This is a genomic window from Sporolactobacillus kofuensis, from assembly GCF_024125425.1.
Lineage (GTDB): Bacteria > Bacillota > Bacilli > Bacillales > Sporolactobacillaceae > Sporolactobacillus > Sporolactobacillus kofuensis.
Genome location: NZ_JAMXWN010000006.1, coordinates 1 through 57,671, shown reverse-complemented (window position 1 = coordinate 57,671; position 57,671 = coordinate 1). Strand labels below are relative to the sequence as shown.

Annotated in this window: 54 protein-coding genes and 1 riboswitch (1 of these 55 running past the window's edge); of the genes, 15 read left to right on the top strand and 39 right to left on the bottom strand. The window is 42.7% G+C overall.

Annotated elements, in window-relative coordinates:
- Together NIE32_RS06520 and NIE32_RS06515 are read left to right on the top strand one after the other, a co-directional pair.
- Window positions 1–388: the end of a helix-turn-helix transcriptional regulator gene (locus NIE32_RS06520; RefSeq protein WP_253054081.1), read on the top strand. Its footprint begins 965 nt before the window's first position; 388 of the gene's 1,353 nt are visible here — the last part of the coding sequence; the start codon falls outside the window, past its left edge; the stop codon is at window positions 386–388.
- Complete coding sequence (locus NIE32_RS06515; RefSeq protein WP_253054079.1) at window positions 385–1,401, top strand: zinc-binding dehydrogenase; 1,017 nt, start codon at window positions 385–387, stop codon at window positions 1,399–1,401. Before NIE32_RS06520 ends, NIE32_RS06515 begins: the two co-directional genes overlap by 4 nt.
- Here NIE32_RS06515 and NIE32_RS06510 read toward each other — a convergent pair.
- From NIE32_RS06510 to NIE32_RS06500, 3 genes are all read right to left on the bottom strand, one after another.
- Entirely contained in the window at window positions 1,385–1,834 is a 450-nt protein-coding gene (locus NIE32_RS06510; protein ID WP_253054077.1) for a GtrA family protein, read from the bottom strand. The two genes, NIE32_RS06515 and NIE32_RS06510, sit on opposite strands and share 17 nt — an antisense overlap.
- 135 nt (window positions 1,835–1,969) lie before the next feature.
- Complete coding sequence (locus tag NIE32_RS06505; RefSeq protein WP_253054075.1) at window positions 1,970–3,241, bottom strand: class-III pyridoxal-phosphate-dependent aminotransferase; 1,272 nt, start codon at window positions 3,239–3,241, stop codon at window positions 1,970–1,972.
- A gap of 26 nt (window positions 3,242–3,267) precedes the next feature.
- Window positions 3,268–4,509 (bottom strand): phosphotransferase enzyme family protein, encoded by a 1,242-nt coding sequence (locus NIE32_RS06500; RefSeq protein ID WP_253054073.1) that lies wholly within the window; start codon window positions 4,507–4,509, stop codon window positions 3,268–3,270.
- 553 nt (window positions 4,510–5,062) lie between these two features.
- On the opposite strand from NIE32_RS06500, the gene NIE32_RS06495 reads away from it, so the two are divergent.
- Window positions 5,063–5,695 carry an NADPH-dependent F420 reductase gene (locus NIE32_RS06495; RefSeq protein ID WP_253054071.1) on the top strand — a complete coding sequence of 211 codons (633 nt, stop codon included), beginning with the start codon at window positions 5,063–5,065 and terminating at the stop codon, window positions 5,693–5,695.
- A 317-nt stretch (window positions 5,696–6,012) separates the two neighbouring features.
- Here the strand turns inward: NIE32_RS06495 and panE are convergent, their stop codons facing one another.
- The 3 genes from panE to NIE32_RS06480 form a co-directional block, all read right to left on the bottom strand.
- Entirely contained in the window at window positions 6,013–6,927 is a 915-nt protein-coding gene (gene panE, locus NIE32_RS06490; protein WP_253054069.1) for a 2-dehydropantoate 2-reductase, read from the bottom strand.
- A gap of 54 nt (window positions 6,928–6,981) precedes the next feature.
- Window positions 6,982–7,539, bottom strand: a complete 558-nt coding sequence (locus NIE32_RS06485) for a cysteine hydrolase family protein (protein WP_253054067.1) — start codon at window positions 7,537–7,539, stop codon at window positions 6,982–6,984.
- A 107-nt stretch (window positions 7,540–7,646) separates the two neighbouring features.
- Entirely contained in the window at window positions 7,647–8,306 is a 660-nt protein-coding gene (locus NIE32_RS06480) for a Crp/Fnr family transcriptional regulator (protein WP_253054065.1), read from the bottom strand.
- A gap of 151 nt (window positions 8,307–8,457) precedes the next feature.
- Here NIE32_RS06480 and NIE32_RS06475 point away from each other — a divergent pair, with 151 nt between their 5' ends.
- The 4 genes from NIE32_RS06475 to NIE32_RS06460 are packed head-to-tail and all read left to right on the top strand — an operon-like array spanning window position 8,458 to window position 9,619.
- The gene (locus NIE32_RS06475) at window positions 8,458–8,772 is read left to right on the top strand and encodes a cupin domain-containing protein (RefSeq protein ID WP_253054063.1); all 315 of its coding nucleotides are present in this window, start codon (window positions 8,458–8,460) and stop codon (window positions 8,770–8,772) included.
- 29 nt (window positions 8,773–8,801) lie between these two features.
- On the top strand, window positions 8,802–9,074 hold the full coding sequence (locus NIE32_RS06470) for a ferredoxin (protein WP_381452027.1): 273 nt from the start codon (window positions 8,802–8,804) through the stop codon (window positions 9,072–9,074).
- A gap of 30 nt (window positions 9,075–9,104) precedes the next feature.
- Window positions 9,105–9,473: a DUF488 domain-containing protein gene (locus NIE32_RS06465; protein ID WP_253054059.1), complete on the top strand. Its 369-nt coding sequence runs from the start codon at window positions 9,105–9,107 to the stop codon at window positions 9,471–9,473.
- On the top strand, window positions 9,470–9,619 hold the full coding sequence (locus tag NIE32_RS06460; RefSeq protein WP_253054057.1) for a flavodoxin family protein: 150 nt from the start codon (window positions 9,470–9,472) through the stop codon (window positions 9,617–9,619). The genes NIE32_RS06465 and NIE32_RS06460 overlap by 4 nt, the downstream gene beginning before the upstream one ends.
- Before the next feature lie 421 nt (window positions 9,620–10,040).
- Here NIE32_RS06460 and ilvN read toward each other — a convergent pair whose 3' ends face one another.
- On the bottom strand, window positions 10,041–11,501 hold the full coding sequence (ilvN, locus tag NIE32_RS06455; protein WP_253054055.1) for an acetolactate synthase small subunit: 1,461 nt from the start codon (window positions 11,499–11,501) through the stop codon (window positions 10,041–10,043).
- A gap of 114 nt (window positions 11,502–11,615) precedes the next feature.
- Here ilvN and NIE32_RS06450 point away from each other — a divergent pair, with 114 nt between their 5' ends.
- Window positions 11,616–12,506, top strand: a complete 891-nt coding sequence (locus NIE32_RS06450) for a LysR family transcriptional regulator (protein WP_253054053.1) — start codon at window positions 11,616–11,618, stop codon at window positions 12,504–12,506.
- A 693-nt stretch (window positions 12,507–13,199) separates the two neighbouring features.
- Here NIE32_RS06450 and NIE32_RS06445 read toward each other — a convergent pair.
- Window positions 13,200–14,408 (bottom strand): S53 family peptidase, encoded by a 1,209-nt coding sequence (locus NIE32_RS06445; RefSeq protein WP_253054051.1) that lies wholly within the window; start codon window positions 14,406–14,408, stop codon window positions 13,200–13,202.
- Window positions 14,409–14,601: 193 nt separating this feature from the next.
- Between NIE32_RS06445 and NIE32_RS14225 the strand changes: the two genes are divergently transcribed.
- A complete protein-coding gene (locus NIE32_RS14225; protein WP_290443487.1) occupies window positions 14,602–14,730 on the top strand; it encodes a hypothetical protein in 129 nt (42 codons plus the stop codon).
- 105 nt (window positions 14,731–14,835) lie between these two features.
- Here the strand turns inward: NIE32_RS14225 and NIE32_RS06440 are convergent, their stop codons facing one another.
- On the bottom strand, window positions 14,836–15,714 hold the full coding sequence (locus tag NIE32_RS06440) for a helix-turn-helix domain-containing protein (protein ID WP_253054049.1): 879 nt from the start codon (window positions 15,712–15,714) through the stop codon (window positions 14,836–14,838).
- 216 nt (window positions 15,715–15,930) lie between these two features.
- Here NIE32_RS06440 and NIE32_RS06435 point away from each other — a divergent pair, with 216 nt between their 5' ends.
- Entirely contained in the window at window positions 15,931–16,413 is a 483-nt protein-coding gene (locus NIE32_RS06435; protein ID WP_253054047.1) for a GNAT family N-acetyltransferase, read from the top strand.
- Window positions 16,414–16,460: 47 nt separating this feature from the next.
- On the opposite strand, the gene NIE32_RS06430 is transcribed toward NIE32_RS06435, so the two are convergent.
- A complete protein-coding gene (locus tag NIE32_RS06430; RefSeq protein WP_253054045.1) occupies window positions 16,461–16,616 on the bottom strand; it encodes a DUF1540 domain-containing protein in 156 nt (51 codons plus the stop codon).
- A 141-nt stretch (window positions 16,617–16,757) separates the two neighbouring features.
- Window positions 16,758–17,471, bottom strand: a complete 714-nt coding sequence (locus NIE32_RS06425; RefSeq protein ID WP_253054043.1) for a YczE/YyaS/YitT family protein — start codon at window positions 17,469–17,471, stop codon at window positions 16,758–16,760.
- Window positions 17,472–17,922: 451 nt separating this feature from the next.
- Here NIE32_RS06425 and NIE32_RS06420 point away from each other — a divergent pair, with 451 nt between their 5' ends.
- Entirely contained in the window at window positions 17,923–18,732 is an 810-nt protein-coding gene (locus NIE32_RS06420) for a ZIP family metal transporter (RefSeq protein ID WP_253054041.1), read from the top strand.
- A gap of 103 nt (window positions 18,733–18,835) precedes the next feature.
- Here the strand turns inward: NIE32_RS06420 and NIE32_RS06415 are convergent, their stop codons facing one another.
- The 3 genes from NIE32_RS06415 to NIE32_RS06405 all read right to left on the bottom strand — a co-directional run bounded on the left by NIE32_RS06415 (window position 18,836) and on the right by NIE32_RS06405 (window position 21,972).
- Window positions 18,836–19,378, bottom strand: coding sequence for a pyridoxamine 5'-phosphate oxidase family protein (locus NIE32_RS06415; RefSeq protein WP_253054039.1), 543 nt, complete (start codon window positions 19,376–19,378; stop codon window positions 18,836–18,838).
- A 215-nt stretch (window positions 19,379–19,593) separates the two neighbouring features.
- On the bottom strand, window positions 19,594–20,640 hold the full coding sequence (locus tag NIE32_RS06410) for a C40 family peptidase (RefSeq protein ID WP_253054037.1): 1,047 nt from the start codon (window positions 20,638–20,640) through the stop codon (window positions 19,594–19,596).
- 417 nt (window positions 20,641–21,057) lie between these two features.
- Complete coding sequence (locus tag NIE32_RS06405) at window positions 21,058–21,972, bottom strand: AEC family transporter (RefSeq protein WP_253054035.1); 915 nt, start codon at window positions 21,970–21,972, stop codon at window positions 21,058–21,060.
- 260 nt (window positions 21,973–22,232) lie between these two features.
- Between NIE32_RS06405 and hemG the strand changes: the two genes are divergently transcribed.
- Window positions 22,233–23,624 (top strand): protoporphyrinogen oxidase, encoded by a 1,392-nt coding sequence (gene hemG, locus NIE32_RS06400; RefSeq protein ID WP_253054033.1) that lies wholly within the window; start codon window positions 22,233–22,235, stop codon window positions 23,622–23,624.
- A gap of 167 nt (window positions 23,625–23,791) precedes the next feature.
- Here the strand turns inward: hemG and NIE32_RS06395 are convergent, their stop codons facing one another.
- The gene (locus NIE32_RS06395; RefSeq protein WP_253054031.1) at window positions 23,792–24,520 is read right to left on the bottom strand and encodes a DsbA family oxidoreductase; all 729 of its coding nucleotides are present in this window, start codon (window positions 24,518–24,520) and stop codon (window positions 23,792–23,794) included.
- Between the two features lie 445 nt (window positions 24,521–24,965).
- On the opposite strand from NIE32_RS06395, the gene NIE32_RS06390 reads away from it, so the two are divergent.
- Entirely contained in the window at window positions 24,966–26,678 is a 1,713-nt protein-coding gene (locus tag NIE32_RS06390) for an AAA family ATPase (protein ID WP_253054030.1), read from the top strand.
- A 123-nt stretch (window positions 26,679–26,801) separates the two neighbouring features.
- On the opposite strand, the gene NIE32_RS06385 is transcribed toward NIE32_RS06390, so the two are convergent.
- From NIE32_RS06385 to NIE32_RS06345, 9 genes are all read right to left on the bottom strand, one after another.
- Entirely contained in the window at window positions 26,802–28,373 is a 1,572-nt protein-coding gene (locus tag NIE32_RS06385) for a Vga family ABC-F type ribosomal protection protein (RefSeq protein ID WP_253054261.1), read from the bottom strand.
- A 552-nt stretch (window positions 28,374–28,925) separates the two neighbouring features.
- Complete coding sequence (locus tag NIE32_RS06380) at window positions 28,926–29,681, bottom strand: SDR family NAD(P)-dependent oxidoreductase (RefSeq protein ID WP_253054028.1); 756 nt, start codon at window positions 29,679–29,681, stop codon at window positions 28,926–28,928.
- A gap of 278 nt (window positions 29,682–29,959) precedes the next feature.
- Window positions 29,960–30,976, bottom strand: coding sequence for an ROK family glucokinase (locus tag NIE32_RS06375; RefSeq protein WP_290443485.1), 1,017 nt, complete (start codon window positions 30,974–30,976; stop codon window positions 29,960–29,962).
- A gap of 188 nt (window positions 30,977–31,164) precedes the next feature.
- Complete coding sequence (locus NIE32_RS06370) at window positions 31,165–32,271, bottom strand: ABC transporter ATP-binding protein (protein ID WP_253054026.1); 1,107 nt, start codon at window positions 32,269–32,271, stop codon at window positions 31,165–31,167.
- 56 nt (window positions 32,272–32,327) lie between these two features.
- Entirely contained in the window at window positions 32,328–33,995 is a 1,668-nt protein-coding gene (locus NIE32_RS06365) for a glycoside hydrolase family 13 protein (protein ID WP_253054024.1), read from the bottom strand.
- A 21-nt stretch (window positions 33,996–34,016) separates the two neighbouring features.
- Window positions 34,017–34,880: a carbohydrate ABC transporter permease gene (locus tag NIE32_RS06360; RefSeq protein ID WP_253054022.1), complete on the bottom strand. Its 864-nt coding sequence runs from the start codon at window positions 34,878–34,880 to the stop codon at window positions 34,017–34,019.
- Window positions 34,880–35,755 (bottom strand): carbohydrate ABC transporter permease, encoded by an 876-nt coding sequence (locus NIE32_RS06355; protein WP_253054020.1) that lies wholly within the window; start codon window positions 35,753–35,755, stop codon window positions 34,880–34,882. Before NIE32_RS06355 ends, NIE32_RS06360 begins: the two co-directional genes overlap by 1 nt.
- 19 nt (window positions 35,756–35,774) lie before the next feature.
- Entirely contained in the window at window positions 35,775–37,037 is a 1,263-nt protein-coding gene (locus NIE32_RS06350) for an ABC transporter substrate-binding protein (RefSeq protein ID WP_253054018.1), read from the bottom strand.
- 100 nt (window positions 37,038–37,137) lie between these two features.
- A complete protein-coding gene (locus tag NIE32_RS06345; RefSeq protein ID WP_253054016.1) occupies window positions 37,138–38,175 on the bottom strand; it encodes a LacI family DNA-binding transcriptional regulator in 1,038 nt (345 codons plus the stop codon).
- Window positions 38,176–38,726: 551 nt separating this feature from the next.
- On the opposite strand from NIE32_RS06345, the gene NIE32_RS06340 reads away from it, so the two are divergent.
- Both NIE32_RS06340 and NIE32_RS06335 read left to right on the top strand, forming a co-directional pair.
- On the top strand, window positions 38,727–39,719 hold the full coding sequence (locus NIE32_RS06340; protein WP_253054014.1) for a Gfo/Idh/MocA family protein: 993 nt from the start codon (window positions 38,727–38,729) through the stop codon (window positions 39,717–39,719).
- Between the two features lie 13 nt (window positions 39,720–39,732).
- On the top strand, window positions 39,733–40,578 hold the full coding sequence (locus NIE32_RS06335) for a MurR/RpiR family transcriptional regulator (protein WP_253054012.1): 846 nt from the start codon (window positions 39,733–39,735) through the stop codon (window positions 40,576–40,578).
- A 783-nt stretch (window positions 40,579–41,361) separates the two neighbouring features.
- Here NIE32_RS06335 and NIE32_RS06330 read toward each other — a convergent pair.
- From NIE32_RS06330 to NIE32_RS06260, 15 genes are all read right to left on the bottom strand, one after another.
- Window positions 41,362–43,245, bottom strand: coding sequence for a PTS fructose transporter subunit IIABC (locus NIE32_RS06330; protein ID WP_253054010.1), 1,884 nt, complete (start codon window positions 43,243–43,245; stop codon window positions 41,362–41,364).
- An 890-nt stretch (window positions 43,246–44,135) separates the two neighbouring features.
- Window positions 44,136–45,140, bottom strand: coding sequence for a uroporphyrinogen decarboxylase family protein (locus NIE32_RS06325; protein WP_253054008.1), 1,005 nt, complete (start codon window positions 45,138–45,140; stop codon window positions 44,136–44,138).
- Window positions 45,141–45,172: 32 nt separating this feature from the next.
- Window positions 45,173–45,916: an SDR family NAD(P)-dependent oxidoreductase gene (locus tag NIE32_RS06320; protein ID WP_253054006.1), complete on the bottom strand. Its 744-nt coding sequence runs from the start codon at window positions 45,914–45,916 to the stop codon at window positions 45,173–45,175.
- An 878-nt stretch (window positions 45,917–46,794) separates the two neighbouring features.
- Window positions 46,795–47,535, bottom strand: a complete 741-nt coding sequence (locus NIE32_RS06315; RefSeq protein WP_253054004.1) for an amino acid ABC transporter ATP-binding protein — start codon at window positions 47,533–47,535, stop codon at window positions 46,795–46,797.
- Entirely contained in the window at window positions 47,501–48,316 is an 816-nt protein-coding gene (locus NIE32_RS06310) for an amino acid ABC transporter permease (protein ID WP_253054002.1), read from the bottom strand. Before NIE32_RS06310 ends, NIE32_RS06315 begins: the two co-directional genes overlap by 35 nt.
- Before the next feature lie 14 nt (window positions 48,317–48,330).
- Window positions 48,331–49,029: an amino acid ABC transporter permease gene (locus NIE32_RS06305; protein WP_253054000.1), complete on the bottom strand. Its 699-nt coding sequence runs from the start codon at window positions 49,027–49,029 to the stop codon at window positions 48,331–48,333.
- Window positions 49,030–49,059: 30 nt separating this feature from the next.
- Window positions 49,060–49,941 carry a transporter substrate-binding domain-containing protein gene (locus NIE32_RS06300; protein WP_253053998.1) on the bottom strand — a complete coding sequence of 294 codons (882 nt, stop codon included), beginning with the start codon at window positions 49,939–49,941 and terminating at the stop codon, window positions 49,060–49,062.
- Between the two features lie 14 nt (window positions 49,942–49,955).
- Entirely contained in the window at window positions 49,956–50,726 is a 771-nt protein-coding gene (locus NIE32_RS06295) for a VOC family protein (protein ID WP_253053996.1), read from the bottom strand.
- Window positions 50,727–50,729: 3 nt separating this feature from the next.
- Window positions 50,730–51,539, bottom strand: a complete 810-nt coding sequence (locus tag NIE32_RS06290) for a pyrroline-5-carboxylate reductase family protein (protein ID WP_253053994.1) — start codon at window positions 51,537–51,539, stop codon at window positions 50,730–50,732.
- A gap of 412 nt (window positions 51,540–51,951) precedes the next feature.
- Window positions 51,952–53,247, bottom strand: a complete 1,296-nt coding sequence (locus tag NIE32_RS06285) for an arsenic transporter (RefSeq protein WP_253053992.1) — start codon at window positions 53,245–53,247, stop codon at window positions 51,952–51,954.
- A 92-nt stretch (window positions 53,248–53,339) separates the two neighbouring features.
- Window positions 53,340–53,552 (bottom strand): hypothetical protein, encoded by a 213-nt coding sequence (locus tag NIE32_RS06280; RefSeq protein ID WP_253053990.1) that lies wholly within the window; start codon window positions 53,550–53,552, stop codon window positions 53,340–53,342.
- Between the two features lie 7 nt (window positions 53,553–53,559).
- On the bottom strand, window positions 53,560–53,991 hold the full coding sequence (gene arsC, locus NIE32_RS06275) for an arsenate reductase (thioredoxin) (protein ID WP_253053988.1): 432 nt from the start codon (window positions 53,989–53,991) through the stop codon (window positions 53,560–53,562).
- A gap of 59 nt (window positions 53,992–54,050) precedes the next feature.
- Entirely contained in the window at window positions 54,051–54,380 is a 330-nt protein-coding gene (locus NIE32_RS06270; RefSeq protein ID WP_253053986.1) for an ArsR/SmtB family transcription factor, read from the bottom strand.
- 176 nt (window positions 54,381–54,556) lie between these two features.
- A complete protein-coding gene (locus tag NIE32_RS06265; protein ID WP_253053984.1) occupies window positions 54,557–56,590 on the bottom strand; it encodes a KUP/HAK/KT family potassium transporter in 2,034 nt (677 codons plus the stop codon).
- Window positions 56,591–56,856: 266 nt separating this feature from the next.
- Window positions 56,857–57,004, bottom strand: a riboswitch (cyclic di-AMP (ydaO/yuaA leader).
- Between the two features lie 151 nt (window positions 57,005–57,155).
- Window positions 57,156–57,527 carry an iron chaperone gene (locus NIE32_RS06260; protein ID WP_253053982.1) on the bottom strand — a complete coding sequence of 124 codons (372 nt, stop codon included), beginning with the start codon at window positions 57,525–57,527 and terminating at the stop codon, window positions 57,156–57,158.
- Window positions 57,528–57,671 lie beyond the last annotated feature (144 nt).

Genomic DNA, 57,671 nt, shown 5'->3' with positions numbered 1-57,671 from the left:
GTTGCAGTCGCCTTTGTTGCTGCCGCTCCACTATCAGTCGTCTTCGCTTCAGAAAACATTGACCGCAACGGTTCTATCAATCTGTAAAAACTATGCATCCGGGTGGTCGCTCGATCAAATCGCCCAAGATCTTTGTTTAAATAAAATATATTTAACTCGCGTTTTTAAACAGCAGTTCAACTATACAATATTGGAAACCATTCAAATGCTTCGGTTGCTCTACGCTAAATACTACTTGATCTTTAGCAAACGCACTGTTTCCGATATCTCAGAATTACTGGGTTTTGCGAGTGTCGGCTATTTTAGTAAGTTTTTCAAAAACAATGAAGGCTGTACTGCCATGGAATTTCGAAAAAATAACGATCTTGAAAGGGAGCTTTACTTGTGAGGGCACTCTGGCGTCATGAAAACGGCATGATGAATATCATAGAGGTACCGGAACCATCGATTGAACGCGACGACGATGTAAAAATTAAGGTGATGTACAATACGATTGGTATTCAAGATTTAAGGATGAAACGCTCTTGGGACTTTTATGCCAAAGGCGGCATTGCCGGATACGAAATGGCCGGTGTCATTACGGACTTGGGTGACCATGCACGCGCAAAGGGCTTCTACATCGGTCAAAAAGTCACGGGCACTGTTGTGAAATTTTGCGGTGATTGCCTTTATTGTCAAAAGGGGCAAGAAAATAATTGCCTGCAATTGGATGTAAACAGCGGCACTCTCTGTGATGTCATTGTCTGGGATGTCAATCAAATCCTTCCCCTCCCCTCGGCGGTAACGACATTTGAGATTGGCTGCCTTCTCGAACCCGTGGCGGTCGTTTACATGGCCGCACAAAAAATACAGATCACCGTCGACGATAATGTTTGCATTTTTGGCGGTGACTTTAACGGTTTAGTGTTGCTCCAATTAGCAAAATTACTCGGCGCTCGTACGGTTACCGTTGTAGAAGCAAAAAAACATAACCGGGACCTCGCTCAACAACTCGGGGCCGATTATGTGATTGATCCTTTCAATGAAAATCTTGAAACGGAACTCTTTAGGGTTTCTGATTTTATTGGTTTTCAAAAGGTAGCGATTACGTCCAGTCAGCCAAATCTTATTTCAACAGCGTTTAATGTAACTGCCAGAGGGGGAACGGTACTGACTACCGTTTATTTCAGTCAAGATCAGAGAATTTCTATCAATTCCGTCAAATTTTTTGCTATGAATATTACGATTACAAGTTCTTTTCTCTATACCAAACAGTTGCTCCACGAAACTCGAAATCTGCTACCAAAATTAAAGTTAAAAGGGTTGATCAGTCAAGAATATTCCTTTGAAGACTTTGCTGCTGCTTTTTCAGCCGAACAACACTCTTGTTTTCCGCGCATTGGCATCAAAATGGCCGATTAACCGTACTCACATGCTGATGGCTCAATTCCTTCGAATCGATCGAATGGCCAAATACGAAAAATCGTTGGAAGAGATACTCCGTCACACCATTGATAATGAGCGTCATCGTTGTCACCAAATAATCATTCCAATGCATGACATTGACCAGATAGTTGCCGCCAAATGTCGATACAGGCGTAAAAACGGCATAGTAAAGGAACACTTTGGTCATAGCAATTGGAATATTATTATTCGATTTAAATGTAAACCGCCGATTTAATGTAAAGTTCCAAACAATTGATAAAACAAGTGCGATCAAGTATCGTACCGAGTAATCAAGCACGGTATACTGCGTCAATAGCGTAAAAGCACCCATCTCAATGACACCGGCCGAAGAAGCAAGCGAGAAATACTTAACAGTTCTCATGAATTCCTTTTTTACTTTACTGTTCATCGATTCTTCCCCCATCTTGCAGCATAATAGCAAAAATAGTATGAACGGTGGCTAGCCAAGTGTAGAGCAAATAATATAATGCTTTATTTCCCTGATTTTGATGACAGCTAAGCGATCTAACGACTTCGCAAATCGTTATCCATTTTTCGCTGCCATTTCCGTCACCATCTCGATTGCATCCCCCATCGACTGATCCAATTTGCTAATGACTTCTTCCGCCGTCTCTTTTTTCATTAACAAATTTGGCTTAAACTGCAAAACCGATCGATCAAAGTTGGCCATCATTGACCAAACCCCATGCTTAATCAAAGAAAGCATCAATGCCCCACCGCCGAATGGATGAGCTGTTTTTAATCCCATAATGACGCCGCATTGCCTAATTTCGGTAAAGAAATCAGCATATTTTCGCTGAATCTTCGGCAATTCTTGGGCGAAGAAATTCGTCAGCATGTCGACATTAGCGACAGTTTCTTCTCGTGTAAGGATCTCCATCGCTTTTGAAGCAACGATACAGCCGAGCTCTGTCCCATTGAACGAAGATGTATGAGCAAATCCATCATCTTTCATCCAACTTGCAGCTTCTTCATTCATAATGACGGCCGACATTGGATAATACCCGCCGGACAGTCCCTTTCCGGTCACGATCATATCCGGCGTTGCACCGTATTTACAGCAGCACCACATGTCACCGCTTCGCATCAAGCCGGTTTGAATTTCATCGGCAATGTATAATGCACCATATTTATGCGTCAGTTCTTCAACATTTTTATGATAATTTTCGATCGGCATCGGAAATCCGGCAGTGGCGGGGATACTTTCGATAATGACCGCGGCCGTATCCTTTTTCTTGAGCACGGATTCCAACTGTTCAAGATTGTTGTACTCGATGTGAGTGTATAAATCCGGATCCGGTTTCATATTAAACGATTCGGCTATTGTAGGGTTGCTGGCTTGCATCGAAATTCCTGTCGACCCGTGAAAGGCGCATGATAAACTGACCACACGGCTCTTTTTGGTCGTCCGCCTAGCAAATTTAATTGCAGCATCAACGGCTTCTCCGCCTCCATTCAGAACGAAGACGTATTTCATATTGTCCGGTGATGCCGCCAGCAACCGCTCATTTAATTCATTTTTATATGGGGATGGGAAATAGTGATTTCCTGCATCGACCAACTCAGCACCTTTCACTAAGGCTTCTCTAATCTCCGGATTACGATGTCCTAAATTATAAACGCCCCCGTTAGAGTGCATATTAATAAATGTGTGGTGCCCTTCTAAATCTTTAAAGTAACTCCCTTCTCGTTCCCCCATGACCAATTCAACACCAAAGCTGCGAAAGGTATTGACTCGATCAGGATTCCAAATTTTATAGGCTTCATCATAGATTTCATGTGCGGTTTTATTCATAACAGATCCTCCCGTTCATTCATTTCTTATTGTTGAGAAACGCGATAATGTTTTGCAGGTATCGCCGTGAGATCCGGCCTAGACGCGAAATTCTTCAAATACTTTTTTGCTAAAATAGCGGTGCCTTTTGCATAAAAAGCCAGCACTTCCGGTGTAAGCACTTGCGATTCACCGCTTCCCGGAATGACGCTACCTATTCGAGAAATTAAGCTTTGCAACATGCCGATTCTTCGCATCATAATAAAGGTACCGATTTCTTGCTTATCTTCATCCGAAAGCTTACGAACCAATTCGTATCCGCCGATTAATTCTTTTATCACTTCAGACAAATCCGTCCGGTGCTCCATAAAAGTAACAACGCTGGCAATATCATACATGAACCAGCCTTTGCCGCAATCATCAAAGTCAAGGACAGTTATTTCATCTCCATTTTTTAACATATTAGCCATCCGTAAATCACTGTGAATCATTCCGTACCGATCTGGTGCTTTACCGTACGCTTCAACCCTCTTTTTGATCAAATCGACACATTGATCAATGATTGAAATGTCTTTCTGTGACAACCACTGACGCGAGCGGTAACTCACCCCATAGAAGTTGTTCCAGTTCTTACCGAAAGTGCCGTCGAAATTCCACTCCATTCGTTCAAAAAAGTCAGGATCTTTCCACTCGATGGCCCGTGTATGTAGTGTTGCGGCTATCTTGCCCACCTTGCGATAAAGTTGGCGATCTGACGCTTGAAGCGTGCTTTTTTTCGAATGGCCTAAATTCTGTTGCACCAATGCGGCCAATTTAAATACCGGTATCGTGAGTGTATCCGGAATCCAATCAATCTTACGGATTAATCCGCCTATATCATCGTTCGCATCGCTTGAATCGGCCGGCGATTGGCCTTCAATGAATTTAAAACAAACGACCAATCGCTTTTCGTTCATCTCGGGGCTTTCAATAACTTCTACATACTTTCTATTCCGTGAAAGTAACGGACAATTTAGTGAAAGGTTGGTTGTCCGTCTTAACTCGGCAATCCAACTCAACTCTGTCTTTACACTATCTAAAGTCGTGTAATCAAGGCGCTGAACGCGCATAATCATTTTTGTTTTATTTTCAACCTCTAAACGATACGTCGCATTTTCGGTAAAGTTTATTAATGTTAATTTGGACGATGGTGGATTGTCCCATCTTGCTTTTGCTTTTTCAGCCACAGTCTGTAAATAGTTTATTTTTTCTGCAAAAGATAGCCTCTCAAAACAACTTTTACTTTCCATCTGAACACTCCTTTCGCTTCTTAGCTGAACTTTTTTTTCTGACCATAAAACTCACTCTTATTCCTTTTTAAAGGTGAACATACATTTTCTATAACAGATTCAGCTCGTGTCAGTCTTTGGAAAACAGCGGAATAATCAGATTAAATTGATTATTATTGATTATAAATATAATTTCCAATAATTAAAGAGTATTTTATAAACTAATCGAGTCGAGCTTTTGTAAAATATAAACTTTTCTCTAAGAAGCTTGCTGATTTTATGTCCGTAATCCTGAATTACGCACGTACATGGTTAATCCGCATTATGATTAATTACTGTCTTGATGAACTGCATCGGCGAAAAAAGTTAGTGCCTATGGACTTGTCCCTGATGATTAAAATTAAATAACTTTTCTTAAACCGTTAATTTTTGCTCACGTGTTATTTTGGAAATCCTGAATTGACATAGGCTGACATGCTGAACACACAAAACTGTAATGACCAAGCACGAAGTTAGACGCTCATCATGGCGCGTGCTACACTGAAGCCGATGAATGAAGAGGAGGACGATCATTATGAAAATCGGATTTATCGGTAGTGGAAATATCGGGCAGGCGGTTGCAGCAAGCGCGATTCGAGCAGGATATTCCGTGGTGATGTCCAACTCGCGTGGACCGGAAACGCTTGCCGGCTTGATCCGAAAGCTTGGACCGAAAGCAAAGGCTGCAACTGCGGAACAAGCGGCACAGGAGGGTGACCTCGTCGTCGTCACTGTGCCGCTTTACGCACTGCCACAGCTGAACACGAACGGTACAAAGGGAAAAACACTCATTGATACGATGAACTATTACCCTAGCCGCGATGGACAAATTGAAGCACTCGATAACGGCTCTGCGACAACGAGCGAATTGACAGCCGCTCACTTCCCGGACGCACACGTCGTCAAAGCATTCAATTCTATTTTTGCATCGGAGATTGAAACAACAGGAAATCCAGAGGGCGATTCACATCGTCGGGCTCTTCCGATCGCCGGTGATAACCCTGAAGCCAAGCAGCAAGTCATTGAGCTACTCGATGCCATCGGTTTTGATGTAGTTGATGCCGGGCCACTTCATGAAGGATTCCGCTTTCAAAATGGAACACCTGCCTACTGCGCACATGCGGAACGCAAGCAACTCAGTGAACTCCTAAACCGGGCAAAAGCGTAAATGGCATCAGATAGAAATAGGCTGGGAAAGCATCAGTATATCCTAATGCTTTCCCAGCCTTCTTATTTCATCCTTTGAAAGGGGCTGTCCCAAAAGGGTATCCAATTTAATCTACCTACCTAATCCGGGAGCCTCCTCAGAACGTTCATAAAGCCTACGGAGTCTCCCTTGCTTGAATCATCGAATCACTTCCGCAGGAGTCTCTCCCCCTACGTACTGAGAAGGTAGCTCAGATTCTTTTGAGGTGTCCTCTCCTCGTTCTGAAATCATTTCCTATTCAATCAAGATTAGGTGCGTATGGGAAAAGTCTGCCGGATTCACCGCATCATTTCATACACTTTCAAGTTTTGGTAAACAGTTTTTAACAGCGGCGTTTCTACATGGAATTCTTTTGCCAAATCCAATAGATAGCCTTGCAAGTGTGCAGCTTCGATTAAAGAACCTTTCTCCATATCACGCTGCATTGACGATTTCATATCATACCCGAGTTGGTCGATCAACTTCATATGCATCGCAACAATTTGATCATCAATCGGCGCTTTATATGCGGTCATGATCTGTACAACTTCTTCAAACAGCTGCCGAATAAAGTCCCGCCCGCCGTTACTTTCGCGAATCGGTCCGATCGGCGCACGCATAAGTGTCGTTACACCTGACATAACCGTTATAAATAAGTACTTATGCCACATATCCTGTATGATATGATCACTTTGGACAAACTCTGCTTTGGTGCCGCTCAATGCATTGTTAATGCGCCGAATCCGATCCGTATCCGGATGATCCGGTTCGCCGAATACAAGCCGATCTAATGCACTCGTATGAACGACTTCTCCTGCCTCATTTAATGTTGTTTCAATGAAGCATAATCCGCCAATGACCTGATCATCGCCAAACGCTTCTTTAAGCCGCGGCAGATGTGCAACCCCATTCAACAGTGGCAAAATGACAGTTTGTTCGCTGACAAATGGCTTCAAATCGGTTATGGCTTCTTCCAAATGATAAGCTTTTGTTGAAAAGAGCACTAAATCAAACGGGTCTGCTGTATCTGATTTAGTGATTAATTTGGGGTTAATGGCAAGATCCCCTTTTATACTTTTGATCACAAGCCCATTATTCTCTAGTAGCTGTTTCCGCCTCTTGCGAACAAGAAAAGTCACATCTTCTCCCTTTTCAGCTAAACGTCCGCCAAAATATCCACCTACACCGCCGGCTCCCAATACTAATAGACGCATCGTAACCTCTCCTTGGCATTCCCTGATTAACCGCATTGCGGCCTACTTACTCGTTTAACGATAATTGTCGTGAATGGGTTGAAACAAATTCTCATCGGAATTCCGAACGAGCGAGAAATGATCGTCATTGTCATAGCCGTTCAATACCCGATTGTGATGCTGGATGATCTGTGCTGCAGATAACGTTGGCGTATCCGCAGTCGAGTGTGCATCACCAACCAGCGTCACATCAAAGCCATTGACGGTCGCCATACGGACCGCTGTATCAATGCAATACTCTGTCATACATCCAGCGATAACCAGATGCTCAATGGTTCGTTCCTTAAGATACGCTAATAATGGCGTATGATAAAAAGAGCTGGTTGCGCTTTTATTAAAAGCCGGAGCTCCTTCCGGCCGATGAATCGCCGGGTGGACATCAAATCCGCTTCCTTCGCCGCCGCAAACGCTCGTATCACGAATAAAAACAATTTGACTGTCTGCTTGCTCAGCTTTTTCAATCACTGTGTTAATCTTTTCAAACAGTACTTCCTTATTGTAAACACCGGGTTCTTGAGCATCTCCATCAATGAGTGCTTGCTGGGCATCAATAACAAGCAAAGCCTGATTCATGAGCAACTCTCCTTTACTATTTGTCATAACGCCATCCTAGTCTATTATTATATCAGCAATTGAGCCCCTGCTACACACTCATTCTCCGCTTAAACCGATGCATAACATTAGCATTCAATTTTAATGTAAATCTTCCCCCGTCCGGCAGATTTGGCACGCCGCTCACGGTATAAACGATTGAGCAGACGGCTGATCGTCTCCGGTGTAACGCCAATATACCCCGCCATATCCTGTTCAGCCATTAGATCCGGGATAAGTACCCAGCCATCCGATGCTGGAACACCCGATTTTTGAGCAAGGTGCTTGAGCAGCGAAACGAGCTGAACAAGTGCCGGTTCAAGTACTGAATTGGAGTACCGGTTGATCAGTTCCTGACTTTTCATGGCCAGAAAACGTGTGAGCTGCTGCTGGATCAACGGATAATGGTGCATGAGTTCATGCATGCGTTCTTGTTTTATCGCAAAAAGAGTACTGGCTGCTAGTGCTTCTGCACTCGCCGGATAAACCGCTGCCTGGTCCGCGAGCCCCGTATGCGGGAACAGATCGCCTTGTGAAAAAAGACTGACAATCCACTTTTTTCCTAATTTATTTTGATGAAAGACATGAACAAGACCGCTCACCACAAAGAAATAATGGGTCAGCACGTCGTCCTGCAAAAAGATGATTTCTTTTTCATGAAACGTTTCGAACGTCCCGTTTCTTCTGATCTGGTCCAGTGCTTCCTGTGAAAGCCCCTGGAACCATCCAATTGCTTCCAATTCGGGCAAACGTACCGCTCCTTCCCCCGAAAAAATCCCTGCTTTTTACGGCAACTTGATCTGGATCATATTCGTTTTCTTCGCTTTTCTATAGTATAAATGATAGGTTTTCTCAATTAAAGCAAAGATACCTTATTTTATATACAAGGAGCGATCACTCATGCAACTGCTAACCTGTCAAAATAGAACTACACTTAAAGAACGCCTTTACCAAGATGACTTCCAGACAATCATGCATTTGTCCCTGCAAAAAGGACAGGAAATTCCCGAACACCATGGCGGCGATGCGGAAGTCACGGTTGTTCCCGTGCGCGGTGCCATTGTCTTTACGGCCTCCGGTCAATCGGAGCACCTTGTCCCAGGACAGCTGGTGCATCTGAACGCTAAAGAACTGCATGCCGTGCGCGCTGAAGAAGACAGTGACGTCGTACTGATTAAATCGGCACGTGCCACCGGTAGTGTACGCGGATGTTGAGCGGAACAAACCATGAGGAGGTAACCGATGTGAGCACTCAGCCGGAAGAAAAAAAGTATACACGCGTGGATAAGGATACCTGTATCTCCTGCGGCGCATGCGAAATGGCAGCCCCCGATATTTTTAATTACGACGAGAACGGACTTGCCTTTTCAATTATCGACGAGAATAAAGGCATTAAACCCATTCCTAAGGAACTGCTTATGGATCTTGAAGACGCTTATGACGGATGTCCAACCGAATCGATCCTTGTTTCTGACCATCCTTTTGACGCAGATGTTCGTTCGGATGATAATAAATAAAGAAGATTGGCTTCAAAAGAAGGACTGGCAATGAGCATTCAGATTAAACGTATTTATGAACCGGTGCAGGACTCTGACGGTTTGCGCATGCTCATCGATCGTATTTGGCCACGCGGTATATCGAAAGAACGCGCCCACCTCGATGATTGGATGAAGTCCGTCACACCAAGTCCTGAACTACGAAAATGGTTCAATCATGAACCGTCGAAATTCGCGCGTTTTCAAGAGGCATATCAAAAGGAACTGACTGAAGACGAAGAGAAGCAGCGCGGTGTTGAGACAATCATGAAGCTGAGCCATACGAAGACGGTAACACTGCTTTACGCAGCAAAAAGTCCGACATGCAATCACGCATGTGTACTGCTTGAATTCATTAAAAAGCAAGGAGAAAGGTCATGACGATTCATGTGATCGGCATTCTCGGTGCCAATAATCCGGATGGTCTGACGGCACAAATGCTTACTACTGTCTTGAAAGGGGCAGAAGAACAAGGGTGCACCGTTCAGAGGATTTATTTGGACGTTACCACTTTAAGCTGCTGGTGACGGATGTTTTTAAAGATACGATGAACACGAAAGAAATTCGATGAGAAATCGAGGATAATCAGTTACAATTCTACAAATTGATGGAGAAGTGGACCGTTGCACAAATGGAATTTGATGCATCTAAAAATTAAGGTTATCCACAGTTTTCATTACACTTATGCACACAATTATCAAGTTATCCTCAATTTATCCAGTGGGAACGCGCACTTATTCACATATTCTGTGGATATGTGCTTTTTTCGCTCTAGAAAAAAAGTTATCCACATGTGACTATCTTTTCAGAACACGACCCTTAATGAGAACTGGCTAAAAAACAGGAATCGGATAGAAGTATCCGGTTCCTGTTTCTTTAATGATCGGATGTTGGTTTCGCGTGCATTCATCGGTTTTGCCCTAGGCATTGCGGCAAAGGAAAGCTTTCCTATTGTTCCTCTTTGTACGCATTTCTCCGGTCTGCAATCCAGAACACGATACCGACCAGCATCATAACTGTCATTAAAAGAGTATAGAGAATGATCGCACCGGTCAGCCCGATCCATTGCGCAACAAACCCGAGTCCGAGGATCGGAAGGCTGACGCCAAGATAGGTCAACAGGTAAAAAGAGGCAATAATGTCGCCGCGTGATTCATTCGGCGAAATATGATTGGTCAACGCAAGACTTCCAGCAAAAGCAGGACCGTGACCAAAACCGATCAACACAGTGGTCAGGAACAGAAAGATCAGCGACTTCGTTTCCAATACGGCAACAAGTGCAACAAGACCCGCAATCATCACGATAAAGCCTACAATTGACAGCTGTTGTAGTGGCAAGCGTTTGAGAACAATCTGGCTAATCGTCGAGACGCTCAGAACAAGTGCGACGATCACACCGGCAACCGCTAAATTTGCGCTGCCGACTAACTCGTCGGCATAACTTGGAATAATTGACAACATCAAACTCATGATCGACCATGCGATGAATGAGGTCATGCCCGAAAGATAAAAGCGTTTCATAATAGTGTATGGAACAGCGGGACGGTGAAGCTTGATCATCCCGGAACGTTTGATTTGCTCACGCATGTAAAATAAACCGATAAAACCTGGAATCGCTAGGAACATATGAACGATGTAGGCAAGTTTCATTGGAAAAGGTGCATACTCGCCAAGAAGACCGGATAATACCGGGCCAAGTGCATTACCTATTGTCACTGCCATGGAACCGACAAACGCCGCCTTAATCCGATTCTGCTTTGGATCGAGTTCAGTTAAGGCAGCGACGGCCACACCATTAAGCATCCCAACAGAAATCCCCTGGAAGATCCTTGAAAGGAGCAACATCGTGAAGTTTGTGGAGAATGCAAACAGCAAAGATCCAAAAACAGTAAAGAAAACGCCGGGAATCAGCAATTTCTTTCTTCCTAATTGATCGGACAACTGCCCGGAAATAATAATCGTTGGAATGACGACCAGTGCATAAATAGCAAACAGCAATGTGACACTCCCTGCCGTTAGATGCCACTGGGTCCGATAAAGTGCGAGCAGCGGCGAAGGAATATTTGTCCCAAGCAGCGTAATGAATAGGCTATACGCGACTAACCAAAAGGCGACAACTGGTTTCGAAAAAAGCGCGCTAAGCTTACTGCTGATCACATTTCTCGAAAGCGCAGGATGAGCGACTTTTACTTGAATGACATCCATTAAACCATCAAGCTGTGTGATCACTTTCTCAAGAACATTTTGTTCTGATTTCAAAGAGATTTTCATTCTTGAGGTCTGGATTTCTTTATAAGTGCCGACAGATAACGCATCTATATTTATGCCTGATTGGCCAAACAACTGGGAAACTTGTGCAAGAATGCCCGGTTGATTTTTCACAATAACGGAAATTCGGTGGCTTTGCATCTGGATGCCCCTTTCATACTTCTTCCTTTTTATGATATCATTCGGTTTATCATACTTAAAATATCTGTTTTATTTAAATACTATATAATATAAGTATATAAGGAGGATACATTTGTGGATCTCCGTCAGCTACGCTATTTTCTTGCCATTGCCAAAGAAGGCCAGGTGACCCGTGCTGCCAAGAAGCTCAATATGGAGCAGCCTCCGCTCAGCCGGCAGTTGAAATTAATGGAGGAAGAGCTCGGTGTCATGCTTTTTGATCGTCAGGGTAAACGCATGAATCTCACGGAGGCGGGTCGCGTACTGAAAACAAAAGCAACCGCCATTCTCCGAAAAGTTGATGAAACCCTCACCGAAATTCAAGAGCTTGACCGTGGTGTCCAAGGTGTCCTTAGCATCGGATCGGTATTTTCATGCGTTTCTCTTCTTCCGGAGAAAATCGCCTATTTTCGTGAACATGCGCCCCAAGTCACTTTTAAAATTCTCGAAGGTGACCATGTTGTTCTTGGCGACTATTTGGAAAATCGGAGCATCGAACTCGTCGTCACGCGATTACCCTTCGAATCCGGATATGATTCCGGACGCTACGAAACCTTGCGCCTTCCTTCCGACCCATTTGTTATGGTCGTGCCGAAGCATCGCAAGTGGCTCTTCAGGCAAACCTCTTTTCACCTGAAGGATTTGGCGACAACACCGCTGATCGCCTTAAAAAGCGATAAAACCGTTCAGCTGAATGAAAAAATTGTCAATGAATGCCGACGTCTCGGTTTTGAACCGAACATTGTCTGCGAATGTTCCAGTGTCTCCATAACGATCGCTCTGGTTATTGCCGGAATCGGCGTCACGATTCTGCCTCAATCCGTGCTTTCTGCCTTTTCTGTCGCAGATATTGAGTGGTTCGCGCTACCGGACATTACCGTTCAGTCCGATGTTGGGATTATTTGGCTTAAAGACCGCTACCTGACAAAAAAGGCACAGCGATTTATCGAGTTGTTTAAAAGCTAAGATCGGGATACTTTAACGTTTTTGGCCCAATGATGGTTAATCAGTGCACTTTTTCCTGTCGCATGCGCCTATCTTATTCAGGATCGCGCATAATCCGCAAGTCTATGTTTCCGGCATAAGAAAAACCAGGCTAAGCCTGGTCCTTTGCTGTCACTCTATATGCGGCTTTGAATCATCACTCTTGTTGCTTGAACGACACTTCAGCTGCTCGCTTGCCGCGGGCAGTCCGGGAGCCTCCTCGATCAACCGTTATCTGCGGGGTCTCCCCTGGCCTGCACTCCCGCAGGCGTCTCGCGCTTCCGTGTTTGAATCAGAACTTTTTTACGTTAACATCGCTGACATGAACCCTAAGGCCATTCAAGATTTTCTTTTATCTTTTCTTAGAAAAACCAGGCTAAGCCTGGTCCTTTCCTGTTACTCCTATGCCGCTTTGAATCATCACTCTTGTGCTTGAACGACACTTTAGCTGCTCGCTTGCCGCGGGCAGTCCGGGAGCCTCCTCGATCAACCGTCATCTGCGGGGTCTCCCCCGGCCTGCACTCCCGCAGGCGTCTCGCGCTTCCGTGTCCTGAACTTCATTTATTGAGGGGCACCTATCAGCAAGCCCCAAATTTTATACTTTCTTATCTTAAGAAAAAACATCTCTCTGCCTTCTCGTTAGCAGAGAGATGCTCACATTCGTGATGACATAAATTACTTACTGCTTAGAATCGGAATGAATTGACTAGCAATCGGACTGCCAATCCCAGTAACCAGATCATAGCCGGCTTGTGTAGCATAGCCCCCGTTGCTTCCCGAAACGATATCGTGATAATCTGTAGTATAACCACTGCTGCCTGTTGTTCCGGCCGTTGAGTAAATAGAACTTAGCACCTGAGTACTTGATAATGGCTGAGTACGCCCTTGATTTGCTAACGCAACAAGTGCTCCCCATGCCGGAGCACTGAAACTTGTTCCGCCCACTTGGAACCAACCTGTTTGTCCTTGATCCGGTGTGCTGGTGTATACATAGACGCCGGTATTCGGATCTGCATCAAAAGCCACATCAGGAATGCCCCGCTTCGTACCAACGATGCTTGTCCAGTTTGACTGGAATGTTGGTCTACTTTCATAGGTACTGATCGCTCCGCCAGAACCTGACCAAGCGGTCTCACTAATATAGTTTCCAATACTATCCGTATCTAAAGAAGTTCCGCCGACCGAAACAACATAAGGTGATGAGGCCGGCCACGAACTTCCTGATCCATTATCTCCTGACGATGCAAGATACGTAATGCCTGCATGATTGAAATGCGTGTTGTACATGGTTTCTCCTGAAAATTCGGAGCCGCCCCAGCTATTTGAAACAATGGTTGCACCATGGTTTGTTGCGTAATCCTCAGCGACGACAAGATTACTAATCGAAGCTGATTTTGCTGCCACAACCATAATTTTTGCATTTGGCGCAAGGGCATGAGCCCATTCAACATCTAAGGCGGTTTCAAGAGCCCATCCTCCATCAGTTCTAGGTTTTCCGCTTGGATAATCAACTTCAATGTTCGCATCCGGAAGACCAAATTGCTGATCAAATGTGTTAAGATCATTTACAATTGTCGGGCTTCCGTAGGCTTCGATGAGGGCAATGGTTTGGCCGGCACCTGTTTCACTTAATTGATCGATACCATATGCTCTCTTTATTTGTGAGGGTGAAAAGACCTGAGACACGATGTTCGGTTTAATTCCTTTGGAGATCGGCTTGTAATGGATTGGATTATGTGCTTCCCAACCTTTAGGTGCAGTTGCTGTCGTTACTGTCTTCGCACTGGCATGTGAGACCGTGACAAAAAGAGTGCCGAAAAGGGTAAAAATCGCGACGAATAAAGCTGCAACATTAAACGCTACTTTTTTGACTCGTGACATCATTAATTCCCTCCTCAATAAATGATAGATTTGTAGATTGATTACATAGTAACAACTGATTATTTATTTTTTTTGTCACATTATGTCGAAATATGACGAAAAAACAATATGCAATATTTCATAATTTATGCGGTTAAAATAGAGTATAATAGCTTCAAAATAAGTGACAATTTTAAAGTATACGGAGGGATTATTCGTGAAAAAACTGTTCATTAAGTTCAGCTTGATCATCTGCGTAGTAACGTTAGCGATTCCTTTTGTTGCCACTCCACTCGATAAATCCGACCTGCCCTTTGAGGATGTTCTATCACAGAATTTTAAGTAACAGCCTCTCTAAATCACCACAAAACAAACAGACCATCGTCACACCTGATGATCTGTTTGTTTTGTGCAGTGCTCTTTTATTTGTTAGTCATTAACTATTCCAATTTCATCTTTTTAAGTATCTATGTTTCTTTTTAAAGCTTACTTGTTTATAAAAATCCAAATGCAACAAATCAAAAAAGAAATACGCTTTCCGATAATACCCGGCAATTTCATTTTCTGAATAACCCATTTTCTCCATACATTCTGCCCTTTGATAATACAACTGCCCAAGCAAAGTCATATTATTGAGATGAATGGATAACTTTAATGCATGTTCAATGTGCCGGATGCTTGAATCGTACTCATTTTTTTGAAAGAGAAGTTTACTGAAATTATAGAGCGCCTTGATTTTTAAGCAGAGAAAATTTTTCTCCAAAGACTCATAATGAATGATTTCCTTATAAAGCCGAATACTTTCATTTATTTTATTGTGTTCTGCATAAACGTTTGCAATCGAATTCTTTATGTAGAGATCCAAGTGAAGAACTATCGCAGATGGTGTTGTGTTCCGTAATAGCAGGTTAAGTTCTGTAGTGCAGGTTTGATCGTCAATCCGTCCTAACCGATATGAAGCTAACCAATAGTGCCAGGAAAGAATCTTATGGAATTCATAGTACTCTGAGTGATGGTGATGATCCTGCTTACGATCAATGTAGTTTAAAATCTCTTTATATTTCTTTTGCTTGCTGAGCTCGAATAAAGTGTCCACAATGGTATTCTTATACGTAAAATCATCATAGACGAGAACTTTAAGAAAGTAGGATACTGGAACCTTTAACTTTGAAGAGAACACATACAGCAAATCAATGCTGGGAAACACTTCACCATTTTCAATTCTGCTAATCTCAGATTGATGGCATACATTTTGAGAAAGATCCCTCTGGGTTAATCCGCGTTTTTTTCGCCACTTTTTTATTTCATTTCCTAATCTAGATTTATCCATGCAGCTCACCTTTTCCCCGATTTTTCAATGAGATCCATGCGTTGTACCATGATTGACTGGCACCCTGACATTAATTTATTCCACAATTATCTGAAAATTATTCCTACTGTTGTCGCCATCCCCATCTGTAATCCTGATATAATTGTTACTGTTCATCAGTCATGGCTTGACGGATGAACGGACTGTCCTCAATTTATTCGAAAGGAAGAAGAACGCATGATCCTTAGGCATGTACGCCAAGAAGATTTGAAACAGTTAGTCGGGCTTGAAAACACAGGTTTTACTCCGGAAGAAGCCGCAACCGAGAACGCTTTTATCAACCGGATCGCAACCATTCCGGATACCTTTATCATAGCTGAGGAAGCACAAAAGATCATCGGATACGTTAATGGTCCCGTCATATCCGTCCCGTTCATCACCGATGATTTATTTAATACAACACTTCCTAACCCCGAGAAAGGAGGCCATCAGAGCATACTCGGCATTCTTGTCGACCCAAACCATCAAAGAAAAGGGATTGCCTGCTTGTTACTTAAAGCATTGGAGAAGGAAGCCAAAAAAAATGAGCGTCTGACTGTAACCCTGACGTGCCGAGAAGCACTCATCCCTTTTTATGAGAAAAACGGGTACACGAATCAAGGGATTGCCGAATCGCAACATGGCGGGATCAAGTGGTTCACTATGACTAAACAATTATAAAACAGGAGAGCGCCGATTCGCGATCTCCTGTCTTTTTCACACATACTTTATCTTTCCGGTTTAAAGGTTTTGCAATCCGTTTCTTCCTGTTTAGCTGCCTGCTTTCCTACATGACTGACTACATAAATGGCATCTGCGGAGCATTTGTTTCCTGAATCCCAAAAGGTACAGTTGTTGACTTCACAAAGCACATCTTTAGCCACTATCTCTCACCTCCTCTGGGGCTAGTATTCGCTAACCACAGGGGATCAATACTTTGCATCGTCGCCTCAAAGCCACATGCAATCGGATGAAAAAAGAAGCCCGAAATCAATGAATGACTTCGCGCTTTCTGTTTCATTTATTTAGTAACTCAAACCCTGTTGCTGGTGGTGTACGTCTTGTTCGACATGCCGATGCTTTAACGAAGGGAAAATATATTTATCGAAAATACCAACCAATGTTCCCTGAAAGAGTAGTGCAAAAATAGTACCGACATTGATTGCATAGAGCTGATGCGCGTCAATCCAGCATACAATAATAATCACCACTGGTGGCGAGAACGTAACCAACTGTGCCACTGTCGCATTTCCTTTAAAATATTTAAAGCGGATAATTTGCATGAATTCATCGCAAGGATGGAGCATTAAATTAACTCGCTGGTAAATAGAAATGGCAAGTGCAATGAAGCAGATACCTGTAATATCCAGTATTACCCGAATAAAGAGCGGAAGTGTATGAATACCGATCATCACTAAGTACGTACTCATAATGCCGATCAGATAGCTGAACGGCACCATAAAGATCACATTGCCTGCAATGCGGCGCCAATCAACTTTTTTAATGATTAATGCATTAGCTATAATCAAGAGGCTACCGGAAGCAAACAGAGTCCAGCTGAGCGAAATACTTGTGAGCGCAGTAAAATTAACCGCTGAAGCCGTCCACAGTGCACTCCCCAAATTCAATGAAACCGTCAGTGCATTCCCTAATGTGTTAAACAAAATGGAGATCGTAAAATAAATCAAATTTTTATTGTTGCTGTGCGCGTGCACGGCTGCAGCATGATTTACAAACACAGACATTTCCTTTCTTTGATTCAGCTTTTTTCAACCGCGAAGGGCAAACATTTCCGTGACCTTCGTTATGAGTTGCTTCATTGTAACTCTTAATCATCGATTGTTCAATAATCAACTTTCGAACGTTGCACACATCTTTTTATGGATGATCCAGTCGATCACAAGACACAAAAAAAGGCATGACGAATGCACGCACCACGCCTACTTTATCATCCTTTGTTTTCGTCGAATCGGATTTGATCCTTTGACAGTACACCCCATTAACATTCTGTTCTTGAAAACAGTACGGCATACAAAAATCACGTTATGAATAGTAGTGATGGAAATAAAGCAGCAGAATCATTCATAAACTAAAAGGTCCGATTTGCACAAAGATAATGGATTCAGGAAATTGCATGCATCGTAAAAACATACTGTTCATAGCTCTAATCAATTTGTTGGAGGTTGTTCTATGCTTCATCAATTGTCCACGCTCCACCCGGTGCTACTTGCACTCTTTGCCGGACTTTTTACCTGGGGATGTACAGCGGCTGGTGCGGCGCTCGTCTTTTTCTTTAAACAGCTGAATCAAAAAATGGCGAATGTCATGTTTGGTTTTGCAGCCGGTGTGATGATTGCTGCCAGTTTTTGGTCACTACTTGCCCCTGCGCTTGAACTCAGTTCTGGCATGGGCACCTTCTCATTCATTCCCGCACTTGTCGGCTTTTTGCTTGGTGGCGTCTTTTTACGAATCGTCGATCGACTGATTCCCCATCTACATCTTGGGTTTCCAGTGGCAGAAAAAGAAGGACCGAAAACTAAACTGCACAAAATTATCTTACTGGTCTTTTCCATTACCATTCACAACATACCCGAAGGTGCAGCAGTCGGTGTTGCTTTCGGGGCAGTCATTGCCGGTAATACCGAATTACTTGTCGCCGCGTTGACACTTGCATTCGGCATTGGCATTCAAAATTTTCCCGAAGGCGCAGCGGTGGCCATTCCGCTGCGGGGAGAAGGACTCACGCGATGGAAAAGTTTCTGGTATGGTCAATTATCCGCCATTGTTGAACCAATTTTTGCTGTCATCGGTGCCTATTTAGTCGTGCATGTGTCACCGATTCTGCCCTATGCACTCGCTTTTGCTGCCGGAGCAATGATCTTTGTTGTCATTGAAGAACTCATTCCGGAATCGCAGCGTGAAGGTTCAACAGATCTCGCAACCACTGCTACAATGATCGGATTCGCGGTCATGATGGTGCTGGATGTTGCACTGGGCTGAAGGGGCCGACACCCGACCTTAGCTAAAGGCACTCAGACCCCTTTCGATGTCGCAGGTAACGGGCAAGGGGCCCTTGATTGATTCATTACTGCTTTGAATCCTTTTATCGCTTCCCGGCCTTCTTCCCCGGCATAAATGCCCGCCTCTGATCTAATGGTTGCTCCTTCGCAGTCATTACATCCGGATCCAGGCAGTAAACAGCTGTCGCGCTGCCAAGGGATGAGCGGTATTTTTCAAGATGTGTGCGGGCCAATGGGCGATTAAAATAATCCGGCACATATTTATCAAGCAATTTTTGCATGGCGTCCCGTGCTTCATCCAAGTCGGTAAGACGCGTCGCCTTTCCGAAAATCATAACACTCAAATAAGCTGTACTTGTATGTGCCGGCACAGAACCCGCCATAATCCCGTACTCCGTACAGACGGTAAAACAAGCGTTGGATGACATGCGCATTAAATCTACTTTTTTCCCCTCATCTGCACCGTGAAAATAAATCTTATTTTGGTACCAAACAAAATTAAGCGGTACAACATAGGGATATTCTTCATCATTGAGTCCTAAAAAACCTACTTGTGCGTGGCTTAAAAAATTGTCGATTTTCTCCTGATCCGTGCATAGCTTATCAGCTCTTCGCATTGGTTGCATTCCCGTCCCGCCTTTTTTATCCCGCCGTTTTCATTTATTATAAAATGATTTCATATTGTTTAAAAGATACAGATGTGACTCGTTTAAAAAGCATCGTGAGGATTTTTCAAAGTGAAAAAGTGAGCGTGCATCTACTGCCCGCTCACTTATCCATAGATCGATATGAAGGAAAATCCCTCTAGTAAACAACCAACATATTAGAAATCCACTTATTATTACTTAGAAATCGTCAGCAATTGATCTGGGAAGATCTTATCCGACGACAGGTGATTGATCTTCATTAACTGTTCAACAGTGATGCCATGTGCTTTGGCAATGGCCCAAAGTGTGTCACCGGATTTAATCGTGTATTTTTTCGATGGACTCTGAAGTAAGATTTTCTGTCCAGGTTTGATCAAAGATCCATTAAGCTTATTAATTTGTTGAATTTTCTTCACGGAAATGCCATTATGATTCGAAATCGCCCAAAGCGTGTCTCCTGCCTGTACAATATACACTCCGTTATTTGTATGTGCCGTTATCGTCTTGGCTTTCTTGGAAACTTTGACAGCAGCATTTGAAGTGCTCGAATGTTTCTGAGTTACATTTGATGATGGAGTCGATGCAGAGTCCGATGGATTGCTCGTCTCTGTTTGGGCAGTTACCGCCGCCTTTGGTTGATCGGATGATGCTGTCTGATTCGTTGACGTGCTCTGCTGCTGTTGTACATCTGAGGTACCTTGATTTGTACTCGTTTGAGTCGACGAAGATTGAGACTCTCGAATTGATTCTTTTGTTTGCGTTGAACTCGAAGACTGCTGTACTGCAGGCTGACTACTTGTCACAATTCTCCGTGCAGTAACATAGCGTGGTGCCCAGTAACTTGATGCGCCACCACCAAAGATTTGTGTTTCACGAACACCTGTATTTTCATTTTCAGAACTAATCATACGATTATTTCCGACATAAATTCCGACATGTGAAATCCCACTGCCCGACGTGTTGAAGAAAACAAGATCTCCCGGTTGCAAGTCTGAGCGGCTCACTGCAGTTCCATATCCTGCCTGTGCAGCTGCGTTATGTGGCAATTGAATACCTAACTGAGAGAAGACGCGAAGGGTAAACCCTGAGCAGTCATTATTGCCCCATGAGTAGGCTTGTCCAATTCCCTGTTGTGCTTTATTTACCACTGATGTTCCTGAAGCTGCGAACGCCTGATGTGTTCCAAGGCTTGTCACGGCTAAGCCACCAATCAATGCAACAGATAATAATCTTTTTTTCATTATAAGTTCCTCCCCAATGCAATCGTCCATAATCTCTTTTTTCATTGATTTATGTAACTATTGTCAACAAAACTAATCATAGGCTCATGAAATTGCAACAGAGTAACATCGTGTTGACAGCAGCGATACAATTCGATTACAAAAATCGCAAATTGGTTCATATTTCCTCTAGTTATTAGCATTGCTAACATCTGTGTACAAGAATGGAAAATTATAGGGTATCCGTAGCAACCATTTTAAGTGAGATTATTTCAGATAAGATCAATGAGGAATTTCATCAGGTGTCTCGCATTTTCGCCGTATTTTTACGCAAACAGTCTTACTTTCTTTTCTTTTGAAAAAATGAGAGGAAGTTGAACTTCCTCTCGTTTTTGTGAGCTTCCGTCAGGCTCGATCAAAAGATTCTCTTTGCTCGAATCAGGATAACGCAAGATAGGTAATGATGGGGATCGTCACCATACTTATTAACGTCGAGACGACCACATATTCTGAGGCGGTCCTTCCTTCTCCAGCATATAGTTCCGCCATGGCCGTATTAATTGCTCCGGCAGGCATCGCTGCTGCAATGATCATGACACCCAAAATGATCGTATTAGGAACACCAAGTTTCAAAAGAGGAATCAATAGAATCGGCAGAATAATTAATCGCGTCAGGCAGAAGTTGTAAATATCGATTCTTTTTAGGAGTCTCTTCATATCTGTAAAAGCAAACAAAGCACCAGTAATGACCATAGACAGCGGGGCCGTCATGCCACCTAATGATGTGAGCGCCTCAGCAAACGGCTTTGGAATCGTGATTTTTGTAAAGAAGAACACGAAACCGATAATCGACGCCGCAATAGCCGAGGTGAATAAAAAAGATCGGAAATCAAAATGCGATTTTCCCGAATACAATTTAATGCCAAATGTAAACAGGAAAACATTTGAAACAGCATTATATGTGACTAATGCAATTAAGCCTCGCTCGCCAAAAATTGAACCGATAATGGGAATGCCAATAAACAAGATATTTGAAAATGTGCAGCAGCCGATCCAAACCGACTGCAGAGAGATCTTGACCTTGAAAAGTTTCGTTACACCGATGGCAATGAATAATGTAATCAGCATAAAAAGCAGACTGACGATCATCGATTGAATTATGATGTTCACGATGCTCCAGCTAAACGGTATTTGACAACTCATTAATATGGCGCATGGCAATGCTAAATTTGTTAGAACACTAGACAGTCCGGAAATATGCATCTGTTTCAACCCATTCAATTTCACCAACAAAAATCCGGCAAGCATAAAAATAATTAATTCGATACTTTCTTTAAACAAAATGGCAACCAATAAACTCACCTTTTTACTTTCGTATACTAAAAAATATCTTAACATGAAGCATGAATGATTTCTGCTCCTATTTTCAAAACTTACGAATAACAGGCAAAAGTCTACGGGGGGTTGCGCATCACTCCGGATTCATTTTTTCGATACATCTAAATGCGAAACCAAATGCCCACAAAACAGTTTACGTGCTAAGATGGATGTAATGAATATTTGGAACTGAATCACGAAGTAATGAGAATAATGTTAGGCGGAGGATTGTCAAAGTGGAACAACAGAAAGTGATTATTATTGGCGCCGGGATTTCAGGACTGGCTGCAGCCTTCTACATAAAAAAAAGAAAACCAGAAGCTAAGGTTACGGTACTTGAAGCCTCTGGTAGAATCGGTGGAAAGATTAAGACCGTGAGACGGGACGGATTTGTGATTGAGTGCGGTCCTGAGGGCTACATGGCACGTAAGCCGGCACTTACCAACCTGATTAACGATATTGGTCTTGGGGACCAGCTCGTCCATTCAGGGACAGGCACTTATTATATCTACGTCAACCATCAGCTCAGGAAGATGCCGGCCGGTTCCGTTATGGGCATTCCTACAAAGCTGCTTCCGATGGTGACGACCGGACTCGTCAGCCCTTGGGGTAAGCTGCGTGCGGCTTTGGACCTGCTGATTCCGCACGTGTATCGGGACAAAGACATTTCGCTAAAAGAATTTTTCGAAAGGCGTCTTGGTTCAGAACTCGTAACCAATATGATTGAGCCATTACTTTCCGGCATATATAGCGGCAATTTGGCGGATATGAGTTTGGAGGCCACACTGCCTCAATTTGCGGCCATTGAAAAGAAGCACAGAAGCCTCATTTTGGGCATGAAAAGCATCCAACCACCCAAACAAGCGGGAACACCAAAGAAAAGATCGGGACAATTTCTATCCCTATCCTGTGGACTTGACGTTCTGACAGAAAAACTGGCTTCCTATGCAGATGAAATTCGGTTAAACACACCTGTTGCTCATGTTGCGCCGAGAAGCGTCACTCTAGAGGATGGTACCGTGATGAACGCTGACGCCATCATTCTCGCAACATCTCCAAAACAATTCGGACCACTGCTCGATTTCTCTGAAGCCTGGAGTTTGACCAATGATAAACGGACGTCAACGGCATCCGTAGCCTTTGCCTTTAATAAAAACGAGGTAGAACCAATTGATGGGACAGGCTATGTCGTCTCCAGAAAAGAAGGGCTAACTATTACCGCGTGCAGCTTTATGGATCGCAAATGGTCCTACGCTGCACCTGAAAATGGCACACTGATCCGCACGTACGTAGGAACCGCGGACAATGCATCAATCGTTGAAGAAAGCGACGAAGTGATCGAGAAAAAAGCACTCGCTGATCTGAGAAAAATTGGAAATATCGGGACCCCTTTGTTCTCGGTCATCACTCGCCAGATTGACACTATGCCGCAATACACCGTCAATCATAATCAGCGTGTTCAGGCGTTTGAAGATGCACTCGAGAAAATGAGCGGTGTCTATGCATGTGGGGCCATGCTTCATGGCGTAGGCTTGCCGGATTGCGTGGATACCGCCATGCATGTGGCTGAAAAAGCCGCAAAGGCGTTGACAGACGAAGAGCGAACGCAAACCAACAGCAAAAGATGATCATAGCCCCCCGACTGATAAATACATTTGAAACGTGAAAAACCGAGAGGAATAAACAGCCTCTCGGTTTTTTGCTTGATTACAGGACAAAAATCATCTTTGTGATTATGCGGTCATGGTAAAGGTCACAACCCGATACTCCATGTACAGCAGCTCTCGCCGATTCATTATTTTTTCTGTGGAATCATGCAATTTCCATCCGTACATGATGCTTCGTCTCCATTGTCTGATGAAAGCACATGCAATTTCGGTGTTGGATTCTCTTCTTCCCATACCTGTTGCAGTGCAGCGACAAAGGTCTCGGTTGGCTGTGCACCCGAAATGGCGTATTTACGATTCATAATAAAGAACGGCACACCGTTGATCCCGAATTTTCGAGCTGCATCTTCATCCTTGCGGACATCATCTACATAGAGATCCTTATCATTAAGAACCTTTACGGCTTCCGTTCTATCTAAACCTGATGCCTCCGCAATATCTGCAAGTGTATCCAAATTCCCCACATTCTTAGCTTCAATAAAGTAGGCCCGAAACAGGTTTTCGATCATCGGTGCTCCTTTTCCGTTCTGTTCTGCCCACTTGATCAAGCGATGCGCATTAAACGTATTTGATAATTTCATGTCATCAAAGTTAAAATTCAGCCCAACAGAGGCTGCTTGCTTGCTAAGCCCTTGAACATTTTGTTTCGCCTGCTCAATACTAATCCCGTAATTTTCCGCTAATTTCTCATAAATGCTTTTATCTGTGCTCAGTGGTGCATGCCGATCCAGTTCAAAGCTTTTAAATTCAACCTCAACTTGTTCTTTATGAGGAAATTGACTGAGTGCATTTTCTAGTCTGTGCTTTCCAATGTAGCAGAATGGGCACGCGACATCAGACCAAACTTCAATTTTCATACGAACACCTCCATGTTCACTTCTTGATAGTTAATGACAAGTGCCAAAGTGTCCCTAAGTTTCCTGATCCTGCATTTCATGCAATTACATGAACCACTTCATTAAGCTCAGTTTTTTCGTCACTGCTTCGTACACACAGAGTCTATCACACGAACCAAAAAGTGAGCAAACAACATGCTTGTGACCTGCTCTTTCCCCATTTCACAAGCAGGCATTCCTATGAAGCCATGTATTTTATTTCAATATTATGTGAATTAATTCTAAACCGATTATAATTAATCTATGTTAAATTATTGGGGTTTGTGTCACCTGGTGACGCTAAGTCCATGATGAAACTTTTCAAAGAAGAAATTTTTACCCTTAATAACGATGCTTTCTCTCATTCCTTGAGGAAGAAATCAGCAGGTTTAATTGGGTCGGAGTCACCATGTAAAGGAGTGAGTGGATGAAAAAATATCACTGGATCATGTGGCGGAAATTATTGATTCTTATCACCTTAGCTGTGATCGTCATTGGCGTGATCTGGGTAGGAGGATCACGCGCACAGAACATTGCACTGACTGTCATTAACTTATTGTTCCAACTCTTTTTTTCCGTACTTATTATTATTATTCAATTTGTTGCGCTCTTTTGGTTTCTTGCTAGGGGCAGGACGTATTGGATCATGCCTGGGGAGACCGGATCAAGCTGGGACGACTACCGTGGCAACCCCGAAATCGTCGAAAATGCGAAACGCATTGTCACCTTGCTTAAAGGTGTTAAAGATTTTAAGAAAATGGGCGGTCAAGCCATCCGTGGTATGCTGCTGTGTGGACCCCCTGGGACCGGAAAGTCCTATCTTGCACAAGTCATCGCTAATGAGGCTCAGGTACCCTTTGCATATGCTTCGGCACCAAGCTTTCAAAATATGTTCTTCGGTGTTGGAAATTTGAAAGTCATGAGCCTTTACCGAAAAGCGCGGAAATTAGCAAAAACGTATGGTGCCTGCATTATTTTCATTGATGAAATTGACGCGATTGGTATGTCTCGGCAATCCAGTATGGGCAGCGGCGGTCTCGGTGGGATGCTTGGCATGGGCGGGTCCGGTCTACTTAATGAGCTGCTCCTGCAAATGGATCCGCCAAATATTGATCATTCACGTTTTGCTAAGCTGCTGCGTTCGCTTGGACTCAGGCACAAAAAAGCAGAGCCGCGTGCCGTTTTAACTATCGGTGCAACGAATCTTCCCGACGTACTTGATCCTGCCTTGCTTCGTCCCGGCCGATTTGATCGAAAGCTCTGGGTGTACCCGCCAGATTATGATGGCCGAGTCGATGTATTCGATTATTATCTAAAGAAAATTAATCGAGATGAAACATTAACTCCTCAGAAAGCGGCGCTAGATACAATTAGCTACAGCCCGGCACAGATCAAGCATATTGTTAACGAAGCGATTATCATTGCACATCAGCGTAATGCAAAAAAAGCGAGCTACGAAGATTTCAGGGCAGCCATGGAAACCTATGAGTGGGGGCTGAAACAACCGCTTCGTTCAATGAGTGCTGATGAAAAAAGGAATGTCGCCTATCATGAAGCCGGACATGCGGTTGCTCAATATTTGCTGAAACCTCATGAACGCGTCTGGAAAGTCACCATTATCCGACGTGGTGGTGCACTTGGTCTTGCGGCGACAAAACCGACACATGAGCGCTACAACCAGAGCGATAGCGAGATGTTAGCAGAAATACAAGTTTGCCTCGCTTCACGCGCAACTGAAGAACTCTTTTTAGGAAAAAAATTAAATGGTGTAACCTCAGATTTGCAGCAAGCAACTGAGCTTGCCGGTGCTTACCTCGGGGCAGTCGGAATGGGCGATGAATTGTTCAGCTGGCTATCAACAGGTTCACAACAGGATGCACTCAAACAACTCCGCCCAAAGATCAATGCATTGTTAAAAGATCAAATGAGCCAAGTGAAGACATTGATCCAAGACCAAACCGACTTTGTCCATGCCATTGCCCGAGAATTACTCACGCGTGGTGATCTTACCGGAGAAGAAATTGAGGAAATCTACATCAATCTGTATGGTCATACGCGGCCGGAAGTTCCCGAAATTAAAGCTTTGGTCGCAACCTCAGCTTCGAAGCAATCATCAGAAGAACCTATTGAAGAAAAATAATAAAATAACTAAGCCGATGATCCCCCTCTAATTGGGGGAAATCATCGGCTTTTTCATTTGTTTGTTCGTTACTGTTTTTCAACTGTTCGTTACGATTTTTCGCCTTCGTTTTCCCTTTTTGGGTTATTGATCCAATTTCTTCTTTTCCGTTAAAAGGTTCTGAAATTCCGTTTCTAATTCTTCAGTAGGTTCGATACTTAGGCGGCTGAGTACTTCCGATATTTTTGTTTCGAGTAAGAGCTTTTTCTCTTTTTTGTCATCACGATTTTTTTCATGCAACTGATCGCGTTTAAATTGTCGGTATGTTCCGTCAAACACGTGGATGGTTTGGTTGCGGATTTCCAATATCCGCGAAGCAACGTTTTCAATGAATCGGCGATCATGGGAGACAAAAATGACGGTGCCTTCGTACTCTTTAAGGAGCGACTCTAATGCACCGGCCGCTTCCATATCCAGATAATTTGTCGGTTCATCCAAAATTAATGTATTAATATCACTTAAAAACACTTTTGTCAAAGCAACCTTGACTCGTTCACCGCCACTTAAAACGCCTACACGCTTATAGACGTCATCTCTATAAAAATGCATCCGTGCAAGAACCGTTCGAATCAGCGTTTCCTCCTGCTTTGAGGTTACGCGGATATTCTCGATGATCGATTGCTCCTCATTTAGGATAGTGAGATTTTGGCTAAAATACCCGATCTTCATAGACGGAGACTGCGTGATCCCAGGTGCACCGTTGATAATTTTCTTAAGAAGCGTCGTTTTTCCGCTACCGTTGGGCCCAATAATCGCGAATCGGTCGCCACCACGAACAAGAAAACTCATTTTGTGCCAAAGGATACGCTCACCAATTCTGCCGGAGACATCCTCTACGCGAAGAATAATGCGATTCTTAAATGTGTCGGCATTCGGCAAATCCATCGTGAGCGGCTGAATCTCCTTCACTTTATCTACCTTCTCAAGCTTTTCTAACCGAGTTTCAATAGAGGCTACCGTTTGCTGAAGCTTTTTTTGCTTCTTGGCAAAGTAGGGTTTGGCTCCTATAATTCGTGCTTCAGAGCCGCTCAAGTTTTTCGGTTTTTTTGTTGCCCGCTGAGCTTTTCTCTTTTTTAGAGTTAATGCTTCTTCCAATTGCCGTTTTTTCTTCTCATAGCTTTCATAGGCTGATTGCTGCTCTGCATGCTCTATTTCCTTTTGTCTAGCATAAGCGCTGTAATTGCCTGGGTATACGTTGACTTTTCCTTCATCGATTTCCCAAATCGTTGTACACCGTGCATCCAGAAAAGCCCGGTCATGCGACACAATCACAAACGCCCCTTGCCATTCACCGAGCTTTCTCTCCAACCATTCAATATGATCCGTATCTAAATTAGTCGTTGGCTCATCGGCAAGTAAGAGCTCTGAATGATCGAGTAGTGCCTTTTGAATGTACGCTTGAGTTACTTCCCCACCGCTTTTCGTTGTATCGGTACGTTTTAATTGCGGCAACAAGGTACATTTTGTTTGCTGAATGACCGTTCCTTCTTCCGGGACTATTTTTTTAGAGAGTATATTTAGCAGCGTTGTTTTTCCGCAACCATTTCGACCGACCAATCCAATTCGATCCCCCTGATGAATATGCAGTTGCTTTACATCAAGAAGTAGCCGTTCTTTTATATAATGCTTGATATCACTTGCTTCGATCAAGATCATCACAACATCCCCTTTTTCATTTTGCGGGGACACAAAAAGGCCCCCCATCTGCATTCAGAATAGGAGGCTTCGTTTATGGGCGCACCATAAAGAGACTCAGTCTCTCGGGCTAACTCCGAAAACCGATCCTATCCTGAAAACGTCAATTAAAGGCAAAAAGGCAGCATGATTCCTCTGCGCATGAAACACCTTCAATTCACGGATTTCGAAAATAGGATTAGTTTTTCATCGGCCCTTGGTTCACCCTTCCGTTCGTTTGATACTCTCAACATAATCCATTGCAAGAATTCTGTCAACTTACTCATTTCAAAGGTATGTGTCAAGCTTTTCTAGGAATGAGAGGCTTTCGGTGCTCGCTTGCCGCAGGCGATCCGTGGGCCTCCTCATCCATGTTGATCTGCGATCTGCGGGGGTCTCACTTGGCTTGCGATCATCAAGAACGATTCCGCAGGCGTTTCGCATCTTCGCTACATTTTTAAGTAAAAAGTTTTATACTTTTTGATCTTTTAAACTGAACCCCCGAAAATAGGCATCTATTTGTCGGGGGGGTTATTAGGTGAGTTCATTTACATCGTAAACTTTTCCATTCTTCAATGGTTCCGTCAAAAGCAGGTGCATCAATGCTTCCGCTACTTCTCTAGGATTTCGCAAAGCACCCTGTGATTTAAAACGAACAAATTGATCAATATCCTTGAATGCTGCCTGATCTGAACCTCTAATGGTTCCCTGCATCTCCGTATCCATAATGCCGGGGCTGAAGGCGACGATCTTGTGGGCACTGTTTGCATGCTCCTGTTCCAGACCGGCGACTTTTGTATGCATAGTAATGGCTGCCTTTGTCGTACTATAGACATTCCATCCATGAATCGGTCGTTCGGCGGCACCGGATGTTACATTCACAATGATCAGCTCAATCGTTTCATTCTTTAACGCCTTGAAAAGTGTATTGTTTATCAGTATTGGTGCAAGCAGATTCAAATGAACAGCCTGCTCAATTAACCGGTTATCTAAATAGCCTAAGCGTTCAATAGGTTTGACTGTACCGGCATTATTAATCACATATAATTTTTGCGGAGCTCTGGCAACCACCTTTCGGCATAACCGAATCAATAAGGGTTCAATCTCTTCCGCCTTCGCCAAATCAATTGCACAGTGTGTATAACATCCCTCGCTATTCGTGATCAAGTTTTGCACCTTTTCATTCATACTTCGAGACAAACCAATGACTTCCATGCCCTGCTCAGCAAAAAGTTTGCTTATTTCATAGCCAAGCCCTTTGGATCCGCCTGTGACAATGGCCATGTCCATAGTTGTTGTCCCCCCATCTTCAAAAAAACTAGTTTTACTCATCGGATTTCGGCTCAAAATGAGTCGTCCATGTAGCGCATTTCAGCGTAGTTAACACCTTCAATCATAGACTACTTACAACTAACCACACAACCCGATCCATAGTAAGAACCCCAGAAGTTGGCGTGTTGACCCAACTTCTGGGGTTTAATTAATCTCGCTTCAGTTTTCAGAGACCCGTCATTTTTTTCTTAAATCGAGGATTAAAGATACTTGATTACTCAACCATTTATCGGTTTTTATTTCGATAAATGCACGAACTCATTTCGTTTTAGTCGTTTCATAGATAGCCAGGCACAGCCGATCACCCCAGCATCATTTCCTAGCTTTGCAAGATCAATAGAACAGGAGTCAACGATTCTTGGAAGGGAAGAAGCTTTAAAATAGCGTATTAACGGCCGAGTTAACGTTTCTCCGGCATTTGATACGCCTCCGCCAATAATAATGCGTTCTGGATTAAGAACAACTGAAAGAGTACCCAGTGCGCTTCCTAAATAATAGGCAGCTTGATCGACAAGTGCTAAAGCAAAAGCATCGCCTTCCTCTGCACAATTAAAGACATTTTCTGAAGATATGTCTCCTTCCTTCTGATAAAGGCGATATAACAAGCTCTCCGAATGTTCGTTGACCCCCTCAAGTGCCATTCTTCTGATTCCAGTTGCTGATGAGATGGTTTCAAGGCATCCTGTTTTCCCGCAATTACACCGTGCCCCTCCATTATGCTTAACGGTCAAATGGCCAAGTTCACCAGCCATCCCACTGATTCCGTGCAGAATATCACCATTGACAATAATTCCGCCGCCAATGCCGGTTCCTAAAGTTACACACACCATGTTTTCTGCATTTTTGCCTGCACCCAACCACATTTCACCGAGTGCGGCTGCATTTGCGTCATTTTCGATGACAACCGGCAAAGAAAGCAATTGTTCGAGTTCATCACGAATAGAATAATTTTTCCATCCTAGATTTACTGCATCATAGATGAAACCAGAATCTACATTGATAAATCCGGGGACACCTAAGCCCACCCCTCTAATTTCGGAATCCTTCACATTGAACGCTGCACGTTGCTGAATGATACTTCTGCTTATATCCCGAACAATAGATTTTCCGTTTTCATCTGTATTTGTGGGGATGTTCCATTTATGCGTTATTTCACCCTGATCCGTCACGAGTGCCATTTTTATTGTTGTGCCACCTACATCAACACCTATATTAAGCATGATCATACCTTCTTTAAAAATTATTTTTCGCATACATCATTTCATCTTGTTAAATTCAATACTTTGTAAAACCTAGCCTACGGGGCCCCCCTGACTCGGGTTCTGTAGGAGGCTTGCATCAGTGCGCTAACGTCAAATCGTACATTAAAAAGGTGTCTCCGTTGTCAACCGACTCTTGAGACACCGTCTATCTGAAAAAATGTACAAGCTGCTTTTTCCGATTAATCGTTTGCGGTCAATGATCGTTCTGTTTTAGGATCAAAGAAATGTGATTTGTTAAGATTGAATGCTAACTTTATTTGATCCTGCGGATGGTATTGTAACCGGGCATTGACACGCGCAATAAATTGATGATCGCCAACTTCCGAATGAAGAACAAACTCAGCACCGGTCAACTCAGCAATGATAATTTTCGCATCAACAACCCAATCAGGATTCGAATCAAGGACGATGGGTTCATCATGGATATCTTCTGGGCGTATCCCCATAATAATCGGTTGATTAGAATATCCTTTAGTCTTCAGGATTTTCATTTTTCCTGCTGGAATCTCAAAATCTAAACCATCACCCTTAAAATGAGTCCCCTCAATGACACCCTCAAAATAATTCATTGGCGGAGAACCAATGAATCCACCAACAAATAAGTTGGTAGGGTTATCATAAACTTCCTTAGGCGTTCCCACTTGTTGAATGATGCCGTCTTTCATAATGACAATCCGTGATGCCATGGTCATCGCTTCGGTTTGATCATGAGTAACATAAATCATTGTTGCTTGGAGTCGTTGATGCAGTTTACTGATTTCCGAACGCATTTGTACACGTAATTTAGCATCTAGATTAGACAACGGTTCATCCATGAGAAATACTTTGGCATCACGAACAATCGCTCTACCTAATGCAACACGCTGTCTCTGTCCTCCAGATAGCGCTTTCGGTTTGCGCTTGAGGTAAGGTGCAAGTCCAAGTGTTTCTGCTACCCGTTCCACACGCTCTTTAATTTCCTGCTTAGGAATTTTTCTTAACTTTAATCCAAACGCCATATTATCAAAAACAGTCATATGAGGATACAACGCATAGTTTTGGAAAACCATCGCGATCTCTCGGTTCTTGGGTGCAACGTCATTCATCTTTTTCCCGTCGATAATCAGATCACCTTTAGAAATTTCTTCAAGTCCGGCAATCATTCTCAGTGTCGTAGACTTTCCACATCCTGACGGACCAACGAAAACAATAAACTCTTTATCCGCAATTTCCAAATTGAAATCTGTCACTGCCGTTACGTTATTATCATAAATTTTATAAATATGATCGAGTTTTAACTCAGCCATTTGTTCACACTTCCTTATTATTAGCCTTAATTTTTAGTACTGCCTTGTCCATCTTGTCACTGATTCCTTGCGCCCTTGAGCTTAATCGCGAATGCTTCATAAGGTTTGAGCTCATAATGATTGAGATCAACCCGCGATAAAGGATAGTTTGAAATAAGCACATCATCCTGCATACCATAATCCGAAAGCGCTAAGGTATTTTTTTGATGATCAAAATTCGCGACAATCAACCACTTTTCATCAGCATAGCTTCGAACGTAAGCGAATACATTTTCTGGCGTATCTTCAATGAGTGTGTACTCACCCCAGACGACGAGTGGATTTTCCAAGCGTAAACGGATCAACTTTTTATAGGTATGAAAAATGGAATCCGGATCTTTTAAATTCTGTTCAACGTTTATCGTTTTATAATTTGGATTTACATGCAGCCACGGTGTTCCTGTCGTGAAGCCAGCATGAGGCGAATCATTCCATTGCATCGGTGTCCGAGCATTATCTCGTCCTTTAGCATTGATCGACTGTATGATTTGTTCCTTAGGGTAGCCGAGGTCAAGACGTTCATGATACATATTGATACTTTCAATATCATTCACTTCATCAATGCCTTGGACAGGACAGTTAGTCATCCCAATCTCTTCGCCTTGATAGACATAGGGTGTTCCCTTCATTAGATGTAACAAAATCGCAAACATCTTCGCGCTCACATCATGGTACTTTGGTCCGTCGTCTCCCCAGCGGGAAACAATTCTAGGCAAATCATGATTATTCCAGAAAAGGCTATTCCATCCTTTGTCCCCTAAAGCCGTTTGCCATTTTGACAGAACTTGCTTTAGTGCCGGCACGCTCAGCGCTTGTAAATCCCATTTATCCTTGTCCGGTTGTTGATCGAGCCCACAATGCTCAAATTGAAAGACCATGGAGAGTTCATGACGGCTTGGATCAGAGTATTGCTTTGCAATCTCCGGTGTTGCTCCCCAAGTTTCCCCTACGGTCAGCAGCTCTTTATCCCCAAATGTCTGCTTATTCATCTCCTGCAAATAGTCATGAAGTTTCGGACCATTTCCCGTGATTCCTTTATCCGGTTCTTTTCCGATCAGATCAATAACGTCCATTCGGAATCCGCCAACACCTTTATCAATCCAAAAATTCATCATGTCCCATACTTGCTCACGAACTTTTAGATTTTCCCAATTCAGGTCAGGTTGTTTCTTACTGAATAAATGCAGATAATATTGTCCGGACACTGAATCGAACTGCCATGCAGATCCGCCAAATGTTGATCGGAGGTCATTAGGTTCATGTCCATCTACAGGATCGCGCCAAATATAATAATCTCTATAGTCATTATCTTTAGATTTTCGTGATTCAATAAACCATTGATGCTCATCCGAAGTATGGTTGACCACTAAGTCCATAACAATTTTAATTTGTCGCTTCTTTGCTTCTGCGATGAGTTCCTCCATGTCCCCCATCGTCCCAAATTCAGTCATAATATCCTCATAATCGGATATATCATAACCATTATCATCATTAGGAGACTTGTATACCGGACTAAGCCAAATGGCGCCTATCCCTAGATCTTGTAGATAATCAAGACGGCTAATGATCCCTTGTAAATCACCAATGCCATCTCCATTACTATCTTGAAAACTTCGAGGGTAAATTTGATAGACGGCAACCGTCTGCCACCAATGTATTGAACCTTGCGAATTTTCTTTTTTCATGAATCCCCATCACTTTCGTTTTTATTTTACCGCACCACTTGTTACTCCGGATATAATCCATTTCTGGAAGAAAACATAGATAATTAATATTGGCAAAAGTACGAGCAGATAGGATGCAAAGGCCAAATTGTATTGAGTCGAGAACTGTCCCTGAAAAACATATTGAGCTAATTGAAGTGTTTGTTGATTTGGATCGCTCAATAAGACAAGCGGCATGAGAAAGTCATTCCAAGTCCACATGAAGGACAAGATTGCTACTGTTGCATGCATAGGCTTCATGATCGGGAAGATCACTTTAAAGAAAACTTGCCACGAATTAGCGCCATCAATAATCGCCGCTTCTTCAAGAGCAGTCGGAATCCCCTTAATAAAACCTGAATAAAGGAACGTGTTCATAGGCAATCCAAAAATGATGTACAGTACTGTGATGCCTAACACGTTATCCATGTGAAATGCACTGGCTTGCTTTACCAGTGGCAGCATAAGTACATTGAATGGAATGAACATCGCGCTAATAAAGTAATAGTATAAGAGATTAAACAACTTACTCCGCTTTCGATTTCTCGTAATCGCATAAGCTGCAAGAGAGTTCGTAATGATAGTAAAAATGACGTTCACAACAGTAATAAACAGCGTATTCCGAAATTTAAGTGGAAAATCTGTCATTTTCCATGCTTCTGCAAAGTTTTCCCATCTAATGTGTTTTGGCCATGACAATACATTAACCATGTCGCTTGGATCTTTTAAAGCAATAACGACGGTCATATAGATCGGTGCCAAGATGAAGCAAATCGCCAGTACTACGAGAATAGCCGTCACTGTCCAGTTAACTTGATGCTTAGCTTTACCCAGCTTGAGGTGGGTTGATTTCTTTGTTAACTCCATTAGTTCAGCTTCTCCTCTCTCTTTTCAAGAACACGCAATTGAATAATTGAAATGATCACAACGACAAGGAAAAGGACAACCGCATTGGCAGATTGAACAGCAAATTGACCACCCTGGAACCCTCTCTTATAAATCAGTACTGATATTGTTGTGGTCAAGTTTCCTGGACCGCCACCCGTCATTGCCATGATCTGATCGAATGCCATAAGAAAGCCCTTCACGGAAAGCACCATATTGATCGTAAAGAAAGGGGCAATCAACGGGAACGTGATCTTGAAAAACTTTTTGATCGTGCCGACGCCATCCATTTCTGCAGCCTCATATATTTCATGATCAACCGTTTGAAGACCGGCAAGATAAATTAACGTGTTAAAGGCAAGTGATTGCCAAATGGTGACAATTAAAATACCAATCCAAGCATGATCTGTCCCTAAAATATTAGTGCTCAACGCGCTAATCCCAAATGTTTTTCCGAATTGGGGTACAAGATTTGCGAAAATAAAGTTAAAAACAAATCCTATAATCAAGGTTCCTAACATGTAGGGTAAAAAGTAGATCGACTTTAATGTGTTTTGAAACTTAATTTTAGAGTTTAAACCCATTGCAAGTAATAAACTCAACACATTGACAAGAATGGTCGCAGCTATGGCAAATTTAAAAGTAAATATATAGGACCCAGTGACGTCCGGATCAGTAAATACATATAAATAATTTTTCAATCCGACAAAATTCCAATTTCCATAACCTTGCCAATCTGTAAAGCTATAAAAGACACCTTTTAGAAAAGGCAAGGTATGAAAGATAAAGAACAGTATTGCAATGGGTATCGTCATTAGGTAGAAGGCTGGATTGATTTTTTTCCCAGTTATTTTCATTATTCAACAGCCCCTATTTTCAATTTTGTACATTTGCGGTGTTATAGGATGTATCCGCCTTTTTCAAGAATTGAGTAACGTTTTTATTTGTAGTCATTCCATTTTCTGCATTCAGAGATAAATTCGACAGCAATGAAGCAAGGTCAAAGCCGGCTGGATAGTAATGATCCGGAAAATTTACAACATGACCGTCAGCGATATTATTTCTAATTCCAGAAACTGAGGCATCCTGTTGTTCTACGCCTTTTATTGCAGAAAAAGCAAACTGATCATCAACATACTTTTGTGCGTTGCTTTTTTTCATCATAAAAGAAATAAATTGTTCGGCAGCTTCTTTATTTGCAGAAGATTTGGAGACTGCTAATAAGACATCGACACCAGAAGTTATGCGATTTTGGGCTGCATCATTTGAAGCCGGGAGCGGAAACATATCGACATCAATCTTTTTATTTGTCTTCTTAAGTTCAGGAATGACATAATTTCCGTTAAGAAGCATCGCTGCTTTGCCAAGTGCAAACGCTTTATTTCCATCGTTATAGGTTGTCCCCATAAAATCCGGTTGTGCATAGTTTAAAATCTGTAAATATTTTTGCGCGATCTCCTGATGCGTTTTTGCAAAAGTGGTTTTATTCTTGAGTCGTTGAGTCGTGAAATCTTTTGATTGCAAACTACCAGCTAAACCATTCCAAATGGGCAAGGTCGTCCAGCTGTCCTTAAAGGTGAGTTCAAGTGGCTGAATACCTGCTTTTTTTAGTTTCTGCATCGCAGCAATAAATTGATCCCATGTTTGTGGTACCTTTACCCCTGCTTTTTTAAAGAGCGTTTTGTTGTAGAGTACTCCGGAAGCATTAGTCGCGTAAGGAACTCCGTATAAGCCGCTTCCTTTAGAAATACTGGTCACCATTTTTTTATACGCTGGTTGAACAGAATTGACATAAGATTTTTTTGATAAGTCTTCTAAGGTACCAGCCTTTTGAAGTTCCATAAAAGTTGCGTCACCGCCCATTGCAAGAACATCCGGTAAGTTTCCTTTTGTTAATCGTGTCTTCAGAACTGTACCGGCATCTGATGGGGAAACAATTTCAACGTTGACATTCTTATGTGTTTTTTCAAATTCGGTTGCCATTGATTGAAGAATCTCTGTATTCTCAGCGTTTTTTGTTGAAAACACTTCAATTTTTTCTTTTCCTGAACTCGATGAACTTCCACAACCTGCAAGACTTGCAACGAATAATAGAATTGCCAGTAGGCAACTCAGTTGCTTTGAAAACTTCCGCATCATTTAATCCCTCCATTTAGGTGTTACGTTACACCTTTAAGTTCGAGAACACTATACCACATAATTTAAGCGCTTTCAACTTTTTTCGACAATTTGAGGGTGATCATTTTTTTAGCGCTTGTGTACTTTCCTGAATAATCAGTTTTGTGCTTAATTTGATATTCGTTATCTGTGTCCCTTGCTCATGAATTTCTTGCATTAAATGCTTGATGGTCAATTCTGCTTTTTCGTGGACATTTTGTTCAACCGTGGTTAATTTAGGGCGCGCCTGCTCAGAAAAAATATTATGATCAAATCCGGTGATTGAGAGATCCTGTGGCACTCGATACTGGTTGTCCTTCAAAATATTCATGGCATCAATAGCTAAGTAATCGGAAGTAAAAACAAGCGCAGTATAAGATCTGAAGCGCTGCTTTGCCAGTTTTGACAAATAGTCATGCCGCTCATTTATTTGATAGGGAAGACCAAAATAATCCTTCTCTTCATCGAACTTTAAACCCGCATCTGCCATGGCCTGCTTAAATCCTTTATACCGCTCTTCATCTACGCCCTTTAGCGTATTACCATCAGCGCAGAAACCAATTTGTCTATGGCCCAAATCTATTAGATAATTTGTAATCTCATAGCATCCTTTGAAATCCTGTAAACCAACATTGATGAACCTTTTTTTCATAAGGGCATCACTAATATACGTATCGATAAATGCAACCGGCATCTGTGCCACTTGTATAATCTTTTCCGCATCCTCCGGCAAAGCACCCAAAATAACAAGTCCTTCAATTTTCCATGCTGAGGCTAAATTAAGACTTTCCTGGACACTCCCAGAGGTATAGAGCATCATATAGTACTCATTCATGCGGATCTGCTCTTCTAAATAACCGATCATCTGATTATAGAAAGGATCCGATACAACATTAATTTCAGATCGGCGTGAATAATTTAAGATTACACCAATGATTTTAGAGCCATTTTGAGACAAAATCCTTCCACTCATGTTCGATACATAGTTTGTTTGATTCAAAGCCTCTTTTACTCTTTTGTAAATCTCCGGTGATACTTTGTTCTTTCGTCCATGAATCACATTTGAAACTGTTGTTGGACTAACCCCCACTAACTTAGCTACTTGTTTAATCGTGGCCATAGAAACCCCTCATATTCCATACATTGATTTTATCGCAAAAGAAAGCGCTGTTATTAATAATAGAATACCTAAATTAGTATTGACTAATCAACTTCTATTTTACAATTATGTACTCAAATGTTAAAAAATACAGTACCCATTTCTAGTTAACATTCATTTTATCGCTCAATTTCTAATTGATTATTGGGTAGATCATTGTTAACCCTTTCTCGATTAGGACTTTCGGTGCTCGCCTGCTGCGGACGTCTCTCACCAAGCCATTCTCAAACCATTATATCTATCAGCACATTATCGCTCTGAGCAACTTTTTACACATACGATCCACCATAATGGTCAGCATGAAATTTTTAAAGTTTTTCTATTGACAAAAACGCTTCCATAAACTATATTAAAATTAATTTCAAAGTTAAATTATTTATGCAAATCACTTTCATTTTAAATTTTATCCAAAAGACTATTGATGATCCTTTAGTTTGTTGGCTTAGGTGAAGGTACTACGGTTTGCTTGGTCAGGCTTTAAAAAAATTCAATTAGTGAAGGGATGAATGAAAATGAAAAAGTACAATTGGGGCATGGTTGGCACCGGATGGATTGCACACGAAATGGCAGATGCATTGAATTCTGTGAATGGAGAAATTTATGCAGTAGCTGATGTTAATGAGGCTGCCTTAAAAGCATTCAGTGAAGAAAAGAATGTTCAGCACATATTCACAAATCCTGATGAAATGGTTAATGATCCTAATGTAGATATCATCTATATTGCAACCCCACACAATTTTCACTATGAATATATTATGAAAGCGTTGCAAGCCGGCAAACATGTTTTTGCTGAAAAAGCAATCACAGTCAATTCACAACAATTAAATAAAGTTAAAGAATTAGCTAATGAAAAAGGATTGATTGTCACCGAAGGCTTAACGCTGTTACACATGCCACTGTACAAAAAAATAAAAGAAATGATCAATTCCGGTAAAATTGGCGATGTTAACTTAGTCCAAGTAAACTTCGGTAGTTTAAAGGATTACGATGTCAAAAATCGCTTCTTTAATAAGGATTTGGCTGGCGGTGCATTGTTGGACATTGGCGGCTATGCCACAGCCTTTGCACGTTCTTTCTTGAAATCACAACCGGTTAATGTTCTGTCGACAGTTAAATACTTTGAAACAGGGGTAGATGAACAATCCGGAATTATCCTGAAAAACCTGGATGATCAACTCGCTGTTATGGCCCTGTCCATGCGCGCAAAACAACCGAAACGTGGCGTCATTTCCGGCACCAAGGGATATATTGAAATCTCTAATTATCCGCGTGCAACAAAAGCTGATATTACGTTTACAGATGATGCACATACTGAATCGCATGAAGTGGTTACGGCCGGGGACGAATCTCTTGCCCTTCAATACGAAGTCCAAGACATGCAAAGATATATTGAACAAGGTCATGACGAGGGTGAATTCGCATTATCCTGTGACATCATGAACATATTAACAAACGTGCGGAACCAATGGGGCATGAAGTACCCATTTGATAGCACGGAGTATTAATTAGGATCATAGCATGGAGTCTGATACTAAAGGCTTTGTCAATCGAATCTATTCCAATCTCGGTCATTTTTCTAAGTCCGAAAAAAAAATAGTCGATTTAATTATCAACGACCCTCAGTTTGTGATCAATGCAACCATTTCACAACTCGCAAATCGTGCAGATGTTAGCGAAGCATCCGTATCACGTTTTTGTAGAAGGATTGATCTCGATGGATTTCATCATCTTAAAGTCTTGTTAGCACAGAGTTCATTAATCAACGTTGAATCTCAAGGTACTATGTCTTTGAGCAGTCAAGATAAAACCCTAGAACGATTAATGAACGATAAAGAAGATGAAATTCGCGCAACATTAGAGGGCTTTGACGAAACAATAATTAAGCATATTATTCGAGTCATTAAAGATGCACGGTTAATTCAAATCATGGCTGAAGGTAATACTTTTCCTGTAGCACTTGATGCATGCTTTAAGTTTAATCAGATTGGGCGACTAGCGTTTACAGCTTCTTCTTGGGAAGTAGCCATGGGGCAGACATTAAACTTAACTGATTTAGATGCGGTGATCGTCATCTCGAACTCTGGAGAATCTCGGCGGTTGATTCAATTAATCAATGTTGCGAAAGAGAAAAACGTAAAAGTTGTGGCTCTCACAAATAATAGTAGTTCACCTATTGCTGTGCTGTCTGACTATAACATCGTTACAGCCAGCAGAGGTACGATTTTTATGTCGGAATATTTCTTTTCCAGAGTAACCGCCGTCACAGCAATTGAAGCTATTTTCATGTTGTTGATTGCAGACAATCCTCTGCTAAAGAACAAGATTCAAAAGCATGAATTATTAATTTCATCACAAAAAATTTAAAAGACACGATGACTTCTTGAATCAAATGAGGCAAGGACAAATCCTGGACGCCTTAGTAGAAACACCCCCACACGAAAATCAGTGTGGGGGTGTTTCTTTTAGCTGGTATCATGGAGTAACTTTGCACACAGGATGACCATGAGAAGCAGCTAATCAAACGCACTCTCCGTCTGGTCCACCAAGAATTGTAGTTGTTCCATTACGCGTATCTCTAGCACCACAACGATGATCAGAGGAACAACCTTATAAATGTACCGACCACCCCTTCAATACTTGCCACCTCCAGGGGTTGCTTTCCATCATATGCCCTCCCGCTGTTTAACAGCAGAGTGAATAACCGATGATGCGTGTTTGTTAATCAGAGAAGTAATAATAAGAAACGATCCACTCACTTGTGCAAGCTATCTATTTACATAAAGTTATAACTGAATTTGTCTTTATGAGACTGCAAGGGCATCAATGATAAACTGTACCCTACATTAATAATCCAGCAGTCCTCGGTAAAACCTATAAAGCCCGAGGGGTTCTCCCCCCTAATCGTTCAACTGAGCAGATCCCGCCGGCGTCTCACCATTCGTGTTTGAATCAAAATTCTCTTCAAGCATTACGCCGCTAATATGAACCATCAATTTACTCGAAATTTTATGTGACTACTTCCGTTACTTGTAAAAAAAGGTGCCTCGCAGTCGATAGACTGTTGAGACACCTGCTCATGATGCTTATTTTATAAATTCAATTGATCCAACCGCTTTATTTTTCGAAACGGCTACCCGTTTCAGTTTCTCAAATGGCTTTCTTCCATAAACCGATCAACAGACCGGAAATCATCGCGCCAATCAGAATTGCCGCGATGAACAGAAACGGCTGATTGCTCAAAGCAACAACAAAGATACCACCATGCGGAGCTGGAATATTGACCTTCCATAATTGCGTCAATGCGCCAGCAGTTGCCGAACCGACAATACTCGAAACAATAATCCGCAGAGGATCAGCGGCAGCAAATGGGATTGCACCTTCAGTAATAAAGGATAACCCGAGCGCATAGTTTGTGAGGCCTGCTTTACGCTCTTCTTCATTGAATTTTGCTTTGAAGAACGTTGTTGCCAAGGCGATGGCAAGCGGTGGAACCATACCGCCGGCCATAACAGCAGCCATCATCAACCCACCGTTTGCAGCACCACTGGTGAATACGCCGATTGCAAATGTATAGGCCGCTTTATTAACAGGGCCACCCATATCGACAGCTTGCATACCGCCAAGAACAAGCCCAAGCAGTATGGCGTTTCCGGTACCCAGATGACTCAGTCCACTAACCATACTTGTATTAATAAATGTAAAAATCGGGTTAAGAATATAATACATGAGTCCGCCGGTAATCAGAAGACCGAATACTGGATAAAGCAAAATCGGTTTCAAACCATTCAGTGTTTTAGGAAGTCCAGACAATAATTTTTTCAATAAGAGAATAACCCATCCAGCCAGAAAACCTGCAGCAAGACCACCAAGGAATCCTGCGTTCGCTGAGTAAGCCATAAATCCACCCACAACCCCGGGCATTAGTGCAGGACGATCGCCGATACTGACGGCAATATAACCAGCCAGAATTGCAATTAGGAAATGAAATGCCCCGGTTTGCCCGCCGGCAACCGCACTCAGCATTTGATAAATTGTATTGTCCTTGCCAAGATGTTCGAACATGAAGGAGATGGCAAGTAAGATACCACCACCGACAACGAAAGGAAGCATATGTGAAATTCCGTTCATCAGATCTTTATAGATCTTGTTCCAGAGGCCGTTTGTGCTTTCCGTCTCAGCATCTGACGAACCGCTCTCTGCATGATATACCGGTGCTTGTCCTTTCAACGCCTTTGTAATCAATTCTTCTGGCTTGCGAATGCCGTCGCTGACTGGTGTCTGAAGAACCTTCTTGCCGTCAAAGCGCGCCATTTCAACTTTTTTGTCAGCCGCTACAATGACTCCGGCGGCGCGAGAGATTTCGTCGCGCGTGAGCACGTGCTTCGCACCTTCAGAACCATTTGTCTCGACTCGGATCGAAACGCCCATCTCCGCAGCTTTCTTCTTCAGTGCATCTTCAGCCATATAGGTATGCGCGATCCCTGTAGGACATGCGGTAACGGCAACGACAAATTTCTCATTCTCGGTTACTGTTGCAGCTGTTTGGTTCGCTTCTCTTTTTTCTTTTTCCTCATTCTCCGCTTGTTTTTCGTTAAACAGCTGAGCAACCTTTGTAGATGTCTCGGCCTGTTGCACTCTGGAAACAAACTCCTGATCAATCAGCATTCGTGAAAGGGCCGCGAGCGTTTGTAAGTGAACATTTGCTGCGCCCTCCGGTGCGGCAATCATAAAGAAGAGATGAGAGGGTTTGCCGTCGAGTGCATGATAATCGACGCCTTTTTTGCTACGTCCGAACACAACAGTCGCTTCATTAACCGCTTTCGTTTTCGCATGTGGCATAGCGATTCCGTCACCGATTCCGGTGCTTGATTCTGCCTCTCTCTTCAGAATCATTTCTTTGAAAAGCTTTGGATTATTAATTCTTTTGTTCTTCGTCAAGCTGGCGATGAGTTCATCAATGGCTTCTTCTTTGGTTGTTGCCTGCATGTCCATTACCATGACACGCTCAATCATCAGATCGGTAATCTTCATTTCGTACTCACTCCTCGTGTTGTCTATGACATCGTTATCGAACCGTTCCGTTCCATGCAGAACACTCAGTACTGAACATGTTCGTTATCTCGTCATACCATTTATTTCATTTCAACAACTTGCATTGTTCAGAGCAACAGATATCGGGTGATAAGCGCTTTCATTTATTGCAACAGATTTAGCTTGATCACAGCCAGATCACCCAATCGGATAACAGGTTATTTCTATTGACGCGCGCTCGCTTCAAGTGGTGCTATGTACGTAAACGGTTACAATTCTTTGTCATTAAAACGAGATCATCTAAGGTGTCCGCACAATCTCTAGATCCAGTTTCTTTGATCATAACAGCAACACATTTTGCAATAGCCATTTTTTTGAATGTTTTTGAACGTTTCCATTTCCATGTCCGGTTCACCATTACACACTCAAATAGGTGAAGCGCTTTACATTGTTGTCCACATTAGCATCCTGTGTATCAAGTGCTTAGGAATCGCGTCAAATGCCGAACTTGGAAGGTTGAACCACATACACTAGATTCTGAAACTTGACGTCGCAGTTTGCTACCAGGTACTTTATCATCATTTCTTGTCTTTATTCATTTGACTTACTATTTGTCCTTACTCCATTATTTTAACACGCCTACATTCAAAATCAACCGTTTTATTTCAAAAACTTTCACCGCTTACATTTTATCCACGTACAAGGTTTTGAAGCTATTTTGAAAGACAAAGACTTGGTGATGGAGTATGCATCTATCTGGAGAATAAACAAAAAGTTCCGGACAAAACAAAAGAACAGTCTCAGTTGTCAATACATAGACAATGAGACTGTTTCCTTTACGATGTGAGCCCTTGATCGATCACTTTTCTCAATGTTAATTCCATGAAAACTCAATCGTTCGCAGCTTCACTGATCCACTTAGCACGCGAGTCATCCGTGTCAAACGGAATACTGCAATCGCCGCCGAGAAGAATACCCTGCTGTCCGTTTTCTTCGAGCAGCCGTTTCGTTTCTGCCTGAATTTCCTCTTTAGTACCCCTGTAATAAACACCGTTTTCCGTATTATCGAAACCGCCCATCACAGCACGGCCGCCAAAGAGTTCCTTTCCTTCCTTCAAGGAAACCTGTTCAACGTATGAAGCCCAGCTGAAAACTTTCGCCGGATAATCCTTGTAATCGCCCAATCGATTATGTTTGCCGGCAAAACCGCAGATGTGTACCATATTGTAATCATGAACATTTTGAACCGCACGCAACAATTTTACTTCGCTTGGTTGAATATATGTTTGCCATTCCTTAGTGCTGATGACCGAATCCTGGGGCTGCTGTACACACAGGTAGATGCCGTCGATCCCGGACGTTTTAATCAACTTTGTAGTAAGCACAATTAAATCATCCGCAAGAAGATCAAATGCTTCAGCAACCGCCTGCGGATCCGCTTTAAACAGCCGATAGATCTTTCCAGGATCGTTATCTAAGATCTCAAAACGTAGACGTAATTGGTACCATGGGGAGAAGATGTTGTAAAAGCTCCCGATCTCACCCTGATAATGATCAACAATCGACTTAATCGCAGCCACTTGACGTGTGATCCACGGATCATGCGGTTCAATGTGCTGAATTTTTTTCAGGTCTGCCGGCGTCTCAAACGCGTTGTCAATTACGCTCGGGTGTAAAAAGAAATTGTCACTCATAATCTTGGTATAATCCGGATGATGGGTATCGTAGTACCTCTGCTGAAGCTTAATCACATTGTCGATCGAGGCTTGATCCCGATAACCAAAGACTTGCTGCCGCTCATCTTGCAAAAAGTGATGCCAGAAACTCGCCAATACCCGGTATGTCGGTTTATTATCCAATGTATCTAAGAGAATTTGATGTTTGTTTTCTGCCACTTGAATCACCTGCACCTATCCATTGGTTTCGTTTAAGCCAACCGCCAGCCGCCATTGACATGGAGACTTTGACCGGTAATGTAGCTGGAATCATTAGAAATCAAGAAAGCAATCGGCTGCGCAACTTCAGTAGCCTGGGCTGCACGCTGCATCGGCACTTTTTTACGGTATTTTTCAATGTTCTCCAGAATGCGTTCATGGGTCATTTCCGTATCCGTAATACCTGGCACAACCGCGTTTACGCGTACATTTTTAGAAGCGCCCTCGAGTGCCAGCGTTTTAGTCAGACTGGTCACTGCGCCTTTTGAAGCTGCATACGCACCATAATTCAAGATTCCGTCAAATGCATCCACTGAAGTGACGTTTACAATACTGCCAAAACCTTGGTCAAACAGTTTCGGCAACAGGGCCAGACTCGGATAAAGTGTACCGTAGTAGTTGACATTCATGATTTCTTCCCAAGATGGATCGTTGTAATCTAAGACATCCGTTGTATAGAAAATACCTGCTGCGTTCACTAACCCATCAATTCTGCTGGTTTTCAGATAAATCTCATCAAACGTTTGTTTAACCGCTGCCTGATCCGTCAACTCCAGTTGATAAGTCTGGCTTTGTATACCGTTAATCGTTGTCTTTGCTTGAACATCAGCCAAGCGCTCTGCATTCCGACCAATCAAATGGACGGTATAACCCCGCTGTGCCAATGCGATTGCGGATGCGCGTCCGATGCCGCTGCTTGCACCGGTTACGATCACATGTTTTTGTTCGTTTGCCACGTGTTATGTCTCCTTCTAAACTAGTTTAAACTGCATCGAATTATTAAATGAATAACCCGGATCACCAACGTTTTTCATAAAAACCAGGCTAAGCCTAGTCCTTTCCGGTTACTCCTATGCGGCTTTGAATCATCACTCTTGTGCTTGAATGACACTTCAGCTGCTCGCTTGCCGCGGGCAATCCGGGAGCCTCCTCGATCAAACGTCATCTGCGGGGTCTCCCCTGGCCTGCACGCCCGCAGGCGTCTCGCGCTTCCGTGTTTGAATCAGAACTTTTTTACGTTAACATCGCTGACATGAACCCTAAGCCCATTTTTATCTTTTCTTAGAAAAACCAGGCTAAGCCTAGTCCTTTCCGGTTACCCTATGCGGCTTTGAATCATCACTCTTGTGCTTGAATGACACTTTAGCTGCTCGCTTGCCGCGGGCAGTCCGGGAGCCTCCTCGATCAACCGTTATCTGCGGGGTCTCCCCTGGCCTGCACTCCCGCAGGCGTCTCGCGCTTCCGTGTCTGAATCAGAACTTTTTTACGTTAACATCGCTGTCGCTGACATGAACCCTAAGCCCATTTTTATCTTTTCTTAGAAAAACCAGGCTAAGCCTAGTCCTTTGCTGTTACTCCTATGCGGCTTTGAATCATCACTCTTGTCTTGAATGACACTTTAGCTGCTCGCTTGCCGCGGGCAGTCCGGGAGCCTCCTCGATCAACCGTCATCTGCGGGGTCTCCCCTGGCCTGCACTCCCGCAGGCGTCTCGCGCTTCCGTGTCCTGAACTTAATTTATTGAGGGGGCACCTATCAGCAAGCCCCCAATTTTATACTTTCTTATCTTGTTAAGAAAAACCGGGCTAAGCCCGGTCTCCCCACTCCTTTAATACCTTACACATTCGCCAAGATATCGGTCAGGAATTCTTGAGTCCTCTTTTCTGAAGGATGTTCAAAAATAGATTCCGGCGATCCTTGCTCGACAATGTGCCCATCTGCCATAAAAATAACTTTATTGGAAACGTTGCGTGCAAAATTCATCTGATGGGTGACAACTACCATCGTCGTCCCGGATTCAGCCAAATCCCGCATGACTTTAAGAACTTCCCCGACAAGTTCCGGATCCAGTGCTGAGGTCGGCTCATCAAAGAAGATAACTTTCGGATTCAAGGCCACTGCACGGGCAATTCCTACCCGCTGCTGCTGACCACCGGAGAGCTGTGATGGATAGTGGTTCTGGCGATCCGACAGTCCGACACGTTCCAGTGCCTCTAGAGCAATTTTTTTAGCCTCGCTTTTATTCACTTTGCGGGCTACGATCAACCCTTCCGTGATGTTCTGCAAAGCTGTTTTATTATTAAAAAGGTTATAGTTTTGAAAAACAAACCCGACATTGCGGCGAATCGTCTGAATGTCTTTGCTGCTTAATTTTTGAAAATCTTTATCGACATCGGCAAATTGAATGTGTCCGCCATCTGCCTGTTCTAACGTGGTCATGTTGCGCAAAAGTGTCGTTTTCCCGGAACCGCTGGGTCCGATGATCGAGATCACGTCCCCCTTGCTTACATCCACGCTGATACCCTTTAGAATTTCATTGCCATCATAGCTTTTTCTTAATCCTTCTATTTTGAGCATGATCGCCCCTCCCGCTTTCTGTTAACTCTGCTTCCGCTGACACATTCGGCTGTTTGATGCTAAAAGGCTGCCAGTTGAAGTACGTCGTTTTCTTCGTAGATCTCCGATATTTGCTGAAGTAGCGTTCGAGTAGATAGAAAATCACTTCAGCACTATAACAGATAATCAGATAGTAAACCCAAACCACCAAATAAGCTTCCAGAAAATTATAGTTGAAAGCTGCCTCAGTTTTCGCGATCGCAGTAATATCTTTAACAGACATAATAAACGCTAAAGAAGAATTTTTCATCAGATATAAGGTTGCATTCGTAATGTTTGGCAATGCTGAAATTAATGCTTGAGGCAAAATGATCCGCCAAAAAATTTGACGGGGCCTCATCCCGACCATCAAACCCGCTTCAAGTTGCCCTTTATCAACTGTCTGCAAAGCGGAACGGAACACCTCCGTCAGGGTTGCAATACTGTTCAATGTGAAGACAATATAAGCATAATAGATTGGATTAATGCTGAATGCAGCTTTGCCGATGATCATATTCAGTAAGCTCGGAAACGCACTGTAGACAATCAAAATCTGCGCAATGATCGGCGTTCCTCTGACAAATGATACATACAACTTAACGATTTGTTCCAAGCCCTTGATCCGATAAATTCTGATTAAAGCAAATAGGCAGCCGACCGGCAATGAAATCAATAATGCAACGAGCACAATTTGCAGCGTGACGGGGACACCCTGAATGGCCGTATGGGCCACTTTAACCATAAAATCTGTATTTAATGACATTTAAGATGCTCCCCTTAAGCGGCAATCGTTTTTCTTTTTGCCTGATAGGATTTCTCAACCAAGGTCACGCCTTTGTCAATAGCCAATGAAATGACCCAGTAAATCAATGCCAAAGCACAATAGGTCTGCCAAGCATAGCCACCGGAATTATTCGCCACAATCATCTGCGCCTTTGCCACCATATCAACAACCCCGATCGTGAAGGTCAGTGCGCCTTCTTTCATTAGGTTAATGACTGAATTTGCAAAGTTCGGTAGTGCGACAACAAATGCCTGCGGCAAGACGATCCGGTAAAAAGTCTGGAACGGCGTCATACCGACCATTAATCCGGCCTCTGTTTGCCCCTTGGAAACCGATCCATAGGCTGAACGCATAATTTCTGAAACCGGTGCTGAAAACAGCAGCGTTAACGCAATGATGACAAAGTACATGCGGTTCCAGCCCTCAATGTTTATATGGAACCAGGCACTAAAAAAGAGCGGCATTCCATAATACACGACGAAGATCATGATGATTGACGGCGTTGCCCGAATCACACTCACGTAGATCGAGGCAAACACTCGCAAAATAGCCGATTCACTTTGTTTGGCAGCTGCCAGGCCTAAACCCAGCAGACTTCCCAATACAATCGAGGATACCGATACAATTAAGGTAATGTTAATGGCTGGTAGCAGTTGACCTAAGAAATTAATGATTAATTTAATGTTCTCCATTTACATAACCTCATCTTTTATTTGCTCAACTTATTTAAACGGCTTATTCAACAGCTTGAAGTTATCCTGACCAAAATATTTTTCAGAGAGTTGTGCAGCCTTGCCAGAGTCGATAACCTTCTTAATCGCCTTGTCATAAGCTGCGGCTAATGCTTTCTGATCCTTATTAAACAGTGGGTACGTCTTGATTCCACCCAATGTCACATAGGTGAGCTTGCCTTTCAAATCCGCATTGGCACCGTTTTTCTTTTCAACATTCGCTTCATACATCGGACGGATTGCGAAGAAGGCATCATAACGGCCTTCATTGACCCATTTCAAAGCATCTGAAACGACAAACGTATCGGCACTACCTAGATCAATCTTAGGATTATGTGTCTTGTTATAATCAGCAATTACTGCGTATTGTCCGTTTTGCGGAGCGATTGGAACCAACTTACCTTTATTATTTGCCAACTTAGCTAAACCACCGAACTTATCCTTGTCTTTTGTCCGGACAACAAATCCGGAGTCACTCACACCTAAATAGTTCTTTGGATAAAGATAGGTCTTAGCACGGTCTGCAGTGTAGAACACATTCTTCACGCCGACTTGATACTTGTCACTTTTTACACCGATGAGCACGTCATCGTCACTGGTGCCTACATAGTCGAATTTGTACTGAGGCAACAGTTTATCGACTTCACGCATCACCGCAACGTCATAACCGTCGCCCTGCTTCTTGCTGTTTTGATAAGTAATCGGGAAGTTCGTGGTTGCATAAGCTACTTTGATCACCGTTGGTTTGTTCGAGCTAGCCTTCCCAGAAGATTGCGCTTTATTTGAACCATGGTTTCCAATAAAGTAAATGCCTGCAAAAACAATAACAACTACTGCTACAATGCCAATAATAATCTTATCCAATTTTTTCATGATATTGCTCCCCCTTAGTTAAATGAAAACTTTATGTGATCAAGCGTTAATTCTTGTTTTTTTAATTGATCGCCTGCGCCTTCAAAAGTCAGTTGGACGACGTGGTTCTCTGTACCCTGCTTAAAGATCAATTGCCGGTCGCCTAATGGAACCTGGTAACCGATATCTGTTTGCTCAGGACTGCTTTCCACTAATTCTCCCCAGATTTCAGCAACTTTTTCCGGATCCGGAACATGGAAAACGGCTTGCCGAACTCCTAGATCTCCAGCAGGATGTTGTACGATTAAGCCTTGTTCGATAAGTTTTTGTTTGCGCTCTTGGTCGCTGCCTTGCCATTGAATAAAGAACGGATAGGGCAACCCGTCAATGGTGTCGTCAATGAAGAAAATCGACCAGGTGATCAGGTGTCCCTGTTCATCCAAACGCTGACCCTCTTCCACTGTGCCAACGTTTATTCCAGCTTTTTTCAAACGATCATGTGTTTCTTTAATATCTGTCGTACGGATCGCAATTGTATTAATCCGCTGTACGTTCCGATTGTAATCTTGAACTGCGTCATAGACGGCAGAAGCATCGGCACGGGAAAAGTGCTTTACTCGATCATTATCGTAGACGGAAAGAAGCTCAATATAATTCAAACCAAAATAACCTAAGGCATTTTCAGTGCCCCATCGTTCATGACGGCCGCCGCGTACAAAGACTATGCCATGATCACCGAAAAACTTGGCAGCCTCATCAACATCTCGAACATTGATCATGGTGTGATCCCAATTCAAAACGGCCATTCTTTAACCCTCCTTTCCCAATTCTGTCGTCCGTTTGATCGCTGCCAATACCGCATTCTGGACACCCGCTGCAAAGTCACTGGCATCCAGCTCATGCTGAGCAGTGATGCCGACGCCGCCAGCCGAATTGTTGATGTCCAGCAATTCATAGGGGTGCTTACCCGTAATCTCCAGCATTTTCGCCGCGCCTTGCAAGTTTTCAAGTGCGATTTCATTTGCTTGTTTTCTCGACAAGCCGCCGAGTACCCCGGCATTTGTTAGGGCTAGATAAAAGTTGTATACATAATTAGGTCCGGCAATTGCATAACCCGTATAGATATCAATTTGTTTTTCAGGAATGTAATCGACTTTTCCAAAACTCTTGAGAAATTCCTCCACATCCTCTTGCTTCGCTGCCGCGTTCAGCGCTGCTCCGGAAACGCCGAATCCCGTATCTGTAAGTGTGTTCGGGATAATACGAACAACAGGATAATTTTCATCTCCGATTGCGTCTGTCAATTGCTCGATGGTGACCCCAGCAACAATAGAGATTAGCGTTTTCTTTTGGCCACTTGCACCAATCTGCTTAGAAATACCTGCCCAATCATCTTGTGGTCGAACGCCGAGCAAAATTAAATCTGCTTCCTGAAGCGCGTTGGCTTGAAGTTCACGACTCGTTGAAAGATGATATGTGCTTGTTAAATAGTTCAACCGATCCGTACTGATGTCGACAACATGCGTTGTCTCAGCTGATATCGCTTGATTTTTCAGCGATGCACGAATAATCGCCTCAACCATTTGGCCGCCACCAATGGCATACAATGATTTCGTCATAATTTTTCTAACCCCCATTTTGATAAGGAAAAAATAGTTAAGTATTTGAGAATTGACTTTATTATTATTAATTGTTTAACCTGAAAAATCGTTATATCAAATTAAAATTATAAATCCTATATTAATAGTATGTTTTTTGACTGTCAACTCATATTTTACATCCATTAATCGGCATACGTTTCCCCTCTACGTATTCCCCAATTTAGAAGAAAAAATTACCGAATACGTTTAGTGTTTTGGTACGATCACGAGCCGCTCTCTACTCCTAGGTAGCTCATCCATAATGAAGTAACTGCTTTTATTGCTTTGATAGTTCTAAGCATGCAAAGAACCGATCGATGAGTTTTTCTTCTCATGACGATCGGTTCCCGTTTATATGATTAAGTTAACTTCTTTCTTACCCTAATTTATTTTAGCCAAAGATAAGGATGGATAAATAAACACCAACCAGTGTGACAAACAGAACCGGAATAGTGATCACAATGCCGATTCTAAAGTATTCTCCCCATCGGATCTTAACCCCTTTTTCAGAGAGCACGTGAAGCCATAGTAAGGTAGCCAGTGAACCAATCGGGGTCATCTTCGGGCCAAGATCAGCACCGACTACATTCGCATAAACGAGTGCGTGATGCATGACTCCAGTGATTGAGGTCGCATCAATAGACAATGCGTTGATCATGACAGTCGGCAAATTGTTCATAAGGGCCGACAAAATAGCAGAAAGAAAACCCATGATGAGTGTGCCGAAGAACAACCCACCATGCGCGCCCGCTTCAATGACTTGAGAGAGCAGATGAATAATTCCTGCGTTTCTTAGTCCATAGACGACAACGTACATGCCTAATGAAAAGAATACGATACTCCATGGGGCGCTTTTTAGAATGGTTTTGGTATGAATGGCAGAACTCCGACTTCCAAGGAATAAGAATATAAATGCAACACCGAGTGCAACAAAGGACACTGGGATCTTAGCGAGGCTGCTGACAAAATAGCCAATCACCAAGGCGGCTAGAACAAACCATGAAAGATGAAACATGCGGATATCCTTCAGTGCTAATGACGGCTTCTTCAAATCAGATGGTTGGTAGTGTTGTGGCCAGCCTTTACGAAAATAGAGATAGAGTACAACAATACTCATAATTAGTGAAAAGAGTGTTGGAATCATCATATGTAGTGCATAGCGTCCAAATGAAATACCAAAAAAATCAGCGGAAACAATGTTTACTAGGTTACTAACTACTAAAGGCAAAGAGGTCGTATCGGCAATAAATCCGCTGGCAATCACAAAAGGAAACACACGTTGTTCCTCAAATTTCAAAGCCCGAACCATTGCTAAAACAATCGGCGTCAGAATTAACGCCCCGCCATCATTGGCAAAAAGGGCCGAGATGAAAGCGCCGAGAATCGAAATTAAAAGGAACATACGAATGCCATGCCCATTGGCCAAGCGAGCCATGTGCAGCGCTGCCCATTCAAAGAAGCCAATATGATCTAAAATTAATGAAATGATGATAATTGCTACAAAGGCAAGCGTGGCATTCCAGATAATGCCGGTTACCGTCCAGACATCATGAATATGAACCACACCGACAAGCAGTGCGATCAGTGCGCCTCCGCATGCCGACCAGCCGATCGATAGATTTTTCGGCTGCCAAATCACGAGCGTCAGCGTGAGTAAAAAGACTAATAAAGCTAAAATTGCAGACATCGTCGGTTCACCTATTCTCCTACAAAGATTAAGTCAAATAAAACAATAAAATGGAGTAGAAATGCTCTTTTATGCTTTTTTGAGCGGCTTGGTTACTCTCTTTTTTGCCATGGAATAACAGCAAACTGATGGTTTGAATCTTTTTCCACCCGTTCAATCCAAACGCGTTCGTTTTCCGCACGCTTTTTAAGTAACGGATGAGCGGTATCTGTCATGATCAAACTTTGGTTTACGATCCACCATGTTGGTGCAATTCCTGCTCTCCTCAGATCAGCAGCCAGACGTTCAGCCTCAATTGGATTCATCTCCTATTTAAAGGTTCAATGCCTTTTCTTCCGCTACAAATTTTTGGATGCGCTTACCAATGCCATCACGAACACGTTGAAATACTGCCCATTTTTCTTCATCCGTTCCCTCAGCCTTTGCCGGATCATCAAATCCCCAATGTTCTCTTCTCACATGCGGCGGTGTCATCGGACAGCGATCTTTTGCATCACCACAAAGCGTCACCACTAGATAAGCACGATTTAAAAGATCCGAATTAATAAGCTTTGACGTTTGTGTAGCTATATCAATACCGACTTCTTGCATCGCTTTCACCGCATTCGGATTTAATCCATGGGCCTCAATACCGGCCGAACGCACATCATAATCTGCTCCTAGATATTTTTTCCCGAACCCTTCAGCCATCTGGCTTCTGCAGGAGTTTCCCGTGCAAAGAAAGTAAATCAATTTTTTTGTCATGTTTGCATTCCCTTCCTTTTCTTGTTCTGTACATCCCATTCTTCAGACATACTATAAGATCACTCAGATGCGCAACACTGCGGATTTCTGCATGTTTCGATCTTTTGATCCGGAAGAGCATCAATGATTACAGACACATAGTGAGGAATCTCCTCATTTAAGCTGTAATACACCCAGGTCCCCTGTTTCCGTTCCCGAATAAGTCCTGCAAGGCGAAGTTTTTTAAGATGCTGGCTCATTGCCGGCTGAGAAACAGTTAATAAGTCAACTAATTCACAGACACATAATTCCTGATGGTTCAAAAGAGATAGGATCGTTAACCGTGTTCGATCACCAAGCAGCTTGAGTGTCGAAGAGATCGTTGTGACATCGCTAATCTCAAAGGACATATATTTACCTCCGTTTATATTCTCGTTCACTTATATTATTATACACTTATATTAATCGAATCAAGTCTTCATAATCGTTCCTTCCTTATAAAAAAACGAGCGGAAAAAATCCCACTCGTTTTTCGGCTAACTTTCACGCATGTAGCCTATTTTTTTATTTTTCATTGATGGGTGTATTATTGATCCGTGTCTTTCACTGCATGGCGTATTTCTTTTTGATTTAGGCGCAAAATTTCAGGATCATAGAGCATTAATGGGATGGGCTCTTCAACAACTTCACTGAATTTCAAACCGTACCAAATTGCAGGAGAAGTTGTGATGTTTTGCAGAAAAATACGTCCACCGATCAGTAAACGATCCCAGCGACTCATCTTTGGGTCGGTCGCTAAATCCATCAACTGCTCCATTGTGATGACGAATTTAAAATCACCGACGCGTCTATTTTTAAGCGTTGTATATTTAGGATATTGTGAATCTATGACCTTTTGATCAATAAGATCATTCACGATCTGCCGGACATAAACATTCACATGTTGTGCATTTTTAAAACCGAGATAGAGCTGTACATTGATGATATTACGTGTACCCAGCATATCTACCGTATATTGGCTTTCATATGGAGCATCGGTTTCATTGACCGTTACAAACCAATACACTTTCGCCCGTTTCGGTCGCTTGTCTAGAATTGAATACAGGACTTTCCTTTTAATACTGTAATGGGGTCCGACTTTGGTCATATAGACGAGGTTCGTTGCGTAAAGGAGCTCTGTACTATCGTTGCTGAGTTGAATTAACTGTTTCCTATAGTCCATCAAAGAAACATATTCACTCGTTCGTTCATAGTTCTCACGCAGCTTATTACCGAAGTACCAAACGACCATAACAAAAAGGATTACGAGGGTAATGAAAAGCGTTAAATAGCCTCCATGAGCAAACTTGACGAGACTCGCCGTCAGGAAGAGCACTTCAATGATGCCAAAAAACAGAACCATCCCAAGAGCAGCCCATTGATTAATCTTATCTTTGATAAATTCAAATAACAGTAGCGTCGTCATCAGCATCGTTATGGTGATGGCCAATCCATAAGCCGCTTCCATGTGCTGTGAGGTTTGAAACAACCAAACAATACCCAAGGTTATGATGCACAAAAACCAATTTACGGTGGGGATATACATTTGATTCCGAATATTGCTCGGGCGTTTAATCAACATTCGAGGCAGAAATTTTAAACCAATCGCTTCATTCACCAATGTATAACTGCCGGTGATCAACGCTTGGGAAGCAATAATCGCTGCTAAAGTAGCAATGACAATCGCAAATAATCTTATTTGTTCCGGTAGCATCTCATAAAAAGGATTGACATTTAAAAGGTTACGATAAGCAGCATCCTGGTAATGGCCGATCACCCATGCACCCTGACCTAAATAACTGAGTGTCAGCATAAGATACACAAAAGGCCAGCTTCCATAAATATTTTTCCTTCCGACGTGACCCATGTCCGAGTAAAGTGCTTCTGCTCCGGTAGTTGCTAGAAATACGCTCCCCAGAATAAACAGTCCCGCTTTATTAACCGGACTAAATAAAAATTGAATGGCATAGTAAGGAGAAAATGCTTTTAAAATTTCCAAATGTGTTAACATACTCATAAAACCTGTAACGCCGATAAAAATGAACCATAGAAGCATGATTGGCCCAAATGAACGTCCAATAATAGCTGTTCCAAAATGTTGAATCAAGAAAACCCCTAATAAAATCGCTGTCACAACAAGAACGACAACGAGTTGATTGTTGCTGAATTCAATCGGGCCAAGATGTTGCCCTTTTAGGCCTTCAATCGCTGAGGTTACAGACACCGCTGGCGTTAACGTTCCATCTGCTAAAAGCGCAGCGCCACCTATGAGTGCAGGAAAGATCAACCAGCGGGCGCGATTGCGAATTAATGCATACAAAGCAAAAATGCCGCCTTCATGATTGTTATCTGCACGCATCGCGATGAATACATATTTTACGGTTGTAATGATCATCAACGTCCAAAAGATTAACGACGCGGAACCAATAATATATTCAGGAATCGTATCCTGCATTTTTCCAGCATCAGATATAATTGCATTCATTACGTATAGCGGTGAAGTACCAATATCGCCATAGACAATACCCAAAGTAACCAACATGCCGCCAAGCGACAAGCGTTGGTTCGTTTTATTATCCATAATCTTTACTGAACTCCTCTTTGAAAATTTTAGTCTTTCAATCTCGTTAAATGAACAGCTGATGACTGACCTATTTAGAACATAATAAGAGCGGTTTGAATCTTTTTATATTTTTGGGATACGGTTGATTCTAGTACATGAACGTTAAGATTATTACTTAGGTAAAGTCCTTAATTAGGGTGAATACCTATCAACGAAAAATCTAGACAGCAAAAAGACCACAGAGGATCCACCTTGTGGTCGAATTATTTTTCGATCATTCGTTCACGTCCTCTCTCCTAACGCTTACGAGGTTAGCTGTCGGATTCGGACCATGAGAGTAGCCCGTCCCTAAGTCAAAGGATTCACCCCAAGTGATGCTGGTCATCACAGTATTGGTTCCCCCGCTCCTTACGAATTCAGCGAATAAAGAATCATTCAATTTTGAAGCAATTATACGCTTGGATTTCCCCTCTGTAAAGAGAATAGATGAACTCTAGATGTTCTTTTAAGAGGCTTTAATCCTGATCTTGGTTTGTACTAGAGTTTGGCTAACATTTCTTAAACACTTCATGGTCCTATGTTTCTATTTTCGCCAAAAAGTTGAACAGTCCGCCTTATCCGAGATAGTAAACGTAATTATTTTCTCAAGTAATTCGTAATTTACCGGCTCAGCCCACGGAATCCGAAACAATCCTTTGGTAGCACTATAACCCGCTTGTGCAATGTCCTCGGCAAAGTGCATTATCCCTACTTCTTCAGGTGAAACGCTCAAATGATGCTTCGCTGTGGAAAAGCCAACGATAAATGTGCCATGATCGGTAAACATAGGTTGATTCCACTTGATTTGCGGGTCCAAATTTGGAAATTTATGCGCAACCCACACCAAAATTTCTTCCGTTCGTTTGCGCCGGTCGGGGTTATCAATACGCGCCAAAAAGTCTGCAAAAACATCCATGGTAGTCCCTCCTAAAGAATGAATGATTTGATTAAGAGCTACTCCTCAAACCTAGTTAATGACACTATGATTTCGAACATGATCCATTCATTCTATTAATTATAGCGTATTTTGGAGATGTCTATCCTAACAATAGGGCTGAAA

What these genes read in the sequence shown, in the direction of transcription:
- NIE32_RS06510 (WP_253054077.1), bottom strand. Translation starts at nt 1,834, where the DNA reads ATGAACAGTAAAGTAAAAAAGGAATTCATGAGAACTGTTAAGTATTTC.
- NIE32_RS06505 (WP_253054075.1), bottom strand. Translation starts at nt 3,241, where the DNA reads ATGAATAAAACCGCACATGAAATCTATGATGAAGCCTATAAAATTTGG.
- NIE32_RS06500 (WP_253054073.1), bottom strand. Translation starts at nt 4,509, where the DNA reads ATGGAAAGTAAAAGTTGTTTTGAGAGGCTATCTTTTGCAGAAAAAATA.
- NIE32_RS06495 (WP_253054071.1), top strand. Translation starts at nt 5,063, where the DNA reads ATGAAAATCGGATTTATCGGTAGTGGAAATATCGGGCAGGCGGTTGCA.
- panE (WP_253054069.1), bottom strand. Translation starts at nt 6,927, where the DNA reads ATGCGTCTATTAGTATTGGGAGCCGGCGGTGTAGGTGGATATTTTGGC.
- NIE32_RS06485 (WP_253054067.1), bottom strand. Translation starts at nt 7,539, where the DNA reads ATGAATCAGGCTTTGCTTGTTATTGATGCCCAGCAAGCACTCATTGAT.
- NIE32_RS06475 (WP_253054063.1), top strand. Translation starts at nt 8,458, where the DNA reads ATGCAACTGCTAACCTGTCAAAATAGAACTACACTTAAAGAACGCCTT.
- NIE32_RS06465 (WP_253054059.1), top strand. Translation starts at nt 9,105, where the DNA reads ATGAGCATTCAGATTAAACGTATTTATGAACCGGTGCAGGACTCTGAC.
- NIE32_RS06460 (WP_253054057.1), top strand. Translation starts at nt 9,470, where the DNA reads ATGACGATTCATGTGATCGGCATTCTCGGTGCCAATAATCCGGATGGT.
- ilvN (WP_253054055.1), bottom strand. Translation starts at nt 11,501, where the DNA reads ATGCAAAGCCACCGAATTTCCGTTATTGTGAAAAATCAACCGGGCATT.
- NIE32_RS06445 (WP_253054051.1), bottom strand. Translation starts at nt 14,408, where the DNA reads ATGATGTCACGAGTCAAAAAAGTAGCGTTTAATGTTGCAGCTTTATTC.
- NIE32_RS06440 (WP_253054049.1), bottom strand. Translation starts at nt 15,714, where the DNA reads ATGGATAAATCTAGATTAGGAAATGAAATAAAAAAGTGGCGAAAAAAA.
- NIE32_RS06435 (WP_253054047.1), top strand. Translation starts at nt 15,931, where the DNA reads ATGATCCTTAGGCATGTACGCCAAGAAGATTTGAAACAGTTAGTCGGG.
- NIE32_RS06420 (WP_253054041.1), top strand. Translation starts at nt 17,923, where the DNA reads ATGCTTCATCAATTGTCCACGCTCCACCCGGTGCTACTTGCACTCTTT.
- NIE32_RS06415 (WP_253054039.1), bottom strand. Translation starts at nt 19,378, where the DNA reads ATGCAACCAATGCGAAGAGCTGATAAGCTATGCACGGATCAGGAGAAA.
- NIE32_RS06410 (WP_253054037.1), bottom strand. Translation starts at nt 20,640, where the DNA reads ATGAAAAAAAGATTATTATCTGTTGCATTGATTGGTGGCTTAGCCGTG.
- NIE32_RS06395 (WP_253054031.1), bottom strand. Translation starts at nt 24,520, where the DNA reads ATGAAAATTGAAGTTTGGTCTGATGTCGCGTGCCCATTCTGCTACATT.
- NIE32_RS06390 (WP_253054030.1), top strand. Translation starts at nt 24,966, where the DNA reads ATGAAAAAATATCACTGGATCATGTGGCGGAAATTATTGATTCTTATC.
- NIE32_RS06385 (WP_253054261.1), bottom strand. Translation starts at nt 28,373, where the DNA reads ATGATCTTGATCGAAGCAAGTGATATCAAGCATTATATAAAAGAACGG.
- NIE32_RS06380 (WP_253054028.1), bottom strand. Translation starts at nt 29,681, where the DNA reads ATGGACATGGCCATTGTCACAGGCGGATCCAAAGGGCTTGGCTATGAA.
- NIE32_RS06375 (WP_290443485.1), bottom strand. Translation starts at nt 30,976, where the DNA reads ATGCGAAAAATAATTTTTAAAGAAGGTATGATCATGCTTAATATAGGT.
- NIE32_RS06370 (WP_253054026.1), bottom strand. Translation starts at nt 32,271, where the DNA reads ATGGCTGAGTTAAAACTCGATCATATTTATAAAATTTATGATAATAAC.
- NIE32_RS06365 (WP_253054024.1), bottom strand. Translation starts at nt 33,995, where the DNA reads ATGAAAAAAGAAAATTCGCAAGGTTCAATACATTGGTGGCAGACGGTT.
- NIE32_RS06360 (WP_253054022.1), bottom strand. Translation starts at nt 34,880, where the DNA reads ATGGAGTTAACAAAGAAATCAACCCACCTCAAGCTGGGTAAAGCTAAG.
- NIE32_RS06355 (WP_253054020.1), bottom strand. Translation starts at nt 35,755, where the DNA reads ATGAAAATAACTGGGAAAAAAATCAATCCAGCCTTCTACCTAATGACG.
- NIE32_RS06350 (WP_253054018.1), bottom strand. Translation starts at nt 37,037, where the DNA reads ATGATGCGGAAGTTTTCAAAGCAACTGAGTTGCCTACTGGCAATTCTA.
- NIE32_RS06345 (WP_253054016.1), bottom strand. Translation starts at nt 38,175, where the DNA reads ATGGCCACGATTAAACAAGTAGCTAAGTTAGTGGGGGTTAGTCCAACA.
- NIE32_RS06340 (WP_253054014.1), top strand. Translation starts at nt 38,727, where the DNA reads ATGAAAAAGTACAATTGGGGCATGGTTGGCACCGGATGGATTGCACAC.
- NIE32_RS06335 (WP_253054012.1), top strand. Translation starts at nt 39,733, where the DNA reads ATGGAGTCTGATACTAAAGGCTTTGTCAATCGAATCTATTCCAATCTC.
- NIE32_RS06330 (WP_253054010.1), bottom strand. Translation starts at nt 43,245, where the DNA reads ATGAAGATTACCGATCTGATGATTGAGCGTGTCATGGTAATGGACATG.
- NIE32_RS06315 (WP_253054004.1), bottom strand. Translation starts at nt 47,535, where the DNA reads ATGCTCAAAATAGAAGGATTAAGAAAAAGCTATGATGGCAATGAAATT.
- NIE32_RS06310 (WP_253054002.1), bottom strand. Translation starts at nt 48,316, where the DNA reads ATGTCATTAAATACAGATTTTATGGTTAAAGTGGCCCATACGGCCATT.
- NIE32_RS06305 (WP_253054000.1), bottom strand. Translation starts at nt 49,029, where the DNA reads ATGGAGAACATTAAATTAATCATTAATTTCTTAGGTCAACTGCTACCA.
- NIE32_RS06300 (WP_253053998.1), bottom strand. Translation starts at nt 49,941, where the DNA reads ATGAAAAAATTGGATAAGATTATTATTGGCATTGTAGCAGTAGTTGTT.
- NIE32_RS06295 (WP_253053996.1), bottom strand. Translation starts at nt 50,726, where the DNA reads ATGGCCGTTTTGAATTGGGATCACACCATGATCAATGTTCGAGATGTT.
- NIE32_RS06290 (WP_253053994.1), bottom strand. Translation starts at nt 51,539, where the DNA reads ATGACGAAATCATTGTATGCCATTGGTGGCGGCCAAATGGTTGAGGCG.
- NIE32_RS06285 (WP_253053992.1), bottom strand. Translation starts at nt 53,247, where the DNA reads ATGTCTGCAATTTTAGCTTTATTAGTCTTTTTACTCACGCTGACGCTC.
- NIE32_RS06280 (WP_253053990.1), bottom strand. Translation starts at nt 53,552, where the DNA reads ATGAATCCAATTGAGGCTGAACGTCTGGCTGCTGATCTGAGGAGAGCA.
- arsC (WP_253053988.1), bottom strand. Translation starts at nt 53,991, where the DNA reads ATGACAAAAAAATTGATTTACTTTCTTTGCACGGGAAACTCCTGCAGA.
- NIE32_RS06270 (WP_253053986.1), bottom strand. Translation starts at nt 54,380, where the DNA reads ATGTCCTTTGAGATTAGCGATGTCACAACGATCTCTTCGACACTCAAG.
- NIE32_RS06265 (WP_253053984.1), bottom strand. Translation starts at nt 56,590, where the DNA reads ATGGATAATAAAACGAACCAACGCTTGTCGCTTGGCGGCATGTTGGTT.
- NIE32_RS06260 (WP_253053982.1), bottom strand. Translation starts at nt 57,527, where the DNA reads ATGGATGTTTTTGCAGACTTTTTGGCGCGTATTGATAACCCCGACCGG.